This is a genomic window from Bacillus cereus group sp. MYBK195-1 (assembly GCF_051916605.1).
Classification (GTDB): Bacteria; Bacillota; Bacilli; order Bacillales; family Bacillaceae_G; genus Bacillus_A; species Bacillus_A cereus.
The window spans coordinates 1-55,932 of record NZ_JBQAGZ010000012.1 but is presented as its reverse complement, the minus strand read 5'-3'; the positions used below and the strand labels follow the sequence as shown (position 1 = coordinate 55,932).

Genomic DNA, 55,932 nt, shown 5'->3' with positions numbered 1-55,932 from the left:
AGTATTATCTATTGCAAGAAAGTACAAAAATAAGCACCCTGATATAGAGTTTGATGATCTGGTTCAAGAAGGAAATGAGGGAATGTTACGGGCAATGGAAGATTTTAATCCAGCTTTAGGCTATTGCTTTTCCACATACGCTTTTTGGTGGATACAAAAAAGGATGTTAGGAATTATATGTAAAAAAAGGTCGGGACCTTTTAAAATACCTAACTATGTGAATCAATTTAATTTAAAATATGTCGAATTAGAAGATAAATATTTACAAATGTACAACAGACCCCCTTCGGTGGAGGAAGTTGTAAAAGAGTTAGATGTAACTAGCGAAATAGTCATTAGGCACAACGTATATTATAAGCGAGCTACTACTATGACTTTGGATATAGATACAATAAATGAAGATATAGGTATATCAAATTCATCCCATGATGATAAATCAGCAATTCCTTCAATAAATGAGATGGTAATTGAAGACTTAAATTACGAGATATGGTTAATATTTGATGAAGTATTAAACCCAAAACAAAAGATGGTACTAAATCTATGTTTTGGTCTTTTAGATGGTAAAGTGTATTTGCATAAAGAAATTGCAAAAGCACTTATGATAACAACTGAAAGAGTGTCACAAATAAAGGAAGAAGCAATTAAAAAATTGAAGAAATGTGACTATAAAGATGAAATTTTTAATCTACTACATGAAAAGTTGAAAGTTATGGATGAACTTAATATGGTGTAAAAATATAAACTCATATATCCCTGAATATTCAATGCAGTAAGTGTGTAGTATCTTTTTTTATCTAAAATTTGAAACAAAGTGATGCATTAAGAGGAGAACATGTACTATGAATTCAATAGATGTAAAGTAAAAAGAAGGATAAATGGGTGCAGACCATTTATCCTTTTTTAATTTATCATGCTTAAAAAATAATATTATCACTAATTTTCCTTAGTTTTTTTGTGGAAATATCTAATGATTAATTATGAAGGATGAATAATTTAATTACTCTCATTAATGAGGTACTGATAGAAAGGAGGCTGTTGCTGTTTTATGCAAAATAATAGAAAAAGAAACGTAATTAAAGAAAGAATTAGACAAGAAAAAGAACGACGTGAGCGATTACTAGCAGAGGAAGAAGAACAATATGAGGATGTCTACAAAGATCCAATAAATGAGCAAATACAACAAGAGCATTCAGAACAGCCGCGGAACCAACGTGAAGAAAGTGTAAATGTAAATTTACCAAAAAATGAACCTTCAAATAGTAACCCAGCTCTTGCTTGGATCACTACAATTCAAAAACAGGCAGGCACTTCTGAAAATGATTTAAAAATAGAAGAAGCACGGGAACGTGAAGAAGAAGCACGTAGAAAGGCCGAAGAAGAAGCAAGAAAACAAGCAGGAGCAGAAGCGCGTAGAAAAGCAGAGGAAGAAGCAAGAAAACGTGAAGAAGTGGAAGCACGTAGAAAGGCCGAAGAAGAAGCAAGAAAACGTGAAGAAGTGGAAGTACGTAAAAAGGCCGAAGAAGAAGCAAGAAAACGTGAAGAAGTGGAAGCGCGTAGAGAAGCAGAGGAAGAAGCAAGGGAACGTGAAGAAGTGGAAGCACGTAGAAAGGCCGAAGAAGAAGCAAGAAAACGTGAAGAAGTGGAAGCACGTAAAAAGACCGAAGAAGAAGCAAGAAAACGAGCAGAAGCGGAAACGCGTAGAAGGGCCGAAGAAGAAGCAAGAAAAGAAGCAGAAGCACGACGGAAGGAAGAAGAGAAAAAACTTGAAGAAGTAAGAAAAAGAAGATTAGAGGAAGAAAAGAAAATAAAAGAAGCACAAAAGAGACAAAAAATAGCTGTGGTGAAAAGGGAGCCCGATAGTGATGAAATTAATTTAAATAATGAAAGAAATCTACCAAATGAACCTAAATTTGAACAAGAAGAGAAAGTCGCAATCGATAAAAAAGGAATCTTAAATAATATGAAAAAATTAAAGTACGCTATTATAGGAATCGCATCAATTGTTTTATTAGTAGTAGCAGGTTTTGCCTTTAGCAATATGAAAAATTCACAGGCTGCATCTGCAAATAATGTAAATAGTTTAGAAGTTAATGCGAATTTAATAAATGGGTTAAGATTATCTGCAGTTCAAAAATATCAAGATGCTGCCTTGGAATTTGATAAAGTCGATTATAAAAAGTTAGGAAAAGAAGATAAAAAGGCAGTTTTATTTACGTATCTATTAAGCGGTAAAGCACAAAAAGCAATTGACTTAGAACAAGATTTTGCAGAATCAGTAGTTTCATATTATATAGCTGTAGATAATTTGAAAAAAGTAAAAGAATTAAAAACAAAAAATCCACTAATTAATTTTGAAATTGCTGCATTAGATAACAAACATGAAGAAGTTATCAATTTAAGAGATCAAGTGCCACTAGATGGCAGAAGAGAAGGAATTATTGTTAATAGTTATTTGAAATTAAATAAATCTGAGGAAGCTAAAAAATTTGCTCAAAAGGTTGGAAATAAGGATTTACTCGAAAAAATTAATAATTCTACACCTAATAGTTCTGCTACTTCTGTAGCAACTATAAGTGCAGGTTAGGTAATGAGGAGGAATTGATTGTGCCTTTAGATTATTCGAAAATTTTAAAGAAAGTGTTACTTACGACTACTGTAACTACCTTAAGTGTTGGGGTAGTTACAGGCTGCTCGCTGTTTTCTTCTGAAAAAAAGAGCACTAAAACAGCATCAGTATCTAAAAAGAAAAAGGATAGTGAAAAAGAAAAGAAAAAAGATGAGAAGAAAGATGAAAGTAAGAATGAAACGAATGAAAATCTAAATACTAATGATTTTGATGAAATCATTGATAATGCAAAACGTAGCTCTGATCAAAATTTAGCCGGTATCATTGAAAATAACAAAACCAAAAAGAAATTTGATGACTTAACAGATTCAATTGCAACCGCCGCTATAAATTCAGATCGAAACCTAGCTTCAGTTATTGACGGTAATAAATCAAGTAATCGTTTTTCTGATGTAAATAATTCAATAGTATCAGCAACAAACAATCCTTCTGTCTCGGATAATAAGGATAGTAAGAACTTTGTATTTGGTGGCGATCAAAATATTAATGACGGTGTAGCTATTGCAGATAACTCAATACCTCTAATTAATAATGATAAAAAACCACCAACTTCTGGTGACACAAATGGCGGGGAAGTGAAACCGCTAACTGGTGGTGAAGGTAATAATAGAGGTAGCACAAAACCACCAACGAGCGGAGATGGTAACGATGGTGGAGGCGGTACAAAACCACCAACAGGCGGAGATGGTAATGATGGTGGTACAACAAAACCAGAAAAGGATACAGTGGCACCAGTAATTACAGCAAAGCAAGGTATAACTGTATATGTAGGAGATAGCTTAAGCGCAGGAGATTTAGTAGAAGTAAAAGATAATAAAGATCCAAACCCAGTGGTAACAATGGGAGCGTACGATACAAGTAAGGCAGGGGAAATTCAAGTAACAGTAACGGCAACAGATGCATCAGGAAATAGCTCAAGTACAACAGTAACTGTCAACGTAGTCAAGAAAGAAGAAGAAAAGGATACAGAAGCACCAGTAATTACATCGAAACAAGGTGTAACTGTACATGTAGGAGATAGCTTAAATGCAGGAGATTTGGTAGAGGTAAGAGATAATAAAGATCCAAACCCAGTAGTAACAGTGGGAGCGTATGATACAAGTAAGGCAGGAGAAATTCAAGTAACAGTAATGGCAACAGATGCATCAGGAAATAGCTCAAGTACAACAGTAACTGTTAACGTAGTAGAAAAAGAAGAGGAAAAAGATACAGAAGCACCAGTAATTACAGCAAAACAAGATGTAACTGTACATGTAGGAGATAGCTTAAATGCAGGTGATTTAGTAGAAGTAAAAGATAATAAAGATCCAAACCCAGTGGTAACAGTGGGAGTGTACGATACAAGTAAACCAGGTACAATATCAATTCAAGTAACGGCAACTGATAATGCGGGTAACAGCTCAACTGTAACGGTAACAGTAAAAGTAGTAGAAAAGGAAGAGGAGAAGGATACGGAAGCACCAGTAATAACAGCGAAACAAGTTGTAACCGTACATGTGGGAGATAAATTAAGTCCAGGAAGTTTAGTGAGTGTAAAAGATAATAAAGATCCAAATCCAGTAGTAACAGTAGGAGCGTATGATACAAGTAAGCCAGGCACAATATCAGTTCAAGTAACGGCAACCGATAAGGTAGGAAATAGCTCAACTGAAACAGTAAATGTGGTAGTTCTTGAGAAAGAAAAACCAGAGCAGAAACCAGAACAAAAGCCAGAACAGAAAACTGCAGGAACAACTTCTAAAGAGCAGGATAATGGATTACTTGCATCAAATTCTAATGATGTAGCTAAATAAGATTTTAGCGGAAATTTATAATAGCGTAGATTTTAGAAGGTTCATCTATAAGTTTTTTTATCAGTCGAACTTAACTAGTCAAAATCATATTGTAAAAAGGTCCGACTGTCCTACAGTTGGACCTTTTTTATATGTTTAATTAATTGTATTAAAATTTCATAAATTTATTTAATGGTTTATAGCGTAAAATTAACTTACCTTCAATATCATTCAAAGATATAAATCCTATTTCTTTAAATCTACTGTCTAAGCTTTCTTCACGATTATCTCCTAATACAAAAATTGTATCATTCGGAACCCTATCGAAACCGTAAATACTTTTTAATGAAAAATCAACTGTTATACCTTTTGAGTATAGATCTTTTACCACAAGTCCATTTATATAAAGCTGCTGTGATTTATATTCTATTGTATCTCCAGGTAAACCAATTACTCTTTTTATAATGGTTTTATTATTTGAAGTGCTTTCTAGCGGGGAATTAACAACAACTATATCAAATCTTTGCAGATCTTCTATTGAACGAGTGAAGTGATTAATTAAAACCTTGTCATTATTAAATAAAGAGTTTTCCATAGAAACTCCAGAAACCTTATATGAAAAAAAAACGAACTGTCTTAGTAAAAGTAAGGCAACGCCAATAATAAATATTAATATTGGAAAAACAGAAATTAGGCGCTTTTTCAATTTAAGATCAAACTCCATTCTAAAGGTTTATAATATTTATCATAACATAGAATTAATAGATTAAATATTCTGATAATTATTGTTTTTATAGCTGTAATTTGTTAAAATTAAGTGTAACTTTTTTTAATTTCAATTTTTTTATATCTATAACTACTATAGCCCTTTCGGGGTTTCGATTTTCAAAGATAGTTTAAGTTTCTTACTTTTACTTTCTTTTTAAATATAACTCCGAAAAGGGCTTTTTTGCGTTTTTTGGAGAACATCACATTGTGAAAGGAAGAAGATTTTATGAAGATTAAAATATTATTTTTAGTGTTAGGCGTTTTAGCTATGACGTTTGTTTTTTATAACACCTTTATAAAGGATGAACCTCAAACAGATGCCTTAACTCCAATCAAAGTAGAAGGTTTGAAACAAAAAATTCAATACAATTATTTGTTTGAAGATGAATTATCACAAAATGTGATTAATGACTTAGGAGGGCAATTCAAATTAATATTTGATGATATTGATAGGGATGGTCACCTAACCATTTATCAAAACAAAAAAGAACTAGAAATATTTTTAGGAGATCATGTAACTACTGCAGAATTAGCTGATGAATTTATATCACACTACTTTAGTACAAATAAGAATTACAAAGTTACTTATATAAGTAAATCAAGTCTATTTAATTATGAAAAACCAAGAACTGTTACAAAAGTAAAAAAAGGACTGTTTTTGGTAAAACAAAACAATTTAATTCTGGAATTTAAATATGTACCAGAAATAGATGGATTTCGAATTTCTGAGATTACATATTTAAAATAAAAAAATATTTGGGGGGGATTTATTATGTTGCAAATTAGAACTGTTATTGCTGATGCATTAAGAATTGATGAAGAAGTGAATGGCTTTTTGAAATATTGTGCTAATTACGAGAAAATAGTTAAAAAAATAACACCAAGCGGGTTCGTGGAACGTGAACAAGACCAACCGCTTTTGGTTATGGTAATTGAATATGAAGAAAAATTTAACTGTAGTTATGAAAAAGACAAGGATTAATTCCTTGTCTTTAATATTTTCTAAGAGGGGTGGATATATCTACCCTACTTAGAAAATATTAAAAAAGTGGCTGTTACAATGGTACCTATTGATTTAGCGGAAGTTCTAAAGTTTATACGTAAAGAGTCATTCTCAGTTAAAGAATTATTGAATAGAACTTTCAAATTGAATCAATAGTCGCAGCTACAGATTATAGGAGACCTGAATCGTTTAAAAATTATACTAATTTAGGCGAAATCACAGGAACTAGGATAATAAATTTATGTAATTTTAATTTGATAATTTCAGAAAGTTAGATTATGAAATTAATTTTCTGAATTGAAAGATAAAAGTGGCTCGTTGTGATATAATTTAGTTGCATTTTTTTCTTTTTCTTTTTTATATCACTAACTACTTATAACCTTTCGGGTTAATGAAATTACACAAAAAGGAACTTTATGTTACTTTATTTCATTGTGTAAACAATTCATTTTCCTGGAAGGTTATTTGTTTTTGCCTGAAAGGGGTGATGCTGTGTCATAGCAACTAATTATTAAATAGAAACTGCTGCTGCAATGTCAAAAGTTTTTCGAAAAGGGGTGCATATTATGTTGGTTACAGTAATTGTGTCAGTTGTGGCTGGTATGGTCTCAGGATTGGCTAGTCATTACATCACAAACAAAAAGTTTTTGTTGCCTCGTAAGAAAAAGCTTGCATTTCACCCGGGTTTCTTGGGAGAGATGTTTGTAGGAAGTATTGCTTCACTCGTTGGTGTTGCAATGTTTAACCCTGAAACAATGATGGATATTCTTAAGGTGAGTATTCTTGCTGGGATTTCAGGGCAAGCTTTCCTGCTGCACAATCGCTTGGCGACGGAACAAGTAAAAACTGACGAGCTTCAGTCTATTTCAAAGAAATTGAACGAACTGGAAAAAAAGAATAAGGAATAATAGAGGAGTAATCTGGTATAAATAGAAATAGAGAGATGAGGAGATTTGGTTATGTAACGGCCAAATAAAGTGAGTTGAGTTGAGGTGAGCCCGATGTCTCGAAAGGAAGTTTTTGATTATCTAGATGATCAAGAAAAGGAAGATTTAGCAGAATGGACAGAAGAGCTTAAGAATGCTCAATCTACGAAAGCAGTTAAACTTTATTCAAGTAAGATAAAGGAACTGCTAGGAAAGATTGAACAACGAATGATTAATTCAGGAGAGGAAGCAGCGACAGTTAGCTTCTAATTGAATAGCAAGAAATAGAAAAGCTGATGGAGGTTTTATCCATCAGCTTTTCTTTATTATAAAAAAATTTCTAAGAAAACAGAGAAGATGGTTGATTTGCTTTGTTATTAAAAAAATTATGAGGAGTGTTTACAATGAGTACAGATTTATTACAAGAATTATTAGAGGTTGATCAAAAAGAAAGAGAACAAGAAAGAGTTCATTTAATCCAAAACTTTTTCAATTTAGGTGTTTCAGTTGAAATCATAGCGGAAACAACTTCAGTAAGTGTAGAGGATATAAAAAGGATTGTTAATAGTTAAATAATAAATGTATAAAGTTAAAAATATAATAACCATCTATCGTATATCAGATAGATGGTTATTAAAATTGTTTTAAAAGTTCCATCAATAATTACTAAAATAAGGTAAAATGGGTAGAGATGGAGAGGCTAGAGATAAGGTTAGTGAAGGGGGATCTGTATTCGATATGTTAAAAGATGAAATTATTTTGGATAAGTTACAGCAATTTGTTTCTGGGGAATCTATACAACGCCAAAGTATGAAGAGTAGCCTTGCTGATTTTATACTATCATCTGGTGAAACGTCGAAAGCTACAAATTGGATAGTTAGCTATATTGAGAGCTTATGTCATGACAAGCATGATAAGGGTGTTTACACTCAAATGAACAATCCTGAATTAATTGCTGATTTGTTAGAAGTGGCTTATGAAAGTCTGAGTAGGGACGCTGATCTACAACCATACGTTACGAAAATCGCACGATTATTGTATATTGACAAGAAGGAACGAGATAAGTTAAATTCTGAACGATATGTTCAGTACTGGGCAGCTGTAATGTTGGATGGATTAATTTCGTTAAACGTTTCGTTGCCACCGGAAGTAGTAGAACTGATGTTATCGAATTATTATAGACAAGATATACCGACAAATGAGTTCATTTGTAGTATATGGAGGAGATTGGCTGAAAGAGGCATTAATATATCCAATCATATAAGTTCACTTGTCATAAATGTTAATAACCACGAATCATCTACTCTCACTAATAATAGTATACTAGCTTTATGGGCATGCATTCGCAGGGGATTTTTTGATACACCTATCCCTGATAGTAATCAAACTTACCACGTATGGCTTTGGCATATGACTACAAGCTGTGTAGGTAAACTTAAGAAAACATACGAGGAACCTATCCGCTCAGTGGCAGTTGGCTGTCTTCTTGAAACTGCAAGGATATACCCGGAGACTCAATCTTTGATTCTAGAGTGCATGGATAAATGGGGAATTGCAGAACCAAAGCGTCCACGTAGTGATTTTCAACGAGATTTAAAAGAGCTTTTTTCACGTTGCAAAAATCATCCGGGCATAAATTGCTTACCAGAGAATTATGTTATTACTAAAAGAGGAATCATGTCGAGATCTAAATCTAACTCATAATTCAAATAACGTAAGGATTGTACGAATCAAGTTTGGTTCTTGTATTACTTACATTCATTTAAGAAGCCTAATGTAAGTAAGCATTTATTTTAAGTTGTAAGCGATAGTAGAGTTTTAGTTTTGCAAAGATGGTGGGGAAATGGAAGAGAAAAACATAAAAAGTAAGAAGTATTATAGAATTGCTTTTCTTGTATCAACAAGTTACATTTGGTTTTTGATTTTAGCAGCATACAGTATAGGTATTCCGCGATATATCGAGTTACTCGGGGGGATTTTTCTAATTACAGCCTTTACATTTTACTTTTCAGTACCTATTTTTTATATCGCTTTGCCTTTAGTATATATTCGTGTTGTGCTTGCCTGTTTCCGTATATATACTACAGAGCGAATGTTGGCTTATTATGCACTTTCTTGTATCGTTTTAGGGATTGCTTTATTTGTTCCTTTAGCAATGTATCATTTTTATGAGGAGAACTACATTTTCGCGAAACAGGTCCAGGAACAACGTGTTGAAGAAAAAGTAAAACATGAGGTTGAAAAAACTAATGGTCCTATAAAGATTACATATGTGACAAAGGAAAGTAGGATGCAAGCGAATGAAGGTACAGGAAGTCCGGAATATTCCAAAATAAATATTCATTTTGAGTTAGCTAGCTGTGATGCACAAAATGAAGGAAAGAGCGGATTTTCATGCAAATCCTCTGTCGAAGCGTACTACAAAGATAAAAAGTGGCTGGTAGATTATAATTCGGAAGAAAATACAAGAGCTCTAAATCTATCTAAAGATAACCAACATGCCGTAGAATTAGAAAAGCAGTTGGCTCTTACACCAGAGGAAGAAATGAATATCCGTAATATTTCCGAATTGAAAGCGATTCAGTATATGAAAAATGAATATAACTTCGATTTAACAATTGTTGAAAAAGCCTTTGACAAGCATACGAGTTCCTATAAAAAAGAAAATAGACCATCAAATGCGATTCATGCCCTAACGATTGAAGGATATGTAAATACAGATGCTCAAAAGAATGTCACAGTTAGGGTAGAATACAATCCCATTACAATGAAATATTGGACTCATATCACTGAAATGAGTGATGAAGCTAAAAAGTAGATAAACAACTTTTTACAGAGTTTGGAAATGTAATTAGGGACATGGCCAGCAATATTACTCCAATTCTTTAGGCGAGTTGGCATATTACAATTCATGTCTCTGGTTGATCATTGGGGTATTGATATAGCAGCCATTAGGGGTCACCATACATATCCATCAAGCTAAAATTTTGATGTCCCCAAAAACAAAAAATTTATCTTTTCACAGTTAGTTGTCTATGAGAATTGAGTTTGTTTTTTTGTTTTTAGATATTTGCGTTTCTTAGCTTGATGGCAATGTGGTTCTACTCCTTATAAAGGTTACAAAAATCTTTCAAATAGCTCTAACTTGCACAATGCTTCCCGTTAATATAATACGCTGATTCTGTGAAAACCGTAAATACAACCTCTACTTCTGGAAGTCCTAAATCCATTATATATGTAGTAATGGCCTTGGCAAATCGATCACGAATTTCCTGTCCACGCTCAAACCATTTCACTTCAATAAGAGGAAACGCTTCTATTTCTACTCCATTGAATACAAACGTAGAACTTGGTAGTTCCAACGTAAAATTATTCGTACCACACTCACAAATCTCTGCAAGCTCTTCTATTAATGGCTTGCTAATGCTTTTTAATTGTTCAATAGTAATTCCACGAAACACAACATGCGGCATGTGAATCCCTCCGTTAGATAGCTTTATATTTGCTCACATCATAACACAATTCATTTTGCTGCACTAACATCTATTGGTACATATCAATGACATTCTTAAGAATAATCATATGTTATTGAAGTAATACATGTATTGTAACTATTTAAAACATTTGAGAGCTCGGTAATTGGGTAAATATAAAAAGTCTTATTATTCTCCCTGTAAGGAGGCATGAAGGGGAGGCCTCTATTAGGAAAGGGATGGTGCGCTTATATATTTTAAAAAGAAAAGACACCCAGGGGGTGCCTTTCGCCGACTTGGACTATCCTGTATTAATATCGTTCCAATTAATACATTAAATTATAAAAAATAATACGTTATAATTCCATGTACCCTAGTTGATATAATATATAAGGAAATTATTGATTAATTAATAACGCACATATATTAGGGAGATACATAAGTTATGATAGATATAATCCTGTCATTCTTTTTACTAGTTATATATTCTATTCGCTATCTATTTTCAACAGGTGAAAATAGGAAACAGGCAAAAGCCGATTTAAAAGAATTTTGGACTGATAGTGAGGGGCAAATGCTATTAGGTGCTGCTACGGGACTTGTAATTTCTGTGATGATTTTTGGTTATTTGCTTATGAATCAATAGATGTTCAATCAAGAAGAAAGTATTAGAGAAAACAAGATACTGAATAATATACATAAGAACCTCACCATTGGATGTTGAGGTTTTTTAATGTACAAAAGAAAAGACACCCAAAGGTGCCTTCCTCCGACTTGAACTATCCTGTATAAATGCCGTTTTGATTAATAAATTAAATTATAAAGATAATTTATTATATTCCCGTGTACCCTAGCTGATATAATGAATAAGGATATTATTGGTTAATTAATAGTGCATATATATTTGAGAGGGGACATAAGTCATGGTATTTATAATAGTGTTATTTTTCATATTTATAATCTCTATTATTCTTTCATTATTTTCAAAAGGTGAAACTCAGCAAGAAGCAAAAGAAGTTGTAAATGACATTGTTACCGGTCCTAATGGGAAAACACTCTTAATCGTTGCTGTGGTATTTGTAATCGGAGGGGTATTTATTGTTGGGAGTATTATAAATAATGACTATGAACCAAATACACATCCAAGTATACGAGACGATCGTGATCCTTTAGGATGTGCTCATTATGGTGGCGAATGGGACACTGGCGGTCTTTTTGGAGAAGCTAAATGTGTTTATAATAAAATTGATGAATCGGATAATAGGTAGTATATAAAGGTCTTATCTTTTTTATAGGAAGATAAGGCTTTTTTATGCATAAAGAAAAGACACCCTAAATTGTCTTCCTCCGACCTGATAACTACATTTTATGATTTCATTTTCTTTATTACATACCTTGCTGCAGGCACAGGAGAAGTTAATGCTAGAATGTAGAGTTTTGCTTTTTCTTGGTTATTTACAGCGTTTTGAATGTATACTTTTTTATCATTTTTGATGATATCAAGGGAATTGGTTTGGGGCGCAATGTTCTAGAGGATTTGAAAGTAAACTAATATTCAAAAGTTTACTTTCAGGAATAACAAAAAAGAGTCCTATATTAAGAGGACTTTTTTTCTATTTCCCTTATTTTTTTCCGCAACTGTTTGCCAAGTGAACATGCTCATTAAAAATTTTGTTGTTAATTTGTTTTTCATATTTTTTTAATGTTTCATTTATTTTACTACCAGTTTTACTTTCGAAACTTCTCTCTAGTTCTGATGCTATATCTCTTGTATTTGTTTGTAAATCGTGAAATATCCCTATGTTTTTTTGAAGAGCATATGTATCTTCTTTTATAATATCTATTGATTTAAACTCTACCTCTGTTTTTAACATCATACGCTGCATTTCTTTTTCAATTTGTTTTTTAGCAGCTTGTAATTCATCAACAACCTGATTTGCTAAATCTCCTGCAGCACTTTCGATTTGCTTTTCTATCTTTTTAATTTCCCCCATAAAATCCATCATATAATTATCTCCTTATCTAAACTGAAAATTCCCTGCTAATTGATTGTCTTTATCTCTTAGTGAATTTGCTGCATCACTAATATCATCTCCGAATCGGCTTAAACTCTTTTGTTCTTTTTTTAAAAGATGGATTAATTCTTCTGCTAGGTTTGCGTCATGAAAATAGTCATTTCCACCTTTTTTAATTTTAGCAATTTGTGAGATGGCTTCATCTACTTCGTGTTCTTCTAATAAATGATATCTTCCACCTGGCCCTGTTTCATGTTTTAATTGATTTTTTAACTTTTGAACTGCTTCAGCTTCGTTTCTTTGAAACTCTTCTATATTTTTTGCGATATCTGATAATCGATTGCTGAGTGTTTGAATTTTTTTTGCTTGTCTTATAATGTCTTCAGGTTCTAATTTTAATATGGGACTTCCATTTGAATGAAAGGATCCCCTGAATGTATCTCTGCCGTGTCCTTCCATAGTTAAACGTGTAAAAAATCCTTCTTTTGTATCATTCTGTCTTACTGTAAATTGCTTACCAATTAGAGGTGCACCGAATTGAGTATGGTTACCAATTGGGTCATTCTCATGTGTATAATCTGTAGCCTTATTTTCCATTTCCCCTTTATCTACTCGTTTTTTTGCTTCAGGACTTAGTATACGATAGGGATTCGGTGCAGCCCATGTAGTTGCATAACAATCTAATTCTGCAGCGATAAGGTCTGCTTCTGCACCACCTTTACTATGTCCAGTGGTATGAAGAGAAGAAGGGTTATATTTTGCTACGATGTCATTTTTTGCCCATTTTAATCCAGTATCAAATGATGTTTCAGAATCAGGTTTTATAGTTTGACTGTTACTTGGAGTAATTACTTTAGAATGTGTTTTAATTCCAAACGTAATCTGATCGATATCTGTTTCGAAATCTGCTAATTGGTTAGGCTCTGTCCCACGAAATGCTAGGATTATTTCATCATAATGTGTTGCATTTTCATCATATTTGTTTGCTGGTACTACTGCGATAGCTTCTAATCCATTTTTTACTTTTTGATAATCTGCATCTATTGATTCTATAACTATCCAAGTTTTTCCATCAACACCTTCTATTTCTGTACCTTTTTTTAAAACTTCGTCATCATAAACATGATCTGCTAATTTGAAATAATCTTCATCTGTCGCAATTGTGTTCTTTTTAAACTCACTCATATGTTCCAACTCATTTCATGGTATATTTTAACTATATTCAAATACAAGGGGATTTTAAATGAAAAAGAAATTGGTAATTATTTTATCCATTATTTGTATTATAGCAGGAGGATATTTTACTATGGAATACTTAAAACAAAAAGAAAAAGAAGAAAAGTTTTGGAAGGCACAAGAGGCACGAGTAGAAAAGTATATTCATTACAATATTCAAGATGTAAAATCGATTACATTTAAAGAACACAGTGTAAGTCCAATGGGTGTTCCCAGATTAAAAGGTTATATAAACAATAATGAAGAATTGTATTTTATAGCTTATATTAGTACTACAGAAAATTTCGAAGATGATTTCACACGTTCTGGAGAACTTGGAAAACTAATAAAAAACCCTAAAAAATCAGTATCTGAAATTGAAAAGGAGGAGAAAGAAAAACAACAAGAGTAGTCTTTGTACTACTCTTTTCTTCTCTGTCTCATTTTAAGAAGAATCCATTGGTAGGTTTTTTATAAGGAGATTTTCTAATGAAGAAAGTAATGATTTTGGTTGTATCTGCTGTGGTGATCATAGCAGGAGGGTATTTTACAATGGAATACTTAAAACAAAAAGAAAAAGAAGAACAATTTTGGAAACGACAAGGAGCACGAGTAGAAAAGTATATTCATCATAATGTTAAAAACGTGAAATCTATCACATTTACAGAACATAAAGTAAATCCAATGGGTATTCCTTATATAAAAGGATATATAAATGATGATAAGGAATTGTGGTTTAATGCTAGTATTAGTACTACAAAGGACTTTGAAAGTAAATTTGGATGTTCTGGAGAACTATATGATAACTACATGAAAAAACCAGCAAAGTCCGTATCTGAAATTGAAAAAGAAGAGAAGAAAAAGAAACAAGAGTAGTCTTTGCACTATTCTTGTCTTCTCTATCCCATTTTAAGAAGAATACATTGGTAGGCTTTTTATAAGGAGATTTCCAATGAAGAAAGTAATGATTTTGGTTGTATCTGCTGTGGTGATCATAGCAGGAGGGTATTTTACAATGGAATACTTAAAACAAAAAGAAAAAGAAGAAAGGTTTTGGAAAGTACAAGAGGCAAGAATAGAAAAGTATATTCATTATAATATTCAAGATGTAAAATCTATTACGTTTATAGAACATAAAATAAGCCCTATGGGAGTTCCTCACATAAAAGGATATATAAATGATAATCGAGAATTATGGTTTGATGCTGGTCTTGATGATAATGATACTTTTGAAAGAAAATTGGGGCGTTCTGGGGAACTTGGAAAACTTATAAAAGACCCTGAAAAGTCGGTATCTGAAATTGAAAAAGAAGAGAAGGAAAAGAAACAAGAGTAGTCTTTGTGATTACTCTTGTTTTTTATTATAGGAAAAATAAAATATTTGTAAGTTTTTAACAATGCATTATAATATATTTAGTAAAATTAACCAAATGCGCATTTTACTCATTATGTACTAAAGGGGAGATAAAAATGGCTGGACAAATTCGTATGTCACCAGAGGAGCTTAAATCGAAAGCGACTCGATATGGACAAAGTGCAAATCAAATTGAGGACATTTTACGTCAACTACAAAACTTACAAAATGAATTAAGAGGAGAATGGGAAGGCCGTGCATTTGAAGGTTTTGACCAACAGTTCAATGAATTAAAGCCAAAAGTACAAAACTTTGCACAGCTATTACAAGAAATTAATATGCAGCTTAATAAAACTGCAGAGGCTGTTGCTTCTCATGATGAAGAATTATCACGTAATTTCGGTTTGAAATAAGAAATGTTGTAATTTCTACATGTAATTCTTGGAAAATGATAGAAAGTAGACTAGTATTCAAAAGTTTACATTCGAAGATACATAATAAAAAAACAGTAGTGAATTTTATACACTACTGTTTTTTTATTGTTTCTTGCAAGTGAATTATTTATATTCCTGTCTATATAATTTAAACGAATAAATAGCTCCAATAAAAAATACAAAACCTTCAAATAATATGAAGATTTGACGGGAATTCTCAATATCTTTACCAACTAAAGAAATAAATATGCAATTCATTAGAATTTGAGTAGTAAACATACAAGAAATAATTTTAAAATAAATAGGATTTGTTCTTTCATCTCGTTTACCAATTTTTTTGTAAATAATAATAAGTGCAATTACTGAACCAAAAAATAGAAGTGCTGTAAGTCCTACAACGATATTGAAATTGCCTGTACTTTCTAACATCCATTTATTTAATAAGTCAATCATTATTATCTTCCTTTCCTACATAAGAGAATATTTCGTTCTTCTTTTTCACTATAATAAAAAAAGAAAAAGGAAAACATCGAACTTTCTTACAAACATTCGTGTATTCTTACAGTTTTGTCATTTTGCAAATGTATTCATCACCTTGTCTTTCACTTTTTTCTTTGGAAAACATAGTGAATTACGAGAAAGAGCGCTACAAGATCAACTTCTAAGAAGTAGTGCACTAAACCTCTTAATTAATGCAATTAGTTTGTTTTAAAGTAGTAAGTGGACAATACTTCTTAGTTGTAGAAAGTATCGAGATCCCTGTGCCAATTCCAGCGTTTGCTGCAGCTCTATTAATTGGTTAAGGAACTCCAAACAGCCCTACATTTCAATTGATAAGCCCTCAAGTGTATGAATGCTTGGGGGGTTTTTATAATAAAGAAAAGGCGCACTAAGGTGCCTACCTTCGACTTGAACTATCAAAACTTGAAATTTTTACATTTTTATAGAAATTATTAGGATAATACCTCCGATTTTTATGTTAAGCTATTTGAGCTAGTATTTGTATCAATATTAGGGAGATGAATAGTATGTTGGGCGATTTCAATATGAATTCTAGTAATTATGAAAGTGGTGCTGAAATCTTAGAATTATTAGGCAGTTTAAGTCGTTTATTAATTGTACGTGAATTGATTGTAAGTGGGACCTTGACAGTTTCCCAGTTGAACGCTGCGACGCATATTTCGGAACCTATGATTTTACAACATTTACGCAAACTAACTAAAGGTAATATGGTAATGATCGAGCGCAAGGGTACAAAGCTTTATTGTAGGGTAGAAAATAAGAAGGTCATTGATATTATCGATTTATTGGGATTATCATATTAAGTTCTATTCTATGTCTTTTTTGAATTCAAGTACTTTATAAATAAAACAATAACCAGAAGAAAAGACACCCTAAGGTGCCTTCCTCCGACTTGAACCATCTTAATTTTAATAATTTGTATCTCGTAAATATAATTTTACCATATTTATGTATACTGTTTCTTGAGAAATAATAAAAGCACTCTTTCGAGTGCCTTTTACCTATCACAAGCGATCCCATCGCCATCTTTGTCTAATTTACTACTATATCCAGGTTCCCCTTGTTTAATCGGAGCCTTACCGGCTTTTTTCACTTGTGTACAATTTTCATACACTACATTATTTTTTTCTGGTTGTTTTGGTTGTTCCTCTGGCTTACTTTCAGGAGTAGTTTTTGGTTTTGGTTCTTCCTTATAATCCCTTACATCATCAATTACCACTTGATTATTAGATGAATCTATAATTTTAACTACAATCTCATCTTTGTTAGCGATATTGGCTTCTTTTCCATAAGCTCTGAATGCTGTATCTCTATACCTTTCGTATGGTCCAGCAGATGTTTTGAAAGTGGACACAGACAATTCTTTATCGACCTTATCATATTTTGCGTATGAATCTAGATCGAAAGCAAGAGTGATTAGTTTTCCATCTTCACTAATAGATACTGTAGGATTAACACCATCAATTTTCTTATAGGTTTCCGTTAATCTTTTTTGAGTATCATCTTTAAATTTATTAATTTTATCTTGTTTCTTATCAACTGGTTGTTCTACTGGCTTCGGTTCAACTTTCTTTTCTTCCTTTACAGGGGCAGTTTTTGTAGTGACAGCAAGTTTTACTTCTTGTTTCGGTTCTTCTTTCTTTCCGGTAACCGTATTGAATATAGAAACAACAATGACCAGGTAAATTAAAGAAGCGATAGCCATTTTTACTTTATTATCAGATCGGAACCCGAGTACTTTTTGGTACCATTTACGTTCAGTTTTATGTATCTCAATATCTGTATAACTTTTAATTAAGCTTTCTATTTCTTTTCCGGAACCATTTGGAATAAATGTAAATGTATCTTTAATTCCTTTGAATTCAAAGTTGGATTTAATAGCGTAATGATCAATAAATACATCTGTATAGTTACTGAAGTGATGTGTAGATATACTTACTACATCTTTGGCGTCTTTATCGTAAGTAAATGTTTGGATATGTTCTTTTGAAACTGCAGCGTATCCTGTTTTAATCCCCCTAAGAGTAACAGTTACAATAATAGGAGTGATTCCATATTCTTTTTGATACTTAGCAGCTATAGCTTGTTTAGCGAGTTCTAATTCGCTTGGCTGTTTCTCTTTTTTATTTTTTTCCATGATTTTCCTGCCTTTTAAAATGTAAGATTTAATGCAAGCATAAAAAATCCAGTTACAACTATATCGTCATATTTTGTCGAGCGAAAATAAAAAAAGAGAGCCATAACTCTCAATGGGAAAGTGATAAGAATTTACCGATGGATATTAGATAAATCCTCCATTTTTCACCAATGCAAGTAGCAAAGGATGCTCAAACTCAAATTATGCTTAGAATGGACCCAGGGACAGGAATGGGATAATTTTCTGGTTAAGGGTCCGATATAAATAGATTGAATGCGATTGTCTCTTAATGGGGCAATCGTATTCGCTGTTTATAGGGGGATTAACTAAATTTCAAAATATAATCGAAAAAGAGTTAATTGAAGTTGAAAGTAATCTACAAGGAATCTTTAATGCGGCTCATAATGGGGATGCTGAGTCTTATGAAATTCTTTTGAAAATAAAAGAGGCGATCGGTAGCATTTAACGCTATCAATCGCCTGCTATTTTAACTAGTTGTTTTATCATTTCAATAAGTTCTTTTTGTTTATCAGAATTCTTAGATCGGATATCTATCATTACTTGTTCTAAGTCATCCTTAGCTGTTAATTTAGGATTCTTCTCTTCGGATTCACTTAATACATAAGAAACGAATACATTTGCGAGTTTAGCTATATCTAGAGAAGTTTTTCTCAATGGACATTTATATATTTCTTCGTTCTCCCACATAGATACAGCAGATTTACTTTTTAGTCCTAGTGCGTTAATGAATTCAGATTGGCTCATGTTAACACAACAGATTGCAGAAAACGCATCAAAGTTTACATACCTAGACCAAATTCTTCAATCACAAGATACTGTAACAGTCTCACAAGTTGCAGCGGATTACGGATTATCAGCGATGAAGCTTAATAAAATCCTGAAAGAAGAAAAAGTGCAGTACAAAGTGAATAATCAATGGTTACTGTACTCCAAACACCAAAACAGAGGTTATACAAGATCGAAAACGGTTGATGTAGTGCATACGGATGGTAGAAGATCATTGAAAATGAATTCTCGTTGGAAATAAAATATTCATGAAATACTAACGAAAGGTGGAATTATTTCAGAAATGGATAGGGCGGCGATGTAAATGATGGAGGAAAGCACATTATCACTGGTAATCGTGTCGTCAGTAATATGTTTATTGGAATACCTGGTACACCGAATAAATAGATGTCTGGGACAAAAAATGGGATGGTAACAAGATGGTGAATATGAACAAAAGAAAGTCTTGTGGATCATAAGGGATTTAAGAACTAGAGTTGTGCATAACAGCACTGATAAGGTTGAGGTATATCACTCTAGCTAATGATAAAAGCCCTACAGGGGATGTAGGGCAAGACTAAGGGTATTGAAGAATTGTCGATTCTAAAAGTAAAGGACTTCTTGGAATGTTATAAGTTTAACATAAAATCTATTAAAACATTATATAAAGATGTTACGAAATTATGAATATAAAAAAACAAAGATAAAAATTATGAAAAAAGTTGATAATCCATAGGAGCCAAAAGGGATTATGTTTGTAATAGCGTTTTTACAGAGTGAATAAGACAAGCTCTTGCTTTTCGTAATATTCGGTAATCTAATAGGGGCCCCACCTAATAGACTGGTTCCAAAGTATTACGATGCCTGAAAGCATCAAAAAAGCCCGTACAGAAGCACAGGCCAGTTGTTACACATATCGGTAACTAAATTTTAACAGATTGTTAGGTAGTTATCTATTAAAAATGAAAAAACGCTCGATGGCAACGAGCGTTGTAGAGAAAATATTCCCTAAAATTAGCTACATATATTATAACATACGTTTTCTCTCAGTAAATAAGGAGGAATGAAATATGATTGAAAATCCAATTACTTACGGTAATCATCATGACTCATCAGCAAGAGACTTTATTGAAGAATGTGAAGGTTGCAATGGAGAAATATACTTCGGTGAAAGTTACTTAGATTTTGGTGGTGATTACTTACACGCAGAAACAGAGTGCATTACGCAATATGTAATGTCTCATTCTACAGAGAAAGTGGCAGGTGAATAAGGTGGGACTACAAACCAAAATTGAAGCTGAAATTCAAATTTTAATGAATTTGGTTGAACGATATAAGCAAAGCAAAGAGCCTAACGCTGCATCAATGGTTGTAGCTTACGAATATGGATTACAAGCACTTATGCAAGTGTATGAAGCTAGTAAACAAACGGAAATAGCACCATTTTAAAAAGGGGAAATTCATATGACAACTGAAAATTACTTTTCTAAATTAGCTTAAATAGATTGCACGGAACATGTTGAAAAGAAGGGGCGTTTTAACTACTTATCATGGGCAGTTAAAAAGTAGATCCAACAGCAATATGGGAAGTAAAACGATTTAATGGAGGGCCTTACCTCAAAACAGATTGTGGTTACTTTGTAGGGGGGAATTAACTGTACAAGAAAATCACTAAGTCAAAGTCATCCACTATTAAACAATCAAAACAAGCGATTGCAGAGCGTAACAGCTTTGACATTAACACAAGTATCCAGCGGTGCTTAGTAAAAGCAATTGCAATTCACGGATTAGGTTTATAAATCTATGCGAGTGAAGATTTACTAGAAATCCAAGAGGAAATAATTAATGCCCAACAAGTTAGTGCAATTAAATTAAACATAAAAAAATTAGCTACTCGTCGAAAAGTAGATGAAGACATGATTAAAGGACAATTAAGTATTAAAGAAATTGTCGAATTGACATTAAAACAAGCAGAAGAAGTACTTAAGAAATCAACAAAGTGGGTTAAAGGCAACATAGCGGTATGCGAAAGGGCGAATGCGTGATGTTTAAGATACCTGTAAGGCGTGGGTCTATGAAGGAGATGTTAATAGCAGTTCGTGATTTAGAAAAACGAGGTTATGACTATGTAACGCCAATTAAACGAATATATAGGGCAGAAAGAACCTTTTATCATGAAGGTAAGTTCAGAGGGAGAGAAAAGGTTCGGTTTACTGGCATGGAGGACAATGTGAGTTATGAGTGTTGGATGAAGAAAGTGAACTAAATGAGCAAATTACTTATACATTAACAACCATTAATCGTTTTATTAGGATTAATAAAACAGTTGTATTAAATGAAGCGATATTTTACAACAAGTTCATTATTGGTAAATAAATTAAAGAATTTCAATGAAGGCTATAACAGTTACGATGAATGGCTTAAGCAATTTCCTTTATGGTCTTCTGCTACATTACGAAGGATAATAAACAAACTTGAGAAGCAAGGGTTACTTATAAAAAGGAATTACAACAAGTTAAAAATAGATCAAACAAAATAGTAAGGTTCAATCTACTATATTTACAACAAACCTTACAGGAGTGTGTTTAGAGGGTGCTTATGATGAACGGATTGTATCGCGGATTCTCAATAACTTCAGAACGATTACTTTCAAAGAAACAAAGTATTACAGAAGAAAGACATTATCAGTTTTAAAGGGGGAATTAAAATGTGTGCATGTAACGGAACGGGAATAATTAAGAACGATATGGGTAATGGCTGCTTTCAATTTGTACCTTGTATTTGCGAAGCGGGGAATCGCAGTCCTGAAGAAGTGGATAGAAGACGTCATGCTGTTATGGCGGAGCTAAGGGAAATTCATCAATTATAACTGGAGGGGAAATGGGATGCCACGACTTGGAACGGATTTGGAAAAGGAGAATTACATAATGGCGTTGCAACAGGAAAGGTACATGAAGAAATCGCGTCGTAACTTATATATCGCTTTAGAAGAATTAGACTTAGTGTTTGATGAAAGTGAAGTGATTCAATTAAGAAAAATGTGGGATGAGGATAAAGGTATTCTCGAAATAGCAAAAGAGCTAGGAAGGCATCAACTAGAAATCGCCGCATTAATCATGGATCAGGCAGATAAGAACAAAATCAAATCGCGCCCAATGGGGTTAGGAGCATGAAACAACTAACACTAGAGGATGTAGTCGGAAGTTTTGATTATACTGCAACAAGTACAGCGGATAAGTTTTTGAAACGTAATAGCATTATGACGTATTCAGTAGAGTTTTACGATAAAGACGAGAAATGGAAGCTCCGTTGGTTTGACGCGAAGTCCGAGGGCGCAGCTATAGAAATGGCTAAAAAGAAATACGGGAACATACAAATCATTACCACCCATATTTCAGATAGAACTTTAGAGGAGATTATGAATTTGGATTAGGAGGCATAGCGCCATGATGATAAATAGATGGCTAGAAAAGGAAGATTATCAAGCAGCCGAGAAGAACGGCATTGGCTATAACATGTTATATCGTAGGGTGTATCAAATGGGATGGGATGTTGGTAAGGCAATTAATACACCGCCTCGGAAATATCAATTTAGGGAACAAAAGTGGTTAAGAATAGCATTAGAAAATGGGGTTAAAAAGAAAACATTTTTAACTCGTGTTTATAAAGGGATGTCACCAGAGGAAGCAGCAAAAAAGCCTGTAAAGAAATTAAGAGCAACAATGGAAGATATGGTCAATTTAGCTGAAGAGAACGGTATTTCATATAGCACATTTAGTAAAAGAGTATTAAAAGGAGGATGGAGTCCACAAAGGGCAGCAACTACACCTATAAGGAGACCTAAGAAGAAAAGTAGCTAGGAGGCAACATGGACAGGAAACAAATCTATATCGATGTTTTACTACAAAAAGGAATTTATAAAGAGGAAAAGACTGGTCGACAACTTTATGAGATGACTGAACAAGAGTTGTGGAATCTAATTAAAGGAGTGTATCAAGAATGATGGAAATACAACATGATGTTTACAAAGTGACTCAATTATTAATCAAAGCAAAGGGAGGTAATTGACACTCCCACGGCTAAAGCCACAAGCTGACTAATGTCAGTGGGATTTTTACTACCAAAGGCGAAGTCTATTTCTAGTATCGCTGACGTGCAAGATTGCGGTGTGCCATCAACACTCCCTATCCAGTGCATATAGCAGATACGGCACTCATTCTCTATTACCAAACGAGTCAGATTGTGAGTTCTCAAATGTGTTTTAGCGTCTTGTGCTTGACGACTCAATACATTTTACGGAGTAGAAGAATTTGTTACTTCAACCTCCTATGTATTCTGTTTTCAGAGAACAAGATTGTTTTAGAGACTTTTATTTGCCTATTATGAAAATGATACCAATTCAAATTCTTGATGTAGAGAACGTACCTTCGGTGTTTTATTTGTACATCGCATTTGACCTCACTCTCATCCCATTCCTAAAGTGGGTGCTATCGCACCGTAGTGGGGTTTCCTGTTCGGAAAATCTATAAAAGATGTGGAGTTACCAAGATATGCAAAGTCTGGTGGTGCTGGTTTTGATTTTGTAGCAGCAGAGGACACGATTATATGGCCGGGCCATACAAAGGTTGTACAAATGGGATTAGCTTTGGAGATTCCACCAGGATATGAATTGCAGCTAAGCCCGCGTAGTGGTAAGACGCGTAATTCTTGGAACTGAAGATAGTGTACTTGTTGATTACATTGAATTCCCTAAAGAGCCTAGCATGCAAGCTAATGTAATTGAAAGAGGGAATCTGGTCTTCGAATCAACGGAGGGTGAAATAAAAAAGGCTAGGATTTGCTCCTAGCAAAGAATTATGTCGTACAGAAAGGTAAAAACCTAATGTTTGCAATTTCATTATATAACGTTTCTGGGGTGGAAGGCTTAAATCATAGCAATCTTTACGTAACTTTTACATGTGATTGAAGTATTTGATAACACAGACATGGATTTATTAGAAATTGAAATTATTAAAGGGATTTCTGCATATGGAAATCCTAAATGTAGTGTATGCGGTAAAGAAATCTTAATGGTGCCGAGTTACGTAGCTATTGATTTAGATGAAGATACTACCTACTAGGAATAGAGCTCCTAGCAAAATTAAAGAATCAACTAAAATTAAGAACTGGTTTTTCTGTGGTTTTCGAAATTCCCTTATTAAGCTAAAAACGACACTCATTCCGAAACAAATATATAACAAAATCATTATTGTTCCTGACATACTTAACACTCCTAATATATTGATAATTTAATTATATATCGAAAAGTACGTGTGTGTAAATTTTTAACAAAAAACTTATTGGAATAAAAAAATGGCTCTTACTATTACGTAAGAACCCCATAACCGAAGAAAAAAAGTCGTATGTGAAACCATGCAGGAATCACAATAATATTTTAACATTTAAATATATAGTTGTCTATACATCGAATTGAAAAAAATATTTATTTAAACGAAGGAGCCCTAGATTTAGGGATCTAGAGCTTCTTGTGTAGGTATAATTCACACAATTTATGAAAAGAAAAGAACATACTGAAGATAACATATAAATGTTTCATAAATGTATCAAAAAAGTGAAAAAATAGTTATTTGAATAGAAAATGACAGCTAGAATATTAAGATTGTATCAGCTGTCACTAAAATAAAAATTTATTTTTATTAGTAGGTTTTTAGTTGATATTTTTACTTCTTGTAGAAGAAATTGTACCAAATATTACTCCTGACATTGCTCCGATTAAAGTCATAAAAATTGCACTCCATGCTGCAAATGACATAACTACACCTCCTAAAAATAACTTATTGTAACTATTTAAAGCTATTGTTTCTTAGTCTTTTTAATAGAAATGATGATTGCAACAACTGTTAAGAAAATAAGAGGAGACCACGAAAAGAAAGACATGTAGTATTCTCCTTTCGATAATAATTATAAACATTGTATAAAGCAATTATTACATGTTTATAAATTTGATATACCAAATATGTAATATTGCATATTGAATTGTAGGACGTGGGGAAGTAAAGACGATAGTCGAACCAAAACACCATTTTAATAGAGAACATTTAACAGGACCCGATTAGGGGGACGGGTCCTGTTAATGGAACGATAGATTTTTACGATATTACCAATAGATTACCATAAAAGGTAATTGAATTCCATCGGTTGGGTGTTGAGAAAGCTTTTTATAAATGCCTTATTTTACATAACAAGGCAGCTAGCTAAAGTAGCTAATTGCTCGGTTGTACAATTTTAGAAGTTTCACTGGATACAGCTATATGTTGTACAAAAGTTACAACTATATCATAAACAAATATTAAAATATTATATATGAAAGAAAAATAAATAAAAATTTCATTTTGTTTATTTTAAAGCCAAAAAAGAGCACTTTATTAAGTGCTCTCGTGACGAGATCCATTTTGTGAAGACTACTTTATTTTATAAAGAAAGGAACACAGAATATTATATGCGTTTCTTGTTAATTGAGTGTATTTTTACAGACAAAGAGCAGCCAGCAAAAGCTAACTGCTCGGTTCTCCAAGGGGGAACAAGGAGAAAATCTAATGTCATATAAAGTATTGACGGAATATTGGGTTTTATTCACGAGAGATTATATTCCGAAATTTGGATTATAATAGTCGATATTCTCCATATTGACCAGAAAAGAACTAAAAGTTCTAGTGAAATTCCAAGTGTTCTTTTCTTAGTTTTTTGAGATTCTTTTATCAAATAGCCAACAGCACTAATTGCTATAAGAATAAAAAGAATAAGTTCTAGTGTAACTGGCATTTTATCTGCTCCTAAACAAATTATTTCGTATATAATAATTATAAGATATTTATTGATCATTAGTAGTAAACATTTGAAAAAAATAATCCTTTTGTCATAAACAAAAAGGCAGTTGTTTCCGGAACCACCTTTCAGTAAAATAAAGCACTTTTTCAGGAATAAAATATGGCTGATTCTTGAAAAGATTATAGGGTTTAATCCCATTTTTATAATTCAAGTGACGAACTTAATTTTAAGAAAGGCATGACTACATTATATGATAGCTTGTCAATAATGCTCACGACTAAAAGAGCAGTTAGTAAAAGTTAACTGCTCCATACAAGGAGATACAAAGAAAATTACTTCAAATGAGTTTTGACATACAGCCTACATATAGTATTGACGGAAAAATTATTTTAAATCCAAGTTACTTAAAGTAAACATTCCTACAGATACAATGGCTGCACCTACTGAAGAACCTAGCCAATCTCTCCAACTTAATGTATTTAAAGGTGTATCTGTTAGATCTATAATTAAGAAGATAGCAAATATTAATACACCAAATGCTAAGCATCCCCAAGAAGTTTGTAAGGATTTAATTATCTTCTTCCGGAATTTGTTCATATAAATCATCCTTACTAATATTTTGTATTTTTATAAATAAATTATTGCATATATGGAAATTGAAAGTAAAGAGTATACAATATTACATATTTAAACTTAACGAACTAATTATTTTTATAGACAGTGAGGAATAACAATACGATTTAACAGCAGAAGAGATTACTGGAAAATTAAGCGCATAAGTAATCAAAAGCATCCATAACGGGTGCTTTTTTCTTTGTTATATAGAAATTACACATTAAGCATACATGTATACGCATTGTTACGATACGCTAAGGAATAGTAATAAAAATATGAGACCAATAAAACCGTATAAAAACCAAAAGAATCCTAAGACGGGAAATATTTTATGGAAATTAAGCATGGTAAACCTCCTTGGAGATATAAAGAATTATAATATATCGTTGGTCTATATAGAAGGAAAAACATAAATTGGTACATATTAAACGAGGGGTAGAATAAAATGGACATTTGGATTAAAGGATTCTATATAAATAGGTAGAATCTAATTATTTAGTTCACATTTTAATCCAAGGGGTACAAATTCGATGCGACGTGAAAAGGATTTGTTGAAACAATGGAAGGCAGATTTGCAAGTTATTCAAAAAGAGAAGAGACTGAAGAAGAAGGCTAAGAAAAAAAATAAGAAATATAGCATTCCGGGTAATACAGCTGACTTCATGGATGGCAAGAATACTTATCGTAAAGAGAATGGGGTATGGAAACAAAGGAATAAATAAAGTCAGGATAAATAAGTTTGATTAAGTTTATAGCAATTATCGTAGGCGCTTGCCGTAATCTGGGTGGCGTCTTGTTTGTTGTTAAGGAAAGATTAGGGATCAGATAGACTTGCAAATTGAAATATTATTAGTCTGAAACATAGACTAGTAAACAAACCATTTCTAACTTTTAATCATAGAATATGATGAATTCAATTTTTAGAGGAGGGAATCATATCTATGGGATGGAATAATAATTTTGGACATTCTCGAGATTGTAATAGATTTTGGGATGATTTAGTATTTTGTGGATGCGGTCGTAGACGCAGAAGAAACGATTTTAACAACTGTCATTGTAGACGTGACTGCGATTGTGATGAGTGTCGTCGTAGACGTGATCATGAACGCGATCGTAATCATGATCACGGTGACCATCGAGAGTGGTAAATTCTTTTGAAGGAGTGCATATCTTAATCGCACTCTTTTTTATTATGTTTTTATCATTTTAGCCAAGAAGACTCCTTCCTCAAGGAGCGTGAAGGGTCACAGCCGAGTGAGTAGGTGGGAGATGAATTGGCTTCGAACAAGGGATGGCAGGAAGCCATCTTAATTGTTCGACTTACAGAAAGTTTTACTCCACTACCTATCGAATGTACGTTTGGTATATAATAGTCATATACTGAAATGGAGGTGAATTAAATGATAATTAATAAAGCCTTTAAGTTTCGTATCTATCCAAATCAAGCACAAGCAATTCTAATTAACAAAACGATAGGTTGTTCTCGCTTTGTATTCAATCATTTCCTATCCCTATGGGATCACGTATACAAAGAGACTGGAAAAGGTTTAACATATGGTACATGCTCTGCCAAACTTCCTGCCATGAAGAAAGAGTTTGTTTGGCTCAAAGAAGTGGATAGTATTGCGATTCAGTCGTCTGTTCGCAACCTTGCGGATGCATATACACGATTTTTCAAAAAACAAAATAGTGCCCCGCGTTTCAAATCCAAGAAGAATAACGTACAATCTTACACCACAAAACAAACAAATGAAAACATTGCCGTTGTAGGGAACAAAATAAAGTTGCCGAAACTAGGCCTTGTTCGATTTGCCAAAAGCCGCGAAGTAAAGGGACGTATTGTAAATGCGACTGTTAGACGAAACCCTTCTGGCAGATATTTTGTGTCACTATTAGTTGAAACAGAAGTACAAGAACTTCCGAAAACACATTCTTACATTGGAATAGATGTAGGACTAAAAGATTTCGCTATTTTGTCAGATGGTAAACCCTATAAAAATCCGAAGTTTTTTCGATTATTAGAAGATAAGGTGGCGAAAGCGCAGCGTGTTCTTTCTAGAAGAATGAAAGGATCTTCTCGCTGGAATAAACAACGAGTAAAGGTAGCTAGAATTCATGAATACATATCAAATGCTAGGAAAGATTACTTGCACAAAATCTCAACTGAAATCATCAAAAATCACGATGTTATCGGTATAGAGGATTTGCAAGTATCGAATATGTTAAAGAATCATAAGTTAGCAAAAGCAATTAGTGAGGTATCATGGTCACAATTTCGAACAATGTTGGAATATAAAGCAAAATGGTATGGAAAACAAGTCATTGTCGTATCGAAAACATTTCCTTCCAGCCAATTATGTTCTTGTTGTGGATATCAAAATAAAGACGTTAAAAATCTAAACCTACGTGAATGGGACTGTCCTTCTTGTCGTACACACCATGATAGGGATATTAACGCAAGTATCAATATAAAGAATGAAGCGATAAGGCTTCTAACCGCAAGGACTGCGGGATTAGCCTAATCAATTAGAGTTCGATAGAACTCTTTACTTAGGAATCCCTCACTTCTAAACAAAGTGAAAGTGGGGGTAGTTCAACTCTCTATGATTATCTCAGTATTGTTGTCATATTTTTGGTTGACATAAAGGCGGATGAAGGCATTTTCTTTAAGAGGTTTATTTCCAGGTTTTACACTTCCAAATGTAACTGTTTTTTCTATCCCATCCTTATTATAAGTAGATAAAGTATAGAATCGTTGGTTCCCTTTTATCTCACCGTTGTTTGTTATCTGTACATAATATTGTTCGGTTCCCATTCTATTTATAGTAGGTGATCTTTCGCATCCAATAGCAAAACTAGAAAATAGTGCGAGTAATACAGATATAACTAATGATTTTTTCATATAACACTCTCCTTGTTTGTGTATATGGAAAATTATAGTAAAGAGTTTATAGTGGAAAAATTGATTTTAGTGACATTAATATTACAAAACTTTAAGGAGTAGCTCATTAAGGATTTTTAATAAAATAGTTATTGTATTGAACAAAAAAACATGCACAAAAATTGTACATGTACAGTAAAAAACTATGTCTTGTCTAAGTAAATATATGCTTGGCTTATACAAACTGTGAGTCGTTTTTCATTAAGGAAGATGTTAGAGAAGATTAGAATAAAAATTTTATTTTGTATTAAGTTGGAATATAAAAAGAGCACTTAGTAAAGTGCTCTCGTGACGAGTCTCATTTTATAACGACTATTTTATAAAGAAAGGAACTCAGAATATTATATGTGCGCCAGTCAATTGAGTACCTTGTACAAATAAAGAGCAGCTAGCAAAAGCTAACTGCTCAGGTAATGGAATATGGTTCGAAATGGGTTGTTTACAGTATTGACGGAATATTGAGTTTTATTCAGGGGCAGAAATAGTATATGTACAAACTGTAGGCTGAATTAAATAAAAAATAACAGAGTTGCAACGTAGCAAGATAAAACTGAAATAATAGAAAACATGGTTTTAAGTTTTCGGCGTTCTTTTTCATCCTCCGTGGCAAACAAAATATATTTTCGTATTCCAAATACGAATAGCCAAATGGCAAAGGTTAATCCGAACATTCCAACAAAGAAATGAAGATTTGGGAATGAAGTAGAGGTAGTAGCGGATAAAAGTACAGTTTTAATAGATAAATAAGAAAATGTTGTTAAAAGAGAACAATATATGATAGCAATAATCCATTTTTTCATAATAGTTACCTCCTTTTATGAAATAGTAAATTTATGTAAATGAAAATATTATATCATGAAGCACGTTTATTGTATGTAATGGAGACAACTGAACAAAATACTCCTTTTAATAGAAAGTGAGGAGTAACAACGGGACTAGGAAACCGTGGGATTGCATTTGGAATGCTTATCAATCTAGCGAATGAAAAAAATGTATCAAAGAGGGGGAGTGGTGCTTATAAGTAAGCGCCCGGCTCCTGTGAAGGTATTAAATAAAGGTGGCCGTGTACTAAATGAATTTTATGAAGCTAAAAGTACAGTAGACTATGACGGTGTGTATAAGCGAGCTATCGCATTTGAAGCGAAGTCTACAGAGAAAGATACACGTTTTGATTTGAAGAACATTGCACAGCATCAATTGGATTACCTGGAGAAAGCGGAGAAGATGGGAGCAATTTGTTTCTTCCTTATGTTGAAGAAGCAGTAGCACCAGCTATGTTTGATGGAATGATTCAATTTGATCAGGACCATAAGAAATTAGTAAATAGCATTGAAGCAGCAAAAGAGAAGATGGCTAATAAGAAACACAAATTATTAAAGGCCTAATGGATAACGGAACCATACAGAGTGGTGGGGGCTACTCGCGTTATACGTTTCGAAAAGGCACCTATTTAGGTGCTTTTTTGTTTGCATCTTTCGAGATGGACGAGCATATATTGGAATGTGTGGATGGAAACCACTTTATATATCAGAGCACCTATCAATTATGGGTGTTCTTTTATTATGTGAAAATTTTATAAGTTGTGTGAGAGTTGAAAAATAGTATATTATCTTTCTCAATGTACATATTAAGAAAAGTTTTTAATATCATACATAAAAGGCGGGATAATATGAGTGAAAATAAGAAAAATGAAGAATTGAATAAGATAAAGAAGTATTATTTTAATGAGGACAATCAACCAGTAGCTGGTATAGAGTTAATTTTGCCGCCGGATATAGGAATCATGTTAGACCCTAAATCAGTTAATGATGAAAGTAGAGATATTGATAATGAATAAGTTTAATTTAAGCATCCATTCGGGTGCTTTTTTCTTTGTTGTATAGAAATTACACATTAACCCCCTTTAATACATGACTTAGGCATAGTTGGGAATGAGAATATCATATAATGACACTGAACGGTTTCCAACATGTTCCCCTATATTTTTTCAAGGGAGAGCACTTATTGGGGGAGTGCTCTCTTTCGTTTGTACATAAGGAGGCTTTTATCATATAATATCAGGTCAATATAAATACACCGTTATTCACTTAAAGAGCTCTATAAATAGGTATAGAGCTTTTTTATTGCACATAAGGAATTCCCAAACATACAATATCGAGTCAATGCCAACCAACTTATTCCTTTTCCGAGAGCTATATATATTCCGCTATAAAGCTCTTTTAGGTTGCGCCATTAGAACGGGCAAGGCATTGTCGTATATTTTATACTCAGAAGCTTAGGGCACTTTATAGTGTTCTTTTTTTATTGAACAAAATGGACATTTAAAAATAAGGAGATGATCCATATGGTAACTATGGCACGAAGAAAAAGTGGAGCTTGTTCAAAAAGGATGCAAAAAATACGCACCCGTGGCGGCGCGAATGAGAATTATGATTGGCAGTGTAATTATATTCAGCAATATTATAGATATTCCTCATGTATTTGCTGATGGTTAAAATCCGGATGTGAATGAGGTATTTAAAGATGTCCAATCAAACGACGGAAAGATAAAGAATTATATAGAGGGCCAATTATACAATCGTATTGTAAATGCGTTTGAACCGGTTATATTCTTAATTAAAGTGGTGTCATACCCAATAGCATCCGTTGTAGCGTTATGTGGTAGTTTGTTCATTATGGTTGGTAGTCAGGAGCGAGGATTCAGTCTAATTTCAAGGGCAGGTATCGGTTATAAAGTGGTGCAAATGATTCCGTTATTTATGAGATTGCTAAGGCTATTTAGTCCTACTTAATGTAGGACTTTTTCATATGATAATAACCATCTATTGTTATTATCAGACAACATATCTTAACTCAACATTCGCAATAAATAGTTTTATGTTTCTAAAATTGTAATATATTTACATAAATGAAAATCAAAAGTATGATGAAGGTGCAAGCTATAAAACTATTAAAGGGGGATTTTTTATGTTAAAGAAACTAGCAATTGGAGCATTAGCGACTGGGGTCATGTTATCTGGAGCTGGCGGTGTGATGGCGGCAGAAAACACACCAACTTTAAGTAAGGAAAAGGTTGCAGACTTAAATACTTTAAGTACGGCGTATACTACTGTTAATGTCTATGGGAGCACTGTTGAGTTTGCTGTAAAAGGCTTAGAAAATCCATTCACTTCAACGTATTATCAAAAAATAGCTTGGACAAATAGCTATTCGAATCCAAATAATTATAATACATTAGCAGTAGCATATCCACAAAGCGGGAATGGTTATCAGGCATATGGATATGAATCATTAAATAATGTTAAACAAAAAATAGGCTCTGGTCAGACTGTCTATGGTTTCGCCCTAGCAAATAACGGAACCTGGTATCCGGCTGGACAAGCTATAATTAACTATTAAAATTTAAAATAAAAAGGAGTCCTAGTGGGCTCTTTTTTTACTTTTAGGAATTTCTTAACCATCATGGAATACTGTTTACAATATGCAAATATGCATATTGTATTTATTTGGGTTTTTTTGTATGTTAAAATTATATATAAATATTTTTATATATAAAAAACCTTAAATCAAAAATATCCAATGGGTTTTGAGAGGTGTTATATGTTTACAAATAAGAAATTAATTCGAATTGGTCTAACAATATTTGTATTTTTATGTATAATTGATTTTTCAATCGGTTATTTTCAATCATATCTTGCATCAACAGCAGATATTAAATGGACAATGCCAGAAATGTGGGAAACTATTTTGATAGATGCTCCTCGAGGTATACTTGTTCTTTTAGGTGCAATCGCTTTGTATGATTTCACAAAACAGACATAAAAAAAAGATGCATCAATCTAATCATGTCTTTCTTCAATTAAAAATTTCATGATAGTAATCTTAAAAAAAGCCCTGATCAGGGCTTTTTTTCTTGTTACTGATAATGAGACACTATATCTGACTTACATAAATACCCTATTTGTTCAAATCAATCCTTGCTGATGGTACAATTAAAGCCATGGAGGGGAATTATGGGGATTTATTATGTAATACCACTACTTCTTATAAACGGCACTGCGTTATTCTTATTTTTCTTGTCTGTTTCACCAAAAATTAAGACTAAAAACCTATCATCGATAATGGTCTGTTTAGGGATAAATCTAATCACAAGTCCAGCGGCTTTTCTTATAGGTGGGATATCTGATTATGCAGGTGTGGCGGCTAATTATGGGGCTTATTTTGCGGGTGAGTCGTGTGCTTTATTTTTCGGGAGGATTTCTCTTCATTCAGGGAATACCACTCCTTATACTAATTGTGGCTTTGTGGAAGGTTGCAAGAGCAAAGAAAATAAATTAAGTATAGAAGTACATGATGAAAGGGTGGATTCCTTTTTAGAGGAGGGATCCGTTTTTTTCTTGCTATCGATTATAATGCGTTATGTTAAATAGAATTGTATAGAGCATTCATTTATTTTTCTTTTATAGATCAATTCATAATATAATATAGAAAATATTTCTTTGTTTCGTCGATTAAGGAGGGAATTTAATATTGGAACAAGAAAAGATTGATATTTTAGCTGAAACCTTATTATTGGAGGTTATAACACAAAAAGTTGAAATGATAGAGCAGCTGCCCATTATGCTAAAAGGTATTGACTATTTAAATGGTTGGGCAGAAGTCATTTCAAAAACAACAGAATGTGAAATTTTTGAATCAGATGCACCCAGTGTAATGAATTTTTTTACCGTAGGAGAAAAAGTTTTAATTGAGCTAGAGATGCCATGTCTTATATCAACATGGCAGAATAGAGAACAACTTCTGAGAATTACAACTACTGTGAAAGCAAAATGCTTAGTTTCTCATGCAGAAGTATTTGATTGGAACAATATGAATAAAATAGAATTGTTAAATTGCCAAAAAGATGTGCAATTTGTAGAGTTAAACTATATAGATACTGAATGTGATGATATTCGTGCTTATTGAATTAGACAAAACAATAAATTCTAGTTTTTGACGTATTTAGTAATTCATGTACTTTTTCTGCAGACTTAGAATTAGCTAATATCTTATCCATAGATTTTAATAAATCTGAAATCCGTATAATTAGAACAACATTTTCCATGTACTTAAAACCTCCTAAAGTGTTCTTTAAAAATTTCACGTACTATATGTTTAATATATTTTTATACACCAAATAATCAAGGGCATACTGTCTCTGAAAGGACGTAAATATCGTTTAGAATCTCACATGTAATTACATAAAATATAATCATAATATCCATATATGATTTTCTGTGTAGGGTTTTCTTTTCAAATATTTGAATTGTCTCGAAATAATAGGAACGATTTGTACATTTTTTAAAGTGTAAATCCAGTTAATTGATAGTTGATTTATTTTTATACAGCCAAATAGCTACATCAAATTGTATTAATTTTTTGATTATTAAAAATTTCGTAGTAGGAGTTTGATAATTATAATTTATAAGAAGTAAATATGAAAAAGTTAGAGAATTATCTTAGTTATTAAATAGATTCTGCCTATACTTTAAGTAGAGCCCAACTTATTAAATTTAAATAGTTTATATGTTCATATATAGAATTTTCAAGGGGGTAAATTGTAAATGATTCCAACGTCAACATATGTAGCTAAATGGGTATTAGATGACTTAACACTTGCATCAAGACCAAATCAGGGGATCAAACTAAGTACATTTAAAAAGTTAGAAAAACTTTATGTAGAATACAGAGAAATGATTGAGGGAGATACTAGTTTTGAAATTACACATTATCTGCTAGAGTTTATCAATCCACATAATCTTTTTGTAGTAAGAGATGGTTACTATATATTTGATAATAAAACGATGAAATTTATTAAAGTATCAGACGATATTCATTTTTTAAATCAAAACTTAGCGTATTGTAATAATGGAGTTGCAGTGGATTTAATAAACGGAAAAATGCATTTTTTAGAAGGGCATTATTATAAAGTTAAGACCTCATATGTTGATTTATTAAAAGGAGAAACTATCCCTGTAATGGTACTAAGTCATTTAGATAATAATGTTGGAGTGTCAGTTCCTCTGACAATGTTTAATGAGGAAAGAACTTTTAAAATTTCAGAGAGTTATATAGTGGATCTTGCCTCAAAGAATTGTAACAATGAGAGTGAATTTAGTAAAAAGGGAAACGTAATACGATTCCTAAAACCTTCTATTGTGTAGTTAAGTATATATGTTAATTAAATTCATAATGAATTTAAGAGGGTAAAAAAATTGTCTTTTGAAATGTATACAGCTTTTCGAGGTAAAGTAATTATAAAGGATTGGTGGAATTAATAAATACAGGAAGCTGGGAAGAAGCAGCGTTAAAGTTTCCATTTGTTAAAGAATATATAAAAGTTAATCGTAGTACAGACATTCCATTTACAAAGGAACAGATAAATGAAGCATTAGCAGAAGATGATTTTCTATATATGAGGTGGCACGTAGGAAACTGGGAAGAAGAGAATGACTATTATACAAATTTAAAAGGTAATGAATGGTCATTTATAGCCAATTTAAAGAATTATAGAGATACAGAATATAATGTGACACCTATTTCATTATTTATGAATTTGATATTAAAAGAAGTAGCAGAACATATTATAAAGATGGAAGCTTGGTATGGTGAAGCTGATGAACCAGAAGAATATGTTTTTATTAATAATGAATTTATAAAGAAGTTGTAGCAGTAATGAATTATTGCTGCTTTTTTATTTCTAAATACACTAAAATTATTGTTGTTGGATTTATGTATATTCACTTATAATAGAATATGGTAAATTTTACACTGCAATAATAAAGATTTTTATTATACAAGAGCTGGGAGCAGCTCTTTTTATTTTGTTCAGGGGGAGTGTGAAAGAAAGAAGTTTATGTTAGTCGCGAAGTTAAATGATCTAATAGAAAATAAAAAATTAGAATTAGTAGAACTGGTAAATAAACATGGCTTTAGTCATACGAAAGTCCTCCATTTAAGTCAGGAAATTGATAAATTAATTAATAAATATATGATTATAAAAAAAGGAACCCTATAATAGTAGGGTTCAAAGGGAACAGATACATAAAATAAATAATGAGAATAATTTAATTATATAAGAAAATTGATACCGTAATATTGAGAAAGTGTAAAACCTTAATTAATTATTTTCGTTTGCAAAGTGATGTGATTACTATTTTAAAATTAAGAATAAATTTAATAGAGAGAGCTGTTTAACGAATTAAGTTAACAGAGTACAATATAGTTAGTAAACAAAGAGCGGAACATTTTGTTAATGAATTAATCAAAAAAGATTAAATGCATCTTACTGCTAGATCTTGATTTGGCAAAAAATTCCGCTTCATTTCCTCCATCTACAAAACCACCAATATTTCTGAAAACCCCACATTCACCAGGTCCTAAATATCGTACGCCTACATAATCATTATAGCTATCAGGATCGTACTCCCATAATTCAACTTTTAACTTACTAGTTGAACCTACTTCAGCAGCTCGGCAAATCTTGTAATCTCCACCAGTCGAGGCATATACATAACTTTCAGCACCATTTGAATATAGCGTTTCTTCTCCTAAGTAATCCCATCCAGAACTAAAAGGCTCAATTGTGTTTGCAAACGTAGAAGAAGGGACCAACATTACTAACAACGTCGTTACGAATGCCATCATACTCATTTTTAATTTTTTCATTCTTATTTCTCCCTATTTTTAATTGAAATTTATTGTTCTTCACATAATACATAAAATATTTTGTTTTGTTGCAAATAAATGAATGCTTTAAATGTAGCTTTGAAATAAAGTTTGATCAAAAATACCTCGCAATCCAAAGTTTTACGATAAATAAAAAGAATCCATTTTGAAAAAGATTGATCAAAATGGATTCTTCCCCAGCAGATTTAAGTTTGGTTTTTATAAAAAAGTTTGACCATTTCTACCTATGTTGTTCAACAATCGCGCCCGTTTGTGAAATTGGCAAAAGCAGTCTAATTATCGAATAGTCCTCTTCCTCTCAGATTTGCGGAAACAGGCTCCTTTCCTATTTCACGTGCCCATATAGATAACTGGCCAATATGGTGGATTTCGTGGACAATGACATGACGTATGATCTCTCCGTGTGTACATTCAATAACTCGGCGCCTGATTGGTGCGTCTCTAGAGCTAATCAGTTCTTCATTGAAATCAGTTTCTGAAAGTTTCCGAGAATCCATTTCATTTGTCCAAGATGTCACAAATGGCTTCACTTTCTCATGGTATTGAGCTGAAAGATTTTTCACTTTTTGTAAGCTGGCATAACCCTCAAACAATGGCTCCTCAGGCACTGGTTCACCTCGCAAACCTAAGATCCACATATATTCCACATCTACAATGTGAAATAGGGTATGTAGTATACTGCCGAACCCACCGACCCGTTTCTTTAATAGTTCTTCATCTGGTATGCCTTCGCACAATGTAAACCAATCATCACGAACTTGCCAGTTATATTGAAACAGTTTCAACATTACAACAACCTCTATCTTTTATAGATTTAATATTTAATTTTCACCAAAAGACTTCAAAATCCTTTTTTAAATAATAGCTCTAAAAAATCTGTTAAAATCCTCCACAAACTGGCCCTTTAGTTGAGTAACTTTATTGCTACTCAACGGTTCCTTAATTCGCCTTTCAGCTCAAATCTTCTTTTCACTTTTTACTATAAAAACACCCCTTTAGATAAACAGATCCAAAGGAGCAAAACATCGCACCTTTTTTATAAACGTCGCGACTTTATTCAAAACATCGCGTCTTTTTTATAAACAGTTAATCTTTATTTCAAATCAATATTAAAATAATGTTGTTTGAAAACACTTCTATCCATATGTTAGGGGTAACTCCACATTGCTATTCAGCTAATAGGGGTCTCGCGCGATCGAGCTAAGGTTTTCAATTACCCTCTAAACGAAAAATTAATTTCTCTATAGTTGTTAATTTTAGGGAATTAGTCTTTTTTGTTTTTGAGGTGTTGACTTTTCTTAAGTTGATAGGCATGTGGCAGTACCCCTTATAGGCAAAGGTTTTGACCCTTATTTTAATGGTGGTTGTTGTATATTGATAATAAAGTCATTTAAAAACAAAAATAAATCTCTTATTATAATTTTGTTAATTTTTACCGAGCGGAAAAATAAAGTTAAAAGTGATGTAAAATGAATTCTTAGATTCGAATAAATAGGAGAAGTTCTAATAAACGAAAAAGAAATTGAAGAATTATTTGAAGGCGTAACCCCAACATTTCGGGAATTTTGTACGGTAAGTAGTCAAAACTATAAAATTTGATTGTAATATGTTCGCTTAAGCCATTACCAAAAAGATATTAACCAGTAATCATCGGCACTTTGTTTTTGGTAATGAGTTTTGGTGACAGCGAAAGAAGCCAGTGAGAAATGGGGCATTTCAGATCGTCGGATACAGCTTTTATGTAAGTAGGCAGGATTATAGGTGAATATCGCTCGGCTGGACATGGGCTATTCCAGAGAATACCGTAAAATTTGTTGATGGACGAATGAAATAAATCTTAAAACTACAGGGAAAATACAGATTGCTGTGTTATCCTTTTTTCGGAGGTATACATTTATGGATATACGAATACTGCTTGTCGAGGACGATGAGCATATTTGCAATGCAGTAAAAGTCTTTTTATCTGGAGCGGGATATAAGGTGGATGCCTGTTTTAACGGGGATGAAGCGCATACCAAGTTTTATGATAACCCCTATCAGCTTGTCATTCTTGACATCTTGCTGCCCGGAATGAACGGTCATGAGCTTTTAAGGGAGTTCCGTAAGCTGAATAATACGCCAGTTCTGATGATGACTGCTCTTTCCGATGATGAGAATCAAATCAGAGCGTTTGATGCGGAAGCGGACGATTATGTGACTAAGCCGTTCAAGATTCAGCTATTGCTGAAACGTGTGGAGGCGCTGCTCCGTCGCAGCGGTGCGGTAGCAAAGGAAATTCACTATGGCAAGCTGACTCTTTTGCCGGAAGATTTCAAGGTTTTTTATGACGACGAAGAATTACTTTTGACCCTTAAAGAGTTTGAAATCTTAATGCTACTGGTGCAAAAAAACGGAAAAACACTATCTCATGAAGTTATTTTGTCCCGCGTGTGGGGCTACGATTTTGACGGTGATGGTAGCACCGTGCATACTCACATTAAAAACCTACGGGCGAAGCTACCGGATAATATCATCAAAACAGTACGCGGAGTGGGCTACCGATTGGAGGAAACTTCATGAAAAAGAATGGGATATTTGTTAAGACTTTTGCCTATACGATAGTTGCTATGCTGTTGATTGTTTTAGTAACTGCCGCATTGTTTTCAAGTCAATTTTTAACACTGTACAGAGCAGTTGAAAGGGAACAAATAGTAGTGTCCTATCAGCCTTTGGTCAATAGAGTAAAAAATAGTGATTATAACGATATTCCCGCAGCAGCGCAAAGGTTTCGTGATAACAACCAATCATTTGAGTTTTGCATTATAGATGATAATCGTGGCGTGATTTACGCTACGCCGGGTGCTGATACCACGGATAATTTCAATGGTGACTTTTACTATGTGGTGCATAATGATAAAGCCCTCGGTTATTCTGTCGTCGCCCAGACCAGACCGGGATTAACTGCCTTTTACAATGAAATAATTGTGCAGGCATTGGTCGCGTTTGCCATTATACTCGCCCTCTGCCTTGTGTGCGCGTATGTTTTTGCACGGCAGATAACCAACCCAATTAAGCGACTGGCCGATGACGCCGGGAAAATGACAAGGCTTGAAGATGTATCGCAAAGCCTGCCTATACGCCGGGATGAATTAGGCGATTTGTCGCGTGACATTTACTTTATGTACGATAAATTGAAAGATACCATTTCCAGGTTAGAAAATGAAATCCTGCGGGTAAGGGAAATGGAGGAAGCACAGCGATATTTCTTTTCGGCGGCTTCACATGAGTTAAAAACGCCTATCGCGGCAACAAGTATCTTACTGGAGGGTATGCTCGAAAATGTAGGTGATTACAAAGATCATCCCAAATACCTGCGCGAATGCGTGAAGATGATGGAGGCGCAGGACGATGTGGTTTCCGGGATACTGGAGATTGTCAACCTGAGCGATGGGAAAATCTCTCAAGATCCTGAAAAACTGAAAGTTAGGCAATTAGTGGCTGACATACTGCCTGACTTTCAGATATTAGCTGAAGCAAACGGTCAGTGCATTGTTATGGACATTCCTGACGGACAAAACTGCCTTGTCGATTCTAAAATGCTTCAAAAGGCACTTTCCAATATCATTTTGAACGCAGTACAGAATACGCCTATAGGCGGTGAAATTAGGATATGGAGCGAGCCTGCGGCTATACAATATCGCCTTTGTATACTAAACACTGATGCAAGGATAGACGCTACAGTTTTGCCTAAGTTATTTGACCCATTTTACCGTATGGATAAAGTGCGGGGGCGGAAAAGTGGGCGCAACGGTTTAGGCTTGACCATCGTGCGAAAAACGTTGGAAGTAATGAACATTGAATATGCTTTGGAAAACGTTCCGGATGGCGTTCTATTTTGGATGGATTTGCCAAAGGCATAAATAACACAAGGAGAAAAATAATGAAATCAGAAAACCGAAATAAACTTACAATTGCATTGTTTGTAATATATATGCTGCTGTTGACAGGCGTCATTCTCTTCAAATTACCGTTTTTTTCTTCTGAAATATCAGACGGGATACGAGTAATCAATCTGATTCCATTTCAGGGGTCTTTCGATGACAGCGGAACTATTGATTTTAGAGAAATAAGAGGTAATATACTTATTTTTATCCCTTTAGGTATATATATTTGTATACTAAAAAGCAAATGGCCTTTTATGAAGAAAGTTCTTCCAATTGTTGCTTTGACATTGGCGTTTGAAGCTATACAATTCATTTTCGCAATAGGAAGAAGCGATATTACTGATGTACTTGACAATACGCTTGGAGGGGTAATCGGCATTGGTATTTATGCTTTATTGTTCAAGATTTTCAAAAATAGGACTGTTAAGGTTGTAAATATACTTGCCTTGGTAGTAACTGTATTCGTAGTATTATATTTCGCCTATCTGTTTTATCTCAGCCATTTTGTTATGAGGCGTCTGCACCCCTAATGTTAGCAACCAAGCTTTATCACTTTGATCGACAGGGTTATTCCTGCCGGTCTTTTTTGATTTTCTCCGCTACAGACAAACTACAGGTTGACTACAGGGAAAATACAAATTGCTTTGCCATAATAGGAGCATGACAAACGTAAATGTCTATTTTACGCCATACATAGAATGATTACCGCAATGAAAATGAAAAAACTAATCGCACTCGCTTTAGCACTTTTTCTCGTACTATTATTTCAACCAACTTGCTGGTTGATTGAAATAGGGATATTTGATTAACTTTATTGTCATTGGATCCTGCCATATTCCAACCACCTATACTCCCAAAAATGAAAATCCGAGCTGTATTCCGCAAATAAGTCTTTAAAATTATCATTTTGGGGTATTTATTTTTCTTAGCTTGATAGCAATGTGGCGAGACCCCTGTTAGAGCAAATAAAAATACGTAAATTAAATAGTTTTATTAAAAATCAATTGAATTTCATTAATTGAAAGAGAAGAAAACACTACAATTTTTTAAATTCATGTATAAGACATACCCAATTACTAACCTGTAATTTCCAATGAAATCCATTGCAATGTAGTAAGATAGGATGTAACATTTATCAGTATTTAAAAAGTCTAACATTGTTTAAATGAATTCAATGAGTAGTTAAGAGGAGAATACAATGAATAAAATAAATAGGCTAATGAAACGTAAAACGACTTGGATAATTCTTTTCCTATTCGCATTTATTTATGTAAATAACAGTTCTTTTTTTGCTAAAAGGGACGAGGGGGCTCCTATACTTCTTGCTCACCGAGGACTTTCCCAAACATTTAGCATGGAAGAGATTGAGAGTGATACATGTACAGCAGAACGTATAAATAAACCTGAACACTCTTATTTAGAAAATACAATTCCATCTATGGAAGCTGCATTTAAAGCTGGAGCTGATCTAGTAGAGTTTGATGTTCAACCAACTAAAGATAATAATTTTGTTATTTTTCATGATTGGACGCTTGATTGCCGTACTAATGGTAAAGGTGTTACAAGAGATTTTACAACAAAAGAATTACAAGCACTTGATATTGGTTACGGGTATACAGCTGATGGGGGTAAAACATTCCCATTCCGTGGCAATGGGACTAATTTTATGCCAACACTTGATGAAGTACTTAACCATTTTCCGGATCGTTCTTTCCTTATTCATATTAAGAGTGATGATGAAAATGAAGGAATCCAATTAGCTGCTTATCTTAAGAAACTACCAGCAAAACGCCTTGAGCAACTAACTGTATATGGTGGTGATAAACCAATTGCTGCGATTGAGGAGCGTATCCCTAGTTTACGAACAATGTCAAAAGCAACTATGAAAAAGGATCTTCTTACTTATATTGCGTTAGGGTGGACTGGTTACATGCCATCAAGTCTGAAGCATGGAGAGTTACATATTCCAGACAAAGTAGCTCCTTGGCTTTGGGGATGGCCGAATCGTTTTCTTAATAGAATGGATAAAGCAGATACTCGCGTTATCATTGTAGGTGGAAATGGATTTGGATTTTCAAGTGGATTTGACTCATTCGAAGATATAAAACGTATTCCTGAAGATTATACAGGTGGAATTTGGACAAATCGGATCGATAAAATAGCACCTTTATTTAAGAATAAGTGATGATATAATACTCGAAGTATTCATATGCTGAAAGAATTAATTTATGCTCCTAGAATTGTTTTGTAGAAATAAATCTTTAACAAAAAAGATGAATTTGTGATATATTTTTAAAGTAGTGCACAAGTGCAAAATCACAAAAAAGATCACCTATGAAATTTTGTAGGTGGTCTTTTCATATTCATTAAATAAACTTTAGATTCAATTAGTACAGTTGATTTTTACGTATCTTTAATAGGTAAAACTACATGAACAAAATAAGTGAAAAAGTGGAGGGTTATTTGTCTAAATATATAGAATTTTTAACAAAAATTCATAATTATGTTAACAAACCATATTTTAGGCATTACCCCCGATTGTGTAGAATAAATATTTTTTCGATGAGCTAAAGTATTTGGCTAAAAGAACTTGTAGTGGGGCCTTGCTACAAGTTCTTTTATTTTTTCAGTATAGGAAAATAAGAAAATGAAGGGGACACGAGTATGATCGGAAATTTAAAGAAAGCAGCATTGAATTCGTTAGATGGGAAATGGGGGGGAGGTATAGGAGTATCAGCTTTATTCTATTTTGTACCAACCTTAAGTGCATCAGCAATCGCCTTTTTTATGTATTTAATATTTGTACTGTTTATCGGGTTAATTGGCCCTGATGCATTATTTATTTATTCAATAGGTGGGCAACCACAAGTAGATCCAGTAGCACTTGCTATACTTATCCTAAGTTATATTGGTTTAGGGTTGGTATGTTTCCTAATTTACAGTGTTATACAAGGTATCTTTAATTATGGATATTCTGTTTTTACTTTACACTTAGGGAAACAAGAAGAAGTTAAGGTAGACGATGTATTTTCAGGATTTAAAAAGAAGAATTTGTTTAAATCAATAAAATTAGGTTTGATGCAAGCTATTTTTCTTTTTTTATGGAGCCTATTATTTATTGTTCCAGGTATTATTAAATATTTTTCTTATTCCATGTCGTATTACATATTAGTAGAGAATCTTGATTATACAGCAAGTGAAGCATTGAGAGAAAGTAAAAGAATAATGAAAGGACAAAAGTTAAAATTATTTGTTCTTTGGCTATCATTTATTGGTTGGTTCTTATTAGCTGCATTTATAGGAATGTTTACGTTTAATCTATCATTTATTTTCATTTCTCCTTATTACAATACAACTATCTCACATTTTTACTTAAATTTAATTAAAAAACAGGATATTGGAGAAGCGAAGGTAAGTATATAAATAGGAAGAAAGTATGTTTAAGGTGAAGGATATACCTTCTGGATAGTGGATATGCGATTAAGCATATCCACTTTTTAATATTATATTAAAATACTTAAGCTGTTGGATATATCATGTTTATTATGAATTGAGCATGGATACCGCAAACATGTTACTGTTTGGTTAAAATAAAGTTTGATTATAAATGCTATGAAAATCCTTAGTGAATGAGCACTAAAAAGAATCCAATTTGAAAAAGATTAATCAAAATGAAATGTTATTAAAATAAAAAATAATCAATTATAAAAGTGATTTTGAACGTAAGGAATTTGTAAGGAAGAGGTAAGAAAAAAGAGATTTCCATTGTGTATGATTAAAATGTAAAGAAGATTGAGAGGAGGAACAAATACCATACATTTATATAAAAAAACAAATTAATTAATAAGACTTGTTTGGAAGAAAAGAGACATTACAAAAGTTAACATACAACTGAAAAAAGGATAGGTTATTTTTTAGGTCAGAAAGTCGTTTGTGAAATAGTGGGTATAAGAATGATTACAAATTTAATATCGCCCTTTTGTCTTTAGTCAAGATAAAAGCTGTATGATTGATTAGTTTAAAAACAGTAAAAAACCATATATACAATATGAATAGGGGAGAGAAATATTTTGATGAAAAAGCACTGTCGAATTACATGTACAGGTTTAGCCCTTTTGATAACAGGAGGTTCTCTGTTATATACAACTCCAACCTCAATTGTAAAAGCGGAGTCCACTCAAAATGTATCTAACTCGTTAGAAACAAGCACTCAAAGAGACCGTAATTCCGTCAAAGAGGCAATGCGGGGTACATTGCAACTTGGATATCCAGGGATACTTGCTAAAGTTTCTAAGAGCGGAAAAACATGGAGTTATGCTGCTGGTGTAGCTGATCTGAGTACCAAGCAACCAATGAAAACAGATTTTCGTTTCCGGATTGGCAGCGTGACAAAGACGTTCACTGCAACAGTTGTACTTCAATTAGCAGGAGAAAATCGCTTGAATTTAGACGATTCTATTGAAAAATGGCTACCTGGTGTCATTCAAGGAAATGGATATGATGATAAACAGATTACTATCAGGCAATTATTGAATCACACAAGTGGTATCGCTAATTACACAAGGTCAAAGGATTTTAATATGATGGATACAAAAAAATCCTATACTGCTGAAGAATTAGTAAAGATGGGAATATCCATGCCTCCAGATTTTGCTCCAGGAAAGAGCTGGTCGTATTCAAATACAGGATATGTATTACTAGGAATTCTTATTGAAAAAGTAACTGGGAACAGCTATGCGGAAGAGATTGAAAATCAAATTATTGAACCACTTGAATTAGCGAATACATTCTTACCTGGAAATTCAAGCGTCATTCCAGGAACCAAGCATGCCCGTGGATATATCCAATTAGACGGAGCAAGTGAGCCAAAAGATGTTACTTATTATAATCCAAGTATGGGGAGCTCGGCCGGAGATATGATTTCTACAGCTGATGATTTAAACAAATTCTTTTCTTATTTACTTGGGGGCAAATTACTGAAAGAAGAGCAACTAAAGCAAATGCTTACAACAGTCCCTACAGGAACAGATGAACTTGGCGATTACGGGCTTGGAATTTCCAAAATAAAGCTTTCAAACGGTGTATCGATATGGGGGCATGGAGGAACCATTCCTGGTTTTTTAACTTTTGCTGGGGGCACACTTGGTGGCAAGCATACATTGGCCGTCAATTTAAACAGTATTAAAGCTGATAGTCCTGATCCTTTTAAAAATATTTTACTTGCTGAATTTAGCAAGTAGGTCAAAGGGGAGAACGGATAAATTTTATCATATTTTCATAGTGGAACAAACAAATGATGAAAACGGTCACTTATCTAAGGAGGTAATTCCGTAATGAAAAATAAGCTAACTGGTGTGTTAGCCACTGCATTAGCGGTAACTATGATTCTACCAACAGGAGCGAAAGCATTTTCTGAAAGTGAGACTACAGTTGTAACTGGTAAAGAAGTAGCTAGTCAGGAACTGAAGAAGATTGCAGCAGAGAAGGCGGAGCTACTTACAAAGTCTTATGAAGCGAATAGCGTGCAGTATGCGCTAATTGATAATGGAAAACTTATTTTGTCGGGTCAGGCTGGCAAGAATGATATGGAAGGGGAAAAGCCGCTAACCAAAGATACTCAATATGGGATTGGTTCAGTCAGTAAAATGTATGCAACAGCGGCTGTAATGAAATTGGTCGATGAAGGGAAAGTCGATTTGGATGCTCCTGTTGTCCGTTATGTTCCTGATTTTAAGATGAAAGACGGTCGATACAAACGTATTACACCGCGTATGTTATTGAATCACTCCTCTGGATTGCAAGGTTCTACGTTAGGTAATGCATTTTTATTTAACGATAATGATAGCTATGCCCATGATACCTTGTTACAGCAACTGTCAAATCAAAACTTGAAGGCTGACCCTGGCGCTTTCTCGGTATACTGTAACGATGGTTTTACGCTGGCCGAAATTTTGGTGGAAAGAGTTAGTGGTATGAGTTTTACTGAATTTTTACATCAAAGCTTTACAGGGCCTTTAAAGATGAATCATACGAAAACGCCGCGGGACAAATGGAGGGATGAAAATCGGGCTGGACTATATTTCCCGGCGTACCAAGGACAACTTCCAAGTGAATCGGTGAATGTAATTGGTACGGGAGGCATATCTTCTACGGCAGAAGATATGGTACGATTCTCACAATTATTTATGGGACTGGGAAAAGGGATCCTCTCTGATAAGGTAGTCAAGGCAATGGAGCAAGAGGAATATAAAAAAGGAATATGGCCAGGGGATGGAGATAATATTTTTAACTATGGCCTTGGCTGGGATAGTGTGAAACTATACCCATTTAGTGAATATGGGATCAAAGCTTTGGCTAAGGGCGGCGATACGGCACTGCAACATGCTATACTCGTCGTGCTACCAGAACAGAAAATAGCAGCGGCTGTACTGTCATCTGGTGGTAGGAGCTCTATAAATCAACTATTGGCAACTGAATTGCTGCTCACTAGACTTAAAGAAAAAGGTACTATTAAGGACATCAAGCCAAACAAATCCTTTGGCAAGCCGGTCAAAGTCAAAATGCCTCAAGGCGTAGCAAAGAAAGCAGGATTTTATGGCAATAGCGAAACCCATTTTAAAATTGAAATTACGAACAACGGAGAACTGTTCTTACCATCTAATCGAGAAGAAAAATATGTATATACTGCTGATGGAAGTTTTATTAATGAGGAGGGTACTTCCAAGCTCAACTTTGTAACTGAGAAGAATGGAAGAACTTATTTGAAGGAGAGCGCATATAAATCTCATCCAGGTTTAGGGCAAAGTGTGATGACCCACTATTTAGCTGAGAAACTAGAAGACAACGTGCTATCGAAGAAAACCGCTGCTGCATGGGCAAAGAGGGAAGGTGTCAAGTTCTATCTTATAAACGAGAAATTTAGTTCTATTCAATATCTCGTTCAACCGAAACTTCTTAGTACACAAATTACTCGCAAGGAAGGCCCAGCAGGCTATTGGGATGGCAGAAAAATTACAGGTCCGAACACCGCGGTGCATCAGATCCAAATTCCCGTAATGAATGGTCGTGATACGACGGAAACGCGTTTCTATACAGAAGGCGGAAATGAATATATGGAGATGGCTGGGTTGTTATACGTAAGTGAATCTAATGTAAAACCAATTGATGTAGGCCAATCATCCAAAGTTACGTTGGATACAAATGGGCATGCGAAATGGTTTACAATTCCACAAGCAGCAACAGACAAAAGGATGACCGTGACGTTGCCATCAAATGGTTCATTTGCGGTGTATGATGAGAAGGGAGTTTGCATCAACTTTAGCATCGTGAGTGGCAATAACAAGGTGAAACTGCCGAAGAACGGAACAATCGTATTCGCTGGGGCACCGAAATCGGAATTTGCAATCTCGGTGAACTAGCTACAATTTAAGATGATCTTAAACAAAACCAGTACGGCACAGAAAAGATGTATTACTGGTTTTGTTTGTATTTACGCATTCTCTACGAAAAAACTTGAATAATATCACGCTCAAGCACTATAAAACATCTATAATACATTATAAATTTGTATAAAGAAAAGGCACCAAAGGTGCCTTCTTGCGATTTGAATCTTCTTAATATAGAATTAGATGCCAATCCAATTATTATTTTACTGCATTAAGTAGTTTCAGTTATTGAGAAATTATAAAAGCCCTCTTACAAGTGCTTTTTTTTATGTGTTTACATCCTTAATTGATTGTAAATTGATTTGAATACGTGAATTCACCACGATATTTAATTGCAGCGACATAAGTACCGCTTGTATAGCTATCTGTGATAGGGGTTTGCCAAATTTCTGTTCCAGGAATAAACTCTGGTTCTATTGTTTGGAATCGTTCTAGGGTACCATTTGTGTGCACTTTAAAAATTTTCATTTGTGCACCAAAATGTTCCCTACCAAAGTGCTGTGTTAAGTAAAATGTATCACCTGTAATTAAATTTCCAATCTTCCAATCAGGTTGATATGTACTTTCATCTGAATTTTGTAAATCCATAATGGTTTTAAATCCCCAATCATCATTAAGTGGATCTGAGTAAGCTGCAGCTGCATGTGAGGTAGGCTTACTCATTTCTATTGCAGTAAAACCGCTGAAAGTTAACACACCAATTAATGCTAATTTTCCTAACTTCATTATTGTTTCCCCCTATTAACTTCAAAGTTTTCAAAACTAGAAATCTTACACACATAATAATATAATCAACTGTATTATATTTCAAATATTTTCTAAAAAACCCATAAAAATGTAAGTATGTAAGAGAAGTGAGAAATCCTAACAAGGTTTTTGCAAATACTTTTACTGAAAAAAATTGTGGCGGAAGTTCAACACTCGTTTTCATGTTCTGTTTTGATAAAATGAAATATGATTAGGGTATTATAAATAAATAGAAAAATCATGAATACCAGCATAGGGAGTTTCATTTTTAATATTTGTTTCTAGATTTTGCATGGTGTACTCTTGCCATGCTTCTAAATGATTCGTATCCCATGATTGATTAAATAGTTGATACAAATAAATCTCTCTTAATTTCAAGAAGGTTGGGATTTGTTTGATTGTATCCTTATGTAGGCTATTTTCCGTTGTATATCCCTTGAAGAAATTACGCATAAAACTATCACAAAAAGTATGTGTATTGCCATTGAAGGAGTCGTGCTGCCAATAAGCATGATAGAAAGCTACTGCAAGATCCTGTGCAAACCAATTGTAAGAACACTCATCAAAATCAATAATGGTTATAAATCCTTTCTTGTTCATAATTAAGTTCCCCTGATGATAGTCATTATGGATAAGGCCGAAATTGTCAGGCATTATGTTATCGGATGTGAGACTGTTAAGTAACTTATCATATTTTTCGCCAATCCACGGAATTAGATTTTCTCTAATATTAAAGACATCAGGGTTATCATTACGCCAAGCAGGACGGTGTATGCTTTTAAATTTGTGAATTTTTGATATTGCATGCATTCTCCCTAAACTTTTACCAAATTGTTTAAAAGTTACTTCATTCCAGTGTGATTTATTTTTAACATCAATTGAATCGCCTGGAATATATTCAAAATTTGTCTTAACTCGTTCTCCTTCATATGCTAATGGGAGTATAACCTTTGGAACAGGTACACCTTTATCATGTAGAAAACCCATCCACTCTATTTCTTGCATTACCATCTCTTTCGTTTTACTTTTTGGGGAAATCCTGACTACGCTGTTTTGCTCTTTGTTATGAAAAATATCGTTATGAAAACCTCCATTTAATCTAACCCGATTTTCTGTCATTTTGTATTCTCCTTTACCTCTCAATTTAAAAAGATGCATTTCTAAAACAGTGGGATTGTAAACATATTTAGGTCTTATTGACCAATACATATTAGTCTTTCTTTTCCTTTTTAGTACATACTTTTAGAAAAGGAAGCTACTCTCAATGTATTTATTTTGCTTCTACGAATATGTTGTTCTCCCTAAATAATAAAATTTTTGAGTTCTTTATGAAAATTCTGTTGTTTTTCTATCTTATAATATATATAATAATTGAGTTTGCTTCATAAGGCGTAATAAATGAAAAGAATCTACTTTTTTCTAACTGTAACAGAAGTACATAATAGATGGTGCTATATAAGTACCAAATGGTTAGATAAGCTGATTGGCAGAATAAATTTACAATGATATACCTTTTATATCAAAGTATACTTATATATCTATATAAGGAATAATGGTGATGAAGAAAACGGAGGAATTTATGAGTACATTACAGGCATCATGTCAACATATGCAGGAAATAGTTTACCTAGTACATAAATATTACAATGAACTGTATCAAAATCAATCCATACTGGAGTCATTTCCTGATGTATCCATTCAGCGTATTTCTGATGAAGAACCAGTAGTATTAGAAGGTGTACCATTTTCTCATTATGTACAAACAACAGATCGTCTTGTTATTTTTGTATCAGATAAAGGAGAGCAACCAGCTTGTGCCGTGTATCATTTAGTTGGTGAAGATGAACTACTTCCTTGTTTAGTGGATAGTTCATATTTAACGGATGAAACAAGAGAAGAATTCTATCTGTGGGCGAATATCTGGAATGATACATATTACCAGCTCCAAAAAATTGCTCAGGTTATGCAGCATAAAGTGTATGAAAAATTAGAAGAAAAACAAGTTGACCTTGATAAATTACAATCTGAATTAGAGAAAATGGAGAAAAGAAATCTCTTTCTGAATGCAAAAAGTTATCGCGGGGTAATACCAAGAAATTATAAGCAATTGCTAATCAATAAAGAATTGGTAACACATGAATAAGTGACTGGATAGCAACAACGAGCAAGAAGATATTGTTGTCTATGATGTAATGAAATATCATTTATTTAAACAAAAAAGGACTAATTGTCTAGGATAGTCAACTGAACATCCGATGTCTAGTCATGTAAAAATTTACATGTAACCAAATTATTATAAATAGATTATTGAGTAACTAGGGGGAAAGATTACAAATTATGAAATCAGAGAAATCTACAATTGCTGAGAAAGTACAATCTATTAAAGGAAAGACAGTTGCAAAGTATGGGGCAGTCGTTTTCCTATTCTTTGGGTTAACATCTTGTTATAACCAAAAAAACGATAGATTATCGTCACAAGTAGAACTTTATCGAGAAAAGTCAATGGAATTAGCCGAAAAGTATGATGACCTAGTAAGTGATTACGACAAGCTGAAGGCTAAGCTGTATGCTATAGAGAATCCACCTGAAGAAACATATGGAGAAGTAGATAGCGCTGAAGAAAAGCCTGTTGAGAAAGAGGAAGAAACGCCGATTCAAAATACGGAGCCAGAGAAATCTGAAGAGGAAACACTCAAAGAGGAGCAATATACAGCCCGAGAAAAGAAAGCATATGCGAATCTCACTTCTCTAGGAAGTTCAGAAGCGCAGGAAACATACAAAGAACTAATTAAGCCAAAGCTTTCAAGATGGGCTAGTAAGGATATGTTACAAATAGCGAAGGAGGGTGTGAACTTTCGTGAGATAGATGATAGTAACCTACCTTGGACAGATGTTACTGAGCCGAACGGAACGAGTACGAAGCATATCTATAAGAGTGGTTATGACCAATTAGAGATTACATACAACTTTGACGGGACCATTACAAAATCTGAATGGAAAACAGGAGTGAACAAATAAGCTGAAAAACCTAATGTCTACACTTACGTCGTCAAATTTTGATAAAACAGTTATCGCATACTCAAAAGGGGTTCAGGTCTTTAAAGGTACATTACAAGATTACTTATTTATGCCCTATCAAGAGAAGCAGGCACTAAAGGTCACAACATTCCGTATCTGTACCAAAGAGGGGAACTAATATTTTTATATTTGAAAGATTACAAGAAGCATAAACTCATAGCAGTAAGAGACATTATGAATGAATCTTGATTAATAACTACGTTTATGGAATAGAATGTGAATTGGCTATATTTACGAATAAAAAAGTTACTACAATAGATGCAAATGATGGTTGATATTGTGAAAGACAATAAATTCATTCATACAGGCAATGCGGTGGAAACAAAAATGTACCTAGAGTTCTTATTTCAAGAAAAGTTAAGTTTTTCTCCTATTTTAGAAGTCTGCGAAGTTACTTTATACGTTGATCCCGATAACTTTATTATAGTCATGGATGATGCGACTTGGGAGAACGCTAGAACAGAAGGGAATAGAGGAGTAAAATAACATTATTCACAAAAACAAATACAGCAATTACATGAGGTAATTTAAAAAGACAAATACCCGAGATTAATTGCATTTAGGGAACTGTATCCCTTTACGGGGGAGCAGCTGACAGTGTTTAAAAATATTATACATGCAGATATTATGCATTTTCTGGGGTTTCTTACGGTGTATGGTTCCAAAAAATAGAAACACATTCGTAACAGAAAAAAGGTATTCCATATTTTTGGATGGAATACCTTTCTCTTTTTAGATACATCAACGCTTTATATCTTCTTCTTCGCTTCTTTCCGCTTCTTCCACGATTTTTGGAAATCACGGAATACAAGTACACATAAGATAAATGTCAGCATAATATGCAGTAATTTCCAAAATGCATCTACATTTGTACCTCTAAAACTAGATTCTTCAATGGCACGGCTTACGAAATCGATCAGGAAAATGAAAGATAAGAAGAGTATCATTCTATCTTCTCTTTTTCCTGTAAAATATAAAAGTAGAAAGACTATACCTAAAATAAGTGGTGTATAAATCGTGTCTAACATGAATTGTATGTCTCCTTTTGCTACTAGATATTCTAATATGTAAACTATATACTATTATAATTGCTTATGTAGTGAATTTGAAGATAGACTTCCCATTGGTTCGACACATAGAACTAGAGCATGGATGTTTACCACATAACTAATGATAAACTTTAAAAATTTACAAATTACCCATTTATTGATGAGATATTCCTAAAATCCCATAAGATCCTTTACATGTGTAGCGTTCTGTTTAGATGTTAGTATTTCAAGTAATAAAAAGGCAACATCAAAAGCTGTACCTGGATTTGAAGATGTAATAATATTTCCATCCTGAACAATTAAATCATTTTGTACGATTGCACCAAAGTTCTTTAACTGCTCTTTTCGTTTACTTGTTGGATGACTGTAAGTGGTGGCTTTTTTATTTGTAAGGATTCCGCTTTTACCGAGTGCTAAAGATGCTACACAGATACTGGCAATGGGCTTCTGTTTGGCATGGAAATGTTGAATAACATGTAAGAATTCATTACTGTATGCATCCTGATAAAAACCAGCTTCTTCAAATCCCCCTGGAATAGCTAATGCATCAAACTCGTCTAATTGAATTTCATCAACCGTTTTTTCTGGTATGACAGTAAAATTCCAGGTGCAGGTTAATTTATTTCGAAGACCAACTGTTACGACCTCGGTGGACTCATCACCCTCCCATTTATTCCAGCCTAGTACGTCAGTAAATACACTCGCTTCCACTGCTTCAAATCCGTCAGCTAATAATAAACAAATCTTTTTCATATTGAAAATCGCCTCCTTCTATCCTAATTTTATATAAAGATAGTAGGCTGATACATAAGTTGAACAAGGAAATTTGATTGTTTAGCTTTATTATATAAAGAATTTCATTTATTCTAGTTTATAAAAAAAGGTTGGATAATTTATGGATCAGATTGATAAAAAAATCGTGGAATTATTACAGTCAAATGCAAAAATTTCAATGAAGGATTTAGCAGAATACGTTCACTTATCTTCTCCATCAGTAACTGAGCGCGTACGGAAGTTAGAGGAACAGCAAATTATTGAAGGATATCATGCACATGTTTCTCTAAAAAAATTGAATCGCCCAATTTCTGCACTTATTTTGTTTAAGACAAAGGATTGTAAATCATTAGCTAACTTTTGCTATAACCATCCAGATGTACTTGAATGTTACAGAGTAGCAGGGGAAATTAGCTATATTGTCAAAATAGCAACATATTCTGTAGAAAGTTTAGAGCAATTTATTGATGATACAATGCAATATGGTACGCCTTCAACGAATATCGTGCTATCTTCTTATGAAAAAAAAATAATTGCTCCTTTTATTAGTGAAGAATAAAATACTGGATTAATCCATTTCTTACTGTTTATTCAATAATCCTAAAGTCTTTAAAAATAGCCTGATGTTTCTAACCTGTGTAAATAAATTAGGGTATCTAATCATTTTAGTGTACCTATTTTAATTAGTTTGATGGGTACGGTAAAACCTGAAGTGCCCCCCGAAAGTTAGACAAGTCGTTTCATTAGGCAGCCTCTAGGTCCGGTATTGTACCGGGCTCATACCCTTTAATTTTGTCTTTATTCTTTTATGATTATAGTAGTCTATATACTTTGCTAATTCTTGTTTGAAATGTGTTATACTTTCAAATTCTTTTTGATACAGAAATTTCGATTTCACGATACCGAAAAAATTTCCAATAACGGTATTGTCATAACAGTTTCCTTTGCGAGACATACTTTGTGTTATGTCACATTGCTTAAGAGAATGACGGTATTGTTTCATTTGATAGTGCCACCCTTAATCAGAATGAATATTTGTAGATGTGTCAAAATATTTGAACGCTAGCATAGAACAAGAGCATTGCTTTTTAATTAGGCAATGCTCTTGTTCTATTATTTCATTCAAGTACTTTTGTTGTTTAAGTCGCATACCACCAGGTTACGGAAGCTCAAATTGTCCCTTAGGTACCAAACTCACTGTTAATAAGATTAATTCGGGCTGATAATGCCTCCATTTAAACGGATTTTCCTTTTTTATACTAATCAAAAACCTTTTTTAGAGTCATACATATCAGTATGTTCAAGATTAGGATATTACTTGTAAGAGTCTTGGAATTTTTGCACCAGAATCGTTTTATACATTAAAAATTATTTATGTTATTTAATTATATTTTTGCAATCGTGCTGTGTTATAATTCTGAAATACTCATATATCTAGTAGGACTTAAAGATTTCGGTTTATCATATGAAGTGGAAAATTAATCCATTATCTTTGAGGGTCAGGCTATGATTATTTAAACTATTATTCACACTATTATTTAGACTAAAAGAAGTACAAGGAGGAAGGTATATCTATTAAAATAGTGAGATATACCAAATTCAAAATGAATATTAAATTTAATAAAAAAGTAGTAGCATTCACGGCAGGATTAACGGTAATATCTTCACCATTGGTATCGTTTGCAGAGGAACAACAATCAGTAAACAATAAGCAATCTACAAGCCTTCAAGTGCAAGGTAACACAGACCAACTTCAAACAACAGATGAAC

At 33.3% G+C, this 55,932-nt stretch carries 63 protein-coding genes and 13 pseudogenes (1 of these 76 only partly in view); 57 read left to right on the top strand and 19 right to left on the bottom strand.

Annotation, left to right across the window (positions count from 1 at the left end; all coding sequences use genetic code 11):
- From ACTFRY_RS28140 to ACTFRY_RS28130, 3 genes are all read left to right on the top strand, one after another.
- Positions 1-736, top strand: the 3' portion of a protein-coding gene (locus ACTFRY_RS28140; RefSeq protein ID WP_098617058.1) for a sigma-70 family RNA polymerase sigma factor. The gene continues 236 nt to the left of window position 1, outside the view; only the last 736 of its 972 coding nucleotides appear in the window; its start codon lies beyond the left edge, outside the window; its stop codon occupies positions 734-736.
- Between the two features lie 312 nt (positions 737-1,048).
- Positions 1,049-2,587 carry a hypothetical protein gene (locus tag ACTFRY_RS28135; RefSeq protein WP_098617057.1) on the top strand — a complete coding sequence of 513 codons (1,539 nt, stop codon included), beginning with the start codon at positions 1,049-1,051 and terminating at the stop codon, positions 2,585-2,587.
- 20 nt (positions 2,588-2,607) lie between these two features.
- On the top strand, positions 2,608-4,422 hold the full coding sequence (locus tag ACTFRY_RS28130) for an adhesin (RefSeq protein ID WP_098617056.1): 1,815 nt from the start codon (positions 2,608-2,610) through the stop codon (positions 4,420-4,422).
- Positions 4,423-4,570: 148 nt separating this feature from the next.
- Here the strand turns inward: ACTFRY_RS28130 and lepB are convergent, their stop codons facing one another.
- Entirely contained in the window at positions 4,571-5,125 is a 555-nt protein-coding gene (gene lepB, locus ACTFRY_RS28125; RefSeq protein WP_098617055.1) for a signal peptidase I, read from the bottom strand.
- A gap of 270 nt (positions 5,126-5,395) precedes the next feature.
- Here lepB and ACTFRY_RS28120 point away from each other — a divergent pair, with 270 nt between their 5' ends.
- The 7 genes from ACTFRY_RS28120 (at position 5,396) to ACTFRY_RS28090 (ending at position 9,916) form a co-directional block, all read left to right on the top strand.
- Positions 5,396-5,917: a peptide ABC transporter ATP-binding protein gene (locus ACTFRY_RS28120; protein ID WP_086392563.1), complete on the top strand. Its 522-nt coding sequence runs from the start codon at positions 5,396-5,398 to the stop codon at positions 5,915-5,917.
- Between the two features lie 24 nt (positions 5,918-5,941).
- Positions 5,942-6,151, top strand: a complete 210-nt coding sequence (locus ACTFRY_RS28115) for a hypothetical protein (RefSeq protein ID WP_098617054.1) — start codon at positions 5,942-5,944, stop codon at positions 6,149-6,151.
- 587 nt (positions 6,152-6,738) lie between these two features.
- Positions 6,739-7,080 (top strand): DUF4257 domain-containing protein, encoded by a 342-nt coding sequence (locus ACTFRY_RS28110; protein ID WP_086392561.1) that lies wholly within the window; start codon positions 6,739-6,741, stop codon positions 7,078-7,080.
- Positions 7,081-7,173: 93 nt separating this feature from the next.
- Positions 7,174-7,368 (top strand): hypothetical protein, encoded by a 195-nt coding sequence (locus ACTFRY_RS28105; RefSeq protein ID WP_000087400.1) that lies wholly within the window; start codon positions 7,174-7,176, stop codon positions 7,366-7,368.
- A 134-nt stretch (positions 7,369-7,502) separates the two neighbouring features.
- Positions 7,503-7,670: a hypothetical protein gene (locus ACTFRY_RS28100; protein ID WP_176545910.1), complete on the top strand. Its 168-nt coding sequence runs from the start codon at positions 7,503-7,505 to the stop codon at positions 7,668-7,670.
- A gap of 166 nt (positions 7,671-7,836) precedes the next feature.
- A complete protein-coding gene (locus ACTFRY_RS28095) occupies positions 7,837-8,802 on the top strand; it encodes a hypothetical protein (protein WP_086392582.1) in 966 nt (321 codons plus the stop codon).
- 139 nt (positions 8,803-8,941) lie between these two features.
- Positions 8,942-9,916, top strand: coding sequence for a hypothetical protein (locus ACTFRY_RS28090; protein WP_098617053.1), 975 nt, complete (start codon positions 8,942-8,944; stop codon positions 9,914-9,916).
- A 322-nt stretch (positions 9,917-10,238) separates the two neighbouring features.
- Here ACTFRY_RS28090 and ACTFRY_RS28085 read toward each other — a convergent pair whose 3' ends face one another.
- Positions 10,239-10,571, bottom strand: coding sequence for a DUF1904 family protein (locus ACTFRY_RS28085; RefSeq protein ID WP_074593307.1), 333 nt, complete (start codon positions 10,569-10,571; stop codon positions 10,239-10,241).
- A gap of 445 nt (positions 10,572-11,016) precedes the next feature.
- Between ACTFRY_RS28085 and ACTFRY_RS28080 the strand changes: the two genes are divergently transcribed.
- The gene (locus ACTFRY_RS28080; RefSeq protein WP_098617052.1) at positions 11,017-11,217 is read left to right on the top strand and encodes a hypothetical protein; all 201 of its coding nucleotides are present in this window, start codon (positions 11,017-11,019) and stop codon (positions 11,215-11,217) included.
- Between the two features lie 277 nt (positions 11,218-11,494).
- Entirely contained in the window at positions 11,495-11,839 is a 345-nt protein-coding gene (locus ACTFRY_RS28075; protein WP_098284972.1) for a hypothetical protein, read from the top strand.
- Positions 11,840-12,193: 354 nt separating this feature from the next.
- Here the strand turns inward: ACTFRY_RS28075 and ACTFRY_RS28070 are convergent, their stop codons facing one another.
- Together ACTFRY_RS28070 and ACTFRY_RS28065 are read right to left on the bottom strand one after the other, a co-directional pair.
- Positions 12,194-12,577, bottom strand: coding sequence for a hypothetical protein (locus ACTFRY_RS28070; RefSeq protein WP_074593305.1), 384 nt, complete (start codon positions 12,575-12,577; stop codon positions 12,194-12,196).
- Between the two features lie 12 nt (positions 12,578-12,589).
- Positions 12,590-13,771 carry a cytoplasmic protein gene (locus tag ACTFRY_RS28065; protein ID WP_098617051.1) on the bottom strand — a complete coding sequence of 394 codons (1,182 nt, stop codon included), beginning with the start codon at positions 13,769-13,771 and terminating at the stop codon, positions 12,590-12,592.
- A 58-nt stretch (positions 13,772-13,829) separates the two neighbouring features.
- Between ACTFRY_RS28065 and ACTFRY_RS28060 the strand changes: the two genes are divergently transcribed.
- From ACTFRY_RS28060 to ACTFRY_RS28045, 4 genes are all read left to right on the top strand, one after another.
- The gene (locus ACTFRY_RS28060) at positions 13,830-14,213 is read left to right on the top strand and encodes a DUF1433 domain-containing protein (RefSeq protein ID WP_000728336.1); all 384 of its coding nucleotides are present in this window, start codon (positions 13,830-13,832) and stop codon (positions 14,211-14,213) included.
- 77 nt (positions 14,214-14,290) lie between these two features.
- Positions 14,291-14,677, top strand: coding sequence for a DUF1433 domain-containing protein (locus ACTFRY_RS28055; RefSeq protein ID WP_098617050.1), 387 nt, complete (start codon positions 14,291-14,293; stop codon positions 14,675-14,677).
- Between the two features lie 76 nt (positions 14,678-14,753).
- Complete coding sequence (locus ACTFRY_RS28050; RefSeq protein WP_098617049.1) at positions 14,754-15,137, top strand: DUF1433 domain-containing protein; 384 nt, start codon at positions 14,754-14,756, stop codon at positions 15,135-15,137.
- Between the two features lie 134 nt (positions 15,138-15,271).
- Positions 15,272-15,568: a WXG100 family type VII secretion target gene (locus ACTFRY_RS28045; RefSeq protein WP_000918604.1), complete on the top strand. Its 297-nt coding sequence runs from the start codon at positions 15,272-15,274 to the stop codon at positions 15,566-15,568.
- Positions 15,569-15,712: 144 nt separating this feature from the next.
- On the opposite strand, the gene ACTFRY_RS28040 is transcribed toward ACTFRY_RS28045, so the two are convergent.
- Positions 15,713-16,042, bottom strand: a complete 330-nt coding sequence (locus tag ACTFRY_RS28040) for a 6-aminohexanoate hydrolase (protein WP_098617048.1) — start codon at positions 16,040-16,042, stop codon at positions 15,713-15,715.
- A gap of 142 nt (positions 16,043-16,184) precedes the next feature.
- On the opposite strand from ACTFRY_RS28040, the pseudogene ACTFRY_RS28035 reads away from it, so the two are divergent.
- Positions 16,185-16,298, top strand: a pseudogene (locus ACTFRY_RS28035) (transposase); the annotation flags it as partial.
- 319 nt (positions 16,299-16,617) lie between these two features.
- The gene (locus tag ACTFRY_RS28030) at positions 16,618-16,914 is read left to right on the top strand and encodes an ArsR family transcriptional regulator (protein ID WP_000900155.1); all 297 of its coding nucleotides are present in this window, start codon (positions 16,618-16,620) and stop codon (positions 16,912-16,914) included.
- 194 nt (positions 16,915-17,108) lie between these two features.
- Here the strand turns inward: ACTFRY_RS28030 and ACTFRY_RS28025 are convergent, their stop codons facing one another.
- The gene (locus tag ACTFRY_RS28025) at positions 17,109-18,248 is read right to left on the bottom strand and encodes an excalibur calcium-binding domain-containing protein (RefSeq protein WP_240853392.1); all 1,140 of its coding nucleotides are present in this window, start codon (positions 18,246-18,248) and stop codon (positions 17,109-17,111) included.
- A gap of 289 nt (positions 18,249-18,537) precedes the next feature.
- Here ACTFRY_RS28025 and ACTFRY_RS28020 point away from each other — a divergent pair, with 289 nt between their 5' ends.
- Positions 18,538-18,714, top strand: coding sequence for a hypothetical protein (locus ACTFRY_RS28020; protein ID WP_170966146.1), 177 nt, complete (start codon positions 18,538-18,540; stop codon positions 18,712-18,714).
- Positions 18,715-18,719: 5 nt separating this feature from the next.
- On the opposite strand, the gene ACTFRY_RS28015 is transcribed toward ACTFRY_RS28020, so the two are convergent.
- Positions 18,720-19,013, bottom strand: coding sequence for a transcriptional regulator (locus tag ACTFRY_RS28015; RefSeq protein ID WP_074593313.1), 294 nt, complete (start codon positions 19,011-19,013; stop codon positions 18,720-18,722).
- On the opposite strand from ACTFRY_RS28015, the pseudogene ACTFRY_RS28010 reads away from it, so the two are divergent.
- The 13 genes and pseudogenes from ACTFRY_RS28010 to ACTFRY_RS27950 form a co-directional block, all read left to right on the top strand.
- A pseudogene (locus ACTFRY_RS28010) lies at positions 19,009-19,359 on the top strand (phage antirepressor KilAC domain-containing protein); the annotation flags it as partial. The gene ACTFRY_RS28015 and the pseudogene ACTFRY_RS28010 sit on opposite strands and share 5 nt — an antisense overlap.
- A 745-nt stretch (positions 19,360-20,104) precedes the next feature.
- Positions 20,105-20,305 (top strand): hypothetical protein, encoded by a 201-nt coding sequence (locus ACTFRY_RS28005; protein ID WP_000572097.1) that lies wholly within the window; start codon positions 20,105-20,107, stop codon positions 20,303-20,305.
- A 1-nt stretch (position 20,306) separates the two neighbouring features.
- Entirely contained in the window at positions 20,307-20,483 is a 177-nt protein-coding gene (locus ACTFRY_RS28000; protein ID WP_000524193.1) for a hypothetical protein, read from the top strand.
- Positions 20,484-20,534: 51 nt separating this feature from the next.
- Positions 20,535-21,079, top strand: a pseudogene (locus tag ACTFRY_RS27995) (Sak single strand annealing protein).
- Positions 21,079-21,300, top strand: coding sequence for a hypothetical protein (locus ACTFRY_RS27990; protein ID WP_000472844.1), 222 nt, complete (start codon positions 21,079-21,081; stop codon positions 21,298-21,300). Before ACTFRY_RS27995 ends, ACTFRY_RS27990 begins: the two are co-directional and overlap by 1 nt.
- 280 nt (positions 21,301-21,580) lie before the next feature.
- Positions 21,581-21,769, top strand: a pseudogene (locus ACTFRY_RS27985) (hypothetical protein); the annotation flags it as partial.
- Positions 21,742-22,005: pseudogene (locus tag ACTFRY_RS27980) on the top strand (hypothetical protein). The pseudogenes ACTFRY_RS27985 and ACTFRY_RS27980, both read left to right, overlap by 28 nt.
- The gene (locus tag ACTFRY_RS27975; protein ID WP_031313036.1) at positions 21,920-22,207 is read left to right on the top strand and encodes a hypothetical protein; all 288 of its coding nucleotides are present in this window, start codon (positions 21,920-21,922) and stop codon (positions 22,205-22,207) included. The pseudogene ACTFRY_RS27980 and the gene ACTFRY_RS27975 overlap by 86 nt, the downstream one beginning before the upstream one ends.
- Positions 22,204-22,467 (top strand): hypothetical protein, encoded by a 264-nt coding sequence (locus tag ACTFRY_RS27970; protein ID WP_000811968.1) that lies wholly within the window; start codon positions 22,204-22,206, stop codon positions 22,465-22,467. Before ACTFRY_RS27975 ends, ACTFRY_RS27970 begins: the two co-directional genes overlap by 4 nt.
- A 13-nt stretch (positions 22,468-22,480) precedes the next feature.
- Positions 22,481-22,894 (top strand): hypothetical protein, encoded by a 414-nt coding sequence (locus tag ACTFRY_RS27965; protein WP_000973344.1) that lies wholly within the window; start codon positions 22,481-22,483, stop codon positions 22,892-22,894.
- Positions 22,895-22,902: 8 nt separating this feature from the next.
- Positions 22,903-23,037, top strand: a complete 135-nt coding sequence (locus ACTFRY_RS27960; protein ID WP_000375383.1) for a Fur-regulated basic protein FbpA — start codon at positions 22,903-22,905, stop codon at positions 23,035-23,037.
- 507 nt (positions 23,038-23,544) lie between these two features.
- Positions 23,545-23,833 (top strand): annotated as a pseudogene (locus ACTFRY_RS27955) (dUTP diphosphatase); the annotation flags it as partial.
- Positions 23,834-23,992: 159 nt separating this feature from the next.
- Positions 23,993-24,154, top strand: a complete 162-nt coding sequence (locus tag ACTFRY_RS27950) for a hypothetical protein (RefSeq protein WP_017658163.1) — start codon at positions 23,993-23,995, stop codon at positions 24,152-24,154.
- Positions 24,155-25,667: 1,513 nt separating this feature from the next.
- Here the strand turns inward: ACTFRY_RS27950 and ACTFRY_RS27945 are convergent.
- Positions 25,668-25,856 carry a hypothetical protein gene (locus ACTFRY_RS27945; protein WP_001145518.1) on the bottom strand — a complete coding sequence of 63 codons (189 nt, stop codon included), beginning with the start codon at positions 25,854-25,856 and terminating at the stop codon, positions 25,668-25,670.
- Between the two features lie 390 nt (positions 25,857-26,246).
- Positions 26,247-26,459: a hypothetical protein gene (locus ACTFRY_RS27940; RefSeq protein WP_001032093.1), complete on the bottom strand. Its 213-nt coding sequence runs from the start codon at positions 26,457-26,459 to the stop codon at positions 26,247-26,249.
- A gap of 548 nt (positions 26,460-27,007) precedes the next feature.
- Between ACTFRY_RS27940 and ACTFRY_RS27935 the strand changes: the two genes are divergently transcribed.
- The 3 genes from ACTFRY_RS27935 (at position 27,008) to tnpB (ending at position 28,999) form a co-directional block, all read left to right on the top strand.
- The gene (locus ACTFRY_RS27935) at positions 27,008-27,199 is read left to right on the top strand and encodes a hypothetical protein (RefSeq protein WP_001250605.1); all 192 of its coding nucleotides are present in this window, start codon (positions 27,008-27,010) and stop codon (positions 27,197-27,199) included.
- Between the two features lie 219 nt (positions 27,200-27,418).
- A complete protein-coding gene (locus tag ACTFRY_RS27930; RefSeq protein WP_002094308.1) occupies positions 27,419-27,625 on the top strand; it encodes a hypothetical protein in 207 nt (68 codons plus the stop codon).
- 252 nt (positions 27,626-27,877) lie between these two features.
- Positions 27,878-28,999 (top strand): IS200/IS605 family element RNA-guided endonuclease TnpB, encoded by a 1,122-nt coding sequence (gene tnpB, locus ACTFRY_RS27925; RefSeq protein ID WP_000586182.1) that lies wholly within the window; start codon positions 27,878-27,880, stop codon positions 28,997-28,999.
- 71 nt (positions 29,000-29,070) lie between these two features.
- Here tnpB and ACTFRY_RS27920 read toward each other — a convergent pair whose 3' ends face one another.
- Together ACTFRY_RS27920 and ACTFRY_RS27915 are read right to left on the bottom strand one after the other, a co-directional pair.
- Positions 29,071-29,379, bottom strand: a complete 309-nt coding sequence (locus tag ACTFRY_RS27920; protein WP_025118345.1) for a DUF1093 domain-containing protein — start codon at positions 29,377-29,379, stop codon at positions 29,071-29,073.
- 548 nt (positions 29,380-29,927) lie between these two features.
- Positions 29,928-30,218 (bottom strand): hypothetical protein, encoded by a 291-nt coding sequence (locus ACTFRY_RS27915; RefSeq protein ID WP_098616337.1) that lies wholly within the window; start codon positions 30,216-30,218, stop codon positions 29,928-29,930.
- Positions 30,219-30,380: 162 nt separating this feature from the next.
- Here ACTFRY_RS27915 and ACTFRY_RS27910 point away from each other — a divergent pair.
- The 10 genes and pseudogenes from ACTFRY_RS27910 to ACTFRY_RS27865 all read left to right on the top strand — a co-directional run bounded on the left by ACTFRY_RS27910 (position 30,381) and on the right by ACTFRY_RS27865 (position 36,475).
- Positions 30,381-30,803, top strand: a pseudogene (locus ACTFRY_RS27910) (Holliday junction resolvase RecU).
- Between the two features lie 284 nt (positions 30,804-31,087).
- Positions 31,088-31,255 (top strand): hypothetical protein, encoded by a 168-nt coding sequence (locus ACTFRY_RS27905; RefSeq protein ID WP_001293569.1) that lies wholly within the window; start codon positions 31,088-31,090, stop codon positions 31,253-31,255.
- 509 nt (positions 31,256-31,764) lie between these two features.
- Positions 31,765-32,210 (top strand): annotated as a pseudogene (locus tag ACTFRY_RS27900) (hypothetical protein); the annotation flags it as partial.
- Between the two features lie 175 nt (positions 32,211-32,385).
- Positions 32,386-32,817 carry a hypothetical protein gene (locus ACTFRY_RS27895; RefSeq protein ID WP_000914195.1) on the top strand — a complete coding sequence of 144 codons (432 nt, stop codon included), beginning with the start codon at positions 32,386-32,388 and terminating at the stop codon, positions 32,815-32,817.
- A 180-nt stretch (positions 32,818-32,997) separates the two neighbouring features.
- Positions 32,998-33,240, top strand: coding sequence for a DUF3937 family protein (locus ACTFRY_RS27890; RefSeq protein WP_098616336.1), 243 nt, complete (start codon positions 32,998-33,000; stop codon positions 33,238-33,240).
- 191 nt (positions 33,241-33,431) lie between these two features.
- Positions 33,432-33,756 (top strand): annotated as a pseudogene (locus ACTFRY_RS27885) (hypothetical protein).
- A 192-nt stretch (positions 33,757-33,948) separates the two neighbouring features.
- Positions 33,949-34,383: a hypothetical protein gene (locus ACTFRY_RS27880; protein ID WP_071732324.1), complete on the top strand. Its 435-nt coding sequence runs from the start codon at positions 33,949-33,951 to the stop codon at positions 34,381-34,383.
- 638 nt (positions 34,384-35,021) lie between these two features.
- Positions 35,022-35,621: a hypothetical protein gene (locus tag ACTFRY_RS27875; RefSeq protein ID WP_097863253.1), complete on the top strand. Its 600-nt coding sequence runs from the start codon at positions 35,022-35,024 to the stop codon at positions 35,619-35,621.
- Between the two features lie 63 nt (positions 35,622-35,684).
- A pseudogene (locus ACTFRY_RS27870) lies at positions 35,685-36,127 on the top strand (hypothetical protein).
- Positions 36,128-36,313: 186 nt separating this feature from the next.
- Positions 36,314-36,475, top strand: coding sequence for an aspartyl-phosphate phosphatase Spo0E family protein (locus ACTFRY_RS27865; protein WP_074593997.1), 162 nt, complete (start codon positions 36,314-36,316; stop codon positions 36,473-36,475).
- Positions 36,476-36,717: 242 nt separating this feature from the next.
- On the opposite strand, the gene ACTFRY_RS27860 is transcribed toward ACTFRY_RS27865, so the two are convergent.
- Both ACTFRY_RS27860 and ACTFRY_RS27855 read right to left on the bottom strand, forming a co-directional pair.
- Positions 36,718-37,125: a hypothetical protein gene (locus ACTFRY_RS27860; RefSeq protein ID WP_000734339.1), complete on the bottom strand. Its 408-nt coding sequence runs from the start codon at positions 37,123-37,125 to the stop codon at positions 36,718-36,720.
- 293 nt (positions 37,126-37,418) lie between these two features.
- Positions 37,419-37,934, bottom strand: coding sequence for a DinB family protein (locus ACTFRY_RS27855; protein WP_098616335.1), 516 nt, complete (start codon positions 37,932-37,934; stop codon positions 37,419-37,421).
- A 1,108-nt stretch (positions 37,935-39,042) separates the two neighbouring features.
- On the opposite strand from ACTFRY_RS27855, the gene ACTFRY_RS27850 reads away from it, so the two are divergent.
- The 7 genes from ACTFRY_RS27850 to ACTFRY_RS27820 all read left to right on the top strand — a co-directional run bounded on the left by ACTFRY_RS27850 (position 39,043) and on the right by ACTFRY_RS27820 (position 48,487).
- The gene (locus ACTFRY_RS27850; RefSeq protein WP_074593996.1) at positions 39,043-39,705 is read left to right on the top strand and encodes a response regulator transcription factor; all 663 of its coding nucleotides are present in this window, start codon (positions 39,043-39,045) and stop codon (positions 39,703-39,705) included.
- Positions 39,702-41,045: a HAMP domain-containing sensor histidine kinase gene (locus tag ACTFRY_RS27845; protein ID WP_098616334.1), complete on the top strand. Its 1,344-nt coding sequence runs from the start codon at positions 39,702-39,704 to the stop codon at positions 41,043-41,045. Before ACTFRY_RS27850 ends, ACTFRY_RS27845 begins: the two co-directional genes overlap by 4 nt.
- A gap of 20 nt (positions 41,046-41,065) precedes the next feature.
- Positions 41,066-41,599, top strand: coding sequence for a VanZ family protein (locus tag ACTFRY_RS27840; protein ID WP_000834367.1), 534 nt, complete (start codon positions 41,066-41,068; stop codon positions 41,597-41,599).
- A gap of 668 nt (positions 41,600-42,267) precedes the next feature.
- Positions 42,268-43,254 (top strand): glycerophosphodiester phosphodiesterase family protein, encoded by a 987-nt coding sequence (locus tag ACTFRY_RS27835; RefSeq protein ID WP_240853394.1) that lies wholly within the window; start codon positions 42,268-42,270, stop codon positions 43,252-43,254.
- Between the two features lie 479 nt (positions 43,255-43,733).
- Positions 43,734-44,492 (top strand): DUF975 family protein, encoded by a 759-nt coding sequence (locus ACTFRY_RS27830; protein WP_098616332.1) that lies wholly within the window; start codon positions 43,734-43,736, stop codon positions 44,490-44,492.
- Positions 44,493-45,142: 650 nt separating this feature from the next.
- The gene (locus ACTFRY_RS27825) at positions 45,143-46,309 is read left to right on the top strand and encodes a serine hydrolase domain-containing protein (RefSeq protein WP_097814386.1); all 1,167 of its coding nucleotides are present in this window, start codon (positions 45,143-45,145) and stop codon (positions 46,307-46,309) included.
- A gap of 93 nt (positions 46,310-46,402) precedes the next feature.
- The gene (locus ACTFRY_RS27820; protein ID WP_440032451.1) at positions 46,403-48,487 is read left to right on the top strand and encodes a serine hydrolase domain-containing protein; all 2,085 of its coding nucleotides are present in this window, start codon (positions 46,403-46,405) and stop codon (positions 48,485-48,487) included.
- Positions 48,488-48,796: 309 nt separating this feature from the next.
- On the opposite strand, the gene ACTFRY_RS27815 is transcribed toward ACTFRY_RS27820, so the two are convergent.
- Together ACTFRY_RS27815 and ACTFRY_RS27810 are read right to left on the bottom strand one after the other, a co-directional pair.
- The gene (locus ACTFRY_RS27815; RefSeq protein ID WP_087967508.1) at positions 48,797-49,240 is read right to left on the bottom strand and encodes a DUF5065 family protein; all 444 of its coding nucleotides are present in this window, start codon (positions 49,238-49,240) and stop codon (positions 48,797-48,799) included.
- A gap of 240 nt (positions 49,241-49,480) precedes the next feature.
- Positions 49,481-50,380 carry a phosphotransferase enzyme family protein gene (locus ACTFRY_RS27810; protein WP_137070522.1) on the bottom strand — a complete coding sequence of 300 codons (900 nt, stop codon included), beginning with the start codon at positions 50,378-50,380 and terminating at the stop codon, positions 49,481-49,483.
- Between the two features lie 460 nt (positions 50,381-50,840).
- Here ACTFRY_RS27810 and ACTFRY_RS27805 point away from each other — a divergent pair, with 460 nt between their 5' ends.
- From ACTFRY_RS27805 to ACTFRY_RS27795, 3 genes are all read left to right on the top strand, one after another.
- Positions 50,841-51,404, top strand: coding sequence for a hypothetical protein (locus ACTFRY_RS27805; protein ID WP_440032450.1), 564 nt, complete (start codon positions 50,841-50,843; stop codon positions 51,402-51,404).
- A gap of 194 nt (positions 51,405-51,598) precedes the next feature.
- Positions 51,599-52,279, top strand: a complete 681-nt coding sequence (locus tag ACTFRY_RS27800) for a hypothetical protein (RefSeq protein WP_440032449.1) — start codon at positions 51,599-51,601, stop codon at positions 52,277-52,279.
- 327 nt (positions 52,280-52,606) lie between these two features.
- Entirely contained in the window at positions 52,607-52,825 is a 219-nt protein-coding gene (locus tag ACTFRY_RS27795; protein WP_087967501.1) for a hypothetical protein, read from the top strand.
- 263 nt (positions 52,826-53,088) lie between these two features.
- Here the strand turns inward: ACTFRY_RS27795 and ACTFRY_RS27790 are convergent, their stop codons facing one another.
- Together ACTFRY_RS27790 and ACTFRY_RS27785 are read right to left on the bottom strand one after the other, a co-directional pair.
- On the bottom strand, positions 53,089-53,367 hold the full coding sequence (locus tag ACTFRY_RS27790) for a hypothetical protein (protein ID WP_074593984.1): 279 nt from the start codon (positions 53,365-53,367) through the stop codon (positions 53,089-53,091).
- A gap of 192 nt (positions 53,368-53,559) precedes the next feature.
- Positions 53,560-54,141 carry a DJ-1/PfpI family protein gene (locus ACTFRY_RS27785; protein WP_086391328.1) on the bottom strand — a complete coding sequence of 194 codons (582 nt, stop codon included), beginning with the start codon at positions 54,139-54,141 and terminating at the stop codon, positions 53,560-53,562.
- A gap of 142 nt (positions 54,142-54,283) precedes the next feature.
- Here ACTFRY_RS27785 and ACTFRY_RS27780 point away from each other — a divergent pair, with 142 nt between their 5' ends.
- Positions 54,284-54,721 (top strand): Lrp/AsnC family transcriptional regulator, encoded by a 438-nt coding sequence (locus ACTFRY_RS27780; protein ID WP_000372085.1) that lies wholly within the window; start codon positions 54,284-54,286, stop codon positions 54,719-54,721.
- A gap of 195 nt (positions 54,722-54,916) precedes the next feature.
- On the opposite strand, the pseudogene ACTFRY_RS27775 reads toward ACTFRY_RS27780, so the two are convergent.
- Both ACTFRY_RS27775 and ACTFRY_RS27770 read right to left on the bottom strand, forming a co-directional pair.
- Positions 54,917-55,180, bottom strand: a pseudogene (locus ACTFRY_RS27775) (IS3 family transposase); the annotation flags it as partial.
- Between the two features lie 134 nt (positions 55,181-55,314).
- Positions 55,315-55,420 (bottom strand): annotated as a pseudogene (locus ACTFRY_RS27770) (IS6 family transposase); the annotation flags it as partial.
- A 346-nt stretch (positions 55,421-55,766) separates the two neighbouring features.
- Between ACTFRY_RS27770 and ACTFRY_RS27765 the strand changes: the two are divergent.
- Positions 55,767-55,932 (top strand): annotated as a pseudogene (locus ACTFRY_RS27765) (S-layer homology domain-containing protein); the annotation flags it as partial.

Coding starts and splice junctions, on each gene's coding strand:
- ACTFRY_RS27935 (WP_001250605.1), top strand. CDS start 27,008: ATGCGACGTGAAAAGGATTTGTTGAAACAATGGAAGGCAGATTTGCAA.
- ACTFRY_RS27895 (WP_000914195.1), top strand. CDS start 32,386: ATGTTAAAGAAACTAGCAATTGGAGCATTAGCGACTGGGGTCATGTTA.
- ACTFRY_RS28050 (WP_098617049.1), top strand. CDS start 14,754: ATGAAGAAAGTAATGATTTTGGTTGTATCTGCTGTGGTGATCATAGCA.
- ACTFRY_RS27975 (WP_031313036.1), top strand. CDS start 21,920: ATGCCACGACTTGGAACGGATTTGGAAAAGGAGAATTACATAATGGCG.
- ACTFRY_RS27915 (WP_098616337.1), bottom strand. CDS start 30,218: ATGAAAAAATGGATTATTGCTATCATATATTGTTCTCTTTTAACAACA.
- ACTFRY_RS28110 (WP_086392561.1), top strand. CDS start 6,739: ATGTTGGTTACAGTAATTGTGTCAGTTGTGGCTGGTATGGTCTCAGGA.
- ACTFRY_RS27850 (WP_074593996.1), top strand. CDS start 39,043: ATGGATATACGAATACTGCTTGTCGAGGACGATGAGCATATTTGCAAT.
- ACTFRY_RS27780 (WP_000372085.1), top strand. CDS start 54,284: ATGGATCAGATTGATAAAAAAATCGTGGAATTATTACAGTCAAATGCA.
- ACTFRY_RS27855 (WP_098616335.1), bottom strand. CDS start 37,934: ATGTTGAAACTGTTTCAATATAACTGGCAAGTTCGTGATGATTGGTTT.
- ACTFRY_RS27965 (WP_000973344.1), top strand. CDS start 22,481: ATGATGATAAATAGATGGCTAGAAAAGGAAGATTATCAAGCAGCCGAG.
- ACTFRY_RS27825 (WP_097814386.1), top strand. CDS start 45,143: ATGAAAAAGCACTGTCGAATTACATGTACAGGTTTAGCCCTTTTGATA.
- ACTFRY_RS27820 (WP_440032451.1), top strand. CDS start 46,403: ATGAAAAATAAGCTAACTGGTGTGTTAGCCACTGCATTAGCGGTAACT.
- ACTFRY_RS27835 (WP_240853394.1), top strand. CDS start 42,268: ATGAATAAAATAAATAGGCTAATGAAACGTAAAACGACTTGGATAATT.
- ACTFRY_RS27785 (WP_086391328.1), bottom strand. CDS start 54,141: ATGAAAAAGATTTGTTTATTATTAGCTGACGGATTTGAAGCAGTGGAA.
- ACTFRY_RS28045 (WP_000918604.1), top strand. CDS start 15,272: ATGGCTGGACAAATTCGTATGTCACCAGAGGAGCTTAAATCGAAAGCG.
- ACTFRY_RS28060 (WP_000728336.1), top strand. CDS start 13,830: ATGAAAAAGAAATTGGTAATTATTTTATCCATTATTTGTATTATAGCA.
- ACTFRY_RS28005 (WP_000572097.1), top strand. CDS start 20,105: ATGATTGAAAATCCAATTACTTACGGTAATCATCATGACTCATCAGCA.
- ACTFRY_RS28065 (WP_098617051.1), bottom strand. CDS start 13,771: ATGAGTGAGTTTAAAAAGAACACAATTGCGACAGATGAAGATTATTTC.
- ACTFRY_RS28090 (WP_098617053.1), top strand. CDS start 8,942: ATGGAAGAGAAAAACATAAAAAGTAAGAAGTATTATAGAATTGCTTTT.
- ACTFRY_RS28070 (WP_074593305.1), bottom strand. CDS start 12,577: ATGATGGATTTTATGGGGGAAATTAAAAAGATAGAAAAGCAAATCGAA.
- ACTFRY_RS28015 (WP_074593313.1), bottom strand. CDS start 19,013: ATGAGCCAATCTGAATTCATTAACGCACTAGGACTAAAAAGTAAATCT.
- ACTFRY_RS27940 (WP_001032093.1), bottom strand. CDS start 26,459: ATGAACAAATTCCGGAAGAAGATAATTAAATCCTTACAAACTTCTTGG.
- ACTFRY_RS27800 (WP_440032449.1), top strand. CDS start 51,599: ATGAAATCAGAGAAATCTACAATTGCTGAGAAAGTACAATCTATTAAA.
- ACTFRY_RS27945 (WP_001145518.1), bottom strand. CDS start 25,856: ATGCCAGTTACACTAGAACTTATTCTTTTTATTCTTATAGCAATTAGT.
- ACTFRY_RS27990 (WP_000472844.1), top strand. CDS start 21,079: ATGTTTAAGATACCTGTAAGGCGTGGGTCTATGAAGGAGATGTTAATA.
- tnpB (WP_000586182.1), top strand. CDS start 27,878: ATGATAATTAATAAAGCCTTTAAGTTTCGTATCTATCCAAATCAAGCA.
- ACTFRY_RS28025 (WP_240853392.1), bottom strand. CDS start 18,248: ATGGAAAAAAATAAAAAAGAGAAACAGCCAAGCGAATTAGAACTCGCT.
- ACTFRY_RS28115 (WP_098617054.1), top strand. CDS start 5,942: ATGTTGCAAATTAGAACTGTTATTGCTGATGCATTAAGAATTGATGAA.
- ACTFRY_RS28080 (WP_098617052.1), top strand. CDS start 11,017: ATGATAGATATAATCCTGTCATTCTTTTTACTAGTTATATATTCTATT.
- ACTFRY_RS27845 (WP_098616334.1), top strand. CDS start 39,702: ATGAAAAAGAATGGGATATTTGTTAAGACTTTTGCCTATACGATAGTT.
- ACTFRY_RS28030 (WP_000900155.1), top strand. CDS start 16,618: ATGTTGGGCGATTTCAATATGAATTCTAGTAATTATGAAAGTGGTGCT.
- ACTFRY_RS27930 (WP_002094308.1), top strand. CDS start 27,419: ATGGGATGGAATAATAATTTTGGACATTCTCGAGATTGTAATAGATTT.
- ACTFRY_RS27890 (WP_098616336.1), top strand. CDS start 32,998: ATGGGTTTTGAGAGGTGTTATATGTTTACAAATAAGAAATTAATTCGA.
- ACTFRY_RS28095 (WP_086392582.1), top strand. CDS start 7,837: ATGTTAAAAGATGAAATTATTTTGGATAAGTTACAGCAATTTGTTTCT.
- ACTFRY_RS27810 (WP_137070522.1), bottom strand. CDS start 50,380: ATGACAGAAAATCGGGTTAGATTAAATGGAGGTTTTCATAACGATATT.
- ACTFRY_RS27920 (WP_025118345.1), bottom strand. CDS start 29,379: ATGAAAAAATCATTAGTTATATCTGTATTACTCGCACTATTTTCTAGT.
- ACTFRY_RS28075 (WP_098284972.1), top strand. CDS start 11,495: ATGGTATTTATAATAGTGTTATTTTTCATATTTATAATCTCTATTATT.
- ACTFRY_RS28085 (WP_074593307.1), bottom strand. CDS start 10,571: ATGCCGCATGTTGTGTTTCGTGGAATTACTATTGAACAATTAAAAAGC.
- ACTFRY_RS28055 (WP_098617050.1), top strand. CDS start 14,291: ATGAAGAAAGTAATGATTTTGGTTGTATCTGCTGTGGTGATCATAGCA.
- ACTFRY_RS27875 (WP_097863253.1), top strand. CDS start 35,022: ATGATTCCAACGTCAACATATGTAGCTAAATGGGTATTAGATGACTTA.
- ACTFRY_RS27795 (WP_087967501.1), top strand. CDS start 52,607: ATGGTTGATATTGTGAAAGACAATAAATTCATTCATACAGGCAATGCG.
- ACTFRY_RS27865 (WP_074593997.1), top strand. CDS start 36,314: ATGTTAGTCGCGAAGTTAAATGATCTAATAGAAAATAAAAAATTAGAA.
- ACTFRY_RS27960 (WP_000375383.1), top strand. CDS start 22,903: ATGGACAGGAAACAAATCTATATCGATGTTTTACTACAAAAAGGAATT.
- ACTFRY_RS28100 (WP_176545910.1), top strand. CDS start 7,503: ATGAGTACAGATTTATTACAAGAATTATTAGAGGTTGATCAAAAAGAA.
- ACTFRY_RS27790 (WP_074593984.1), bottom strand. CDS start 53,367: ATGTTAGACACGATTTATACACCACTTATTTTAGGTATAGTCTTTCTA.
- ACTFRY_RS28020 (WP_170966146.1), top strand. CDS start 18,538: ATGGGGCAATCGTATTCGCTGTTTATAGGGGGATTAACTAAATTTCAA.
- lepB (WP_098617055.1), bottom strand. CDS start 5,125: ATGGAGTTTGATCTTAAATTGAAAAAGCGCCTAATTTCTGTTTTTCCA.
- ACTFRY_RS27860 (WP_000734339.1), bottom strand. CDS start 37,125: ATGAAAAAATTAAAAATGAGTATGATGGCATTCGTAACGACGTTGTTA.
- ACTFRY_RS27830 (WP_098616332.1), top strand. CDS start 43,734: ATGATCGGAAATTTAAAGAAAGCAGCATTGAATTCGTTAGATGGGAAA.
- ACTFRY_RS27815 (WP_087967508.1), bottom strand. CDS start 49,240: ATGAAGTTAGGAAAATTAGCATTAATTGGTGTGTTAACTTTCAGCGGT.
- ACTFRY_RS27905 (WP_001293569.1), top strand. CDS start 31,088: ATGAGTGAAAATAAGAAAAATGAAGAATTGAATAAGATAAAGAAGTAT.
- ACTFRY_RS28120 (WP_086392563.1), top strand. CDS start 5,396: ATGAAGATTAAAATATTATTTTTAGTGTTAGGCGTTTTAGCTATGACG.
- ACTFRY_RS28135 (WP_098617057.1), top strand. CDS start 1,049: ATGCAAAATAATAGAAAAAGAAACGTAATTAAAGAAAGAATTAGACAA.
- ACTFRY_RS28040 (WP_098617048.1), bottom strand. CDS start 16,042: ATGATTGACTTATTAAATAAATGGATGTTAGAAAGTACAGGCAATTTC.
- ACTFRY_RS27805 (WP_440032450.1), top strand. CDS start 50,841: ATGAGTACATTACAGGCATCATGTCAACATATGCAGGAAATAGTTTAC.
- ACTFRY_RS28105 (WP_000087400.1), top strand. CDS start 7,174: ATGTCTCGAAAGGAAGTTTTTGATTATCTAGATGATCAAGAAAAGGAA.
- ACTFRY_RS27840 (WP_000834367.1), top strand. CDS start 41,066: ATGAAATCAGAAAACCGAAATAAACTTACAATTGCATTGTTTGTAATA.
- ACTFRY_RS27970 (WP_000811968.1), top strand. CDS start 22,204: ATGAAACAACTAACACTAGAGGATGTAGTCGGAAGTTTTGATTATACT.